Below are 57410 nucleotides of genomic sequence, written 5' to 3' on the forward strand. Positions count from 1 at the left end.
TGCCGGTTGACCGGCTGCCCACGCGTCATCCGCGACGAGATCAAACAGGGCGGTCATGAACGGGTGTGTCCGGTCAGGCGCTTGATCTCCTGGCCGGTGGCCCGGTGCCGGATCCGTACCGTCGCCCTGTAACCCGAGTTCTCGTCGGCACCGCGGCGACCACGGCCCCGGTGTCCACCCTCGTCCGCTGGAACTCCGCGCACCCCGTCACATCTCGGCCCGCCGGTCCGTCAGGGAGTTGAAGCCGCCGAACAGGCCGACACGAGGGAGCACAACCATGACCCACACCCCCGGCACCCCGAGCTCCCGGACACCGGACCCGGGAGTGAACACCGCGTTCCGGCGCGAGGCCGGAGCGACGGAGGACGAGGAGCGTTTCATCCTGCTTGAACCGGGTGCCGTCCGGCCCGGCCGCGTACCGCTGCCACCCGCCTTCGCCGTCAAGGCCGCCACGGCCGACACCGAGGGGCGGCTGTCGCTCCTCGAAGTGACGCTGGCGAAGGACATTCCGCGCCACGTCCACCACCGGGCCGACGAGTGCGTCTACGTCCTTGAGGGAGTCCTCGCCATCGAGTTCGACGACCGCACCCACTCCGCGCCGCAAGGGACCTTCGCCCTGCTGCCCCGTGGCGTCCCGCACGCCCTGCGCCGCGCCTCCGACCCGCCGCCGCGCGTCCTGCAGATCTCTTCCCCGGGCGGCTGGGAGTGCTACGTCGAGGACCTGGTCGAGGCCGGCCCGACCGTCCTGACGGATGGGGAACTGGACCCCGAGAAGATCAACCCCATCGCCGCCCGACACCACATCCACTACGAGGAACGGCGCCCCTGAGGAACCCGCCGGTCCTGCCGGTGGCGCAGGGACACCACGCACGCCAGGCGGGGCGCTTTGGCCCCGGTGGCGTGCAATGGGTCAGGTCCGCGACGGACGTCGAGGTTCCGCGCGTCTCGTCAGCCCTGCACGGCAGGCCGGCGGCATTGGGGTTGCCTGGCTGCGCCAAGGGGTGGCTGGGCGGCATGTCGTGTTATGCGTCCGTGTCTCGGGGCACATCTGGTTGCATCCCGCGGCGCCGCTCATCGGGCGGCGTCGCACCGCCGAGGCAAGGAGTGTCGTAGTGACGACGGCCCGCGAGATCATGACCGAAGGCGCCGAGTGTGTCGGTGCCGAGGAGACGGTGCTGGAAGCGGCGAAGAAGATGACACGGCTGGGAGTCGGTGCGTTGCCCATCTGCGGCACTGACGACAAGCTCAAGGGGATGCTCACCGACCGCGACATCGTGGTCAAGGTCCTGGGCGTGGGCAAGGACCCCGGCCAGGTCAAGGCTGGTGAGCTCGCGCAGGGTGAAGCGGTCACGATCGGAGCCGATGACGACGCCGAGGAGATCCTCCGAACGATGACCTCGCACCAGGTGCGCAGGCTGCCGGTGATCGACGGGCACCGCCTGGTGGGCATCGTCGCCCAGGCCGACGTCGCCCGCGCCCTGCCGGACCCCAAGGTCGGCGACCTCCTCCAGGCACTGTCCACCGACTGACAGCCGGCAGTAGCACGCCGGTCTGCCGTCACGGGGCGCCGGCCCCCACCGGTCCGCGCCCCACCGCGGCGCGGACGCACGCCGGTGCGCCCGGGACCAAAACGAGGTGGTGCGGTCCGCTCCGGGACGCGCACGCAGGTCCAGCGCCGCCGGCAGGTGCCCCGTCCTCACTGCGTCGGACCCGATCGCGGTACGGGCGAGTGCCGGCGCGGCCTACTGTCCGAGTGCGCATTCGCCAGACGTTTCAGCCGGGGGTCGATGAGTTTGGGCGGCGGTTCGGCTCTGCCCTGCATGACTCGGAACGTCGCCGCCTCCTCGTACTCTGTGGACTGCATCGTCACCAGGCCAGATCCCGGTCCGGACGACGGTCCGGTCCTTGGTGCGGGTGCCGTCGCCCTCGGCTGGAAGTTCGTCACCACCGGTCTGCCCGATCCGCTCGTACGCGAGCGAGCCATGGCGGCGCCCCGGGCAGCGGCAGGGACCTCCACTTCGTCTCCATCGGCGGCGGCGCCATGCGGCTCGGCGCTCGACGCCGGGCTGGCCGACGCACTGACGCTGCACCCCACGCCCGTCGTGCCGGGCGCAGGGACAGTACTGCTCACGGGTGGAGCGTCGCGCAGACCGGTGCGGCAGAGCTCTGTCTCGACATCGACCACGACGCAGCTGCCGTTCTTGCGGGGACGCGATGACGAGGTCAACGTCAACGGGACGGCCTTGGGCGTCGAGTCGTTCGGCGACCGACCTGCGCGACAGCGGGGAGTCGACGACCACGGTCACGCAGGTGCCCGCCTACACCCTGCGGGACCTCGCCGCCGACGCGGCGGCCCTTGCCGTGGCGCTCGGCGGGGAGCGTACACACCTCGCGGGGATCGGCGTGGGCACGGGATGGTCGCCCAGGTCGCCGTGCTCGACCATCCGGACGCGTTCTCGGCGCCCACCCTGGTCGGTACCCGCGCGGTTGCCCCCGGGCCGCCCGACGAGGACCTCCCCGACCATGACCGGGGCGACCATGAGCCGGCTGTTCGCGCTTCCGACGCCCGATTGGGCCGACCGTGAGGCGGTCGCGGAGTTCGCCGCCGCCGGTGCGGAGATCCGCGGCGACGATCCCGTCGCCGCGCGGGCAATCGCTGCGCGCATCTGGGACCGCACGCCCGGCACCGCAGCCCCGGTCCAGATGGCCAATCAGATGGGCTTGGTGTTTTCCAGGCTCGACTGCGCGCCCCGCTGGCGCGAGTGCCTCTCGCGGTCGGCAAGGTCGCCGAGGCGATGCTCACACTGGGTCGGTGAGACGTCGGCAGCAACCGTACCTGGACTGGGACTTGGCGACGGTCAGGTAACCGGCTCCTGCATTTCTTCGCGGATCTTGCGGGTTTCCTCTGCCGCCAGGTCGAGCTGGGAGTCCGTACTGTTGGTGGGCCTGAACGTCACACTGCAGGTGGTGTTGCTGTCGGCCCAGACGCACACGATCACGTTGCTGTTGTAACCGGCGGCCGTCTCGCAGCTGAACACGACATCTGAGCCGGGTACGCGGATCTCCCTGCGCGGTACGAGGACCTTCTCGTGCTCTGCTATCACGGACTTCAATAGGAGGCCCCGTTCCGCCGCTTGCTCCTCCTCCTGTTCCAAGTGTTTGAGGCGGCCGTACGTGCCGGAGACGCTCACTTGCCGGAACGTGCGGCCCTTCAGGGTTTGGGTGTAGTAAGCCTCGACCCCGAAAGCGTCCTTGTGGTTCACATTGTTTTCGAGCTTCTTCTCGAGAGGCACTTGGTCTCGGCTGTACGCACCGTCCACCAGTGCCTGGGGCGGGTCGAGCTTGTACTTGGCTGCCGGAAAAGGGGTTTGCGATCCCTGGCCGTTGAGCTCGTACACCCCGATGCTCACGCCACCGGCCAGGAGCAGGGCGCCGACCAGCATGAGGGTGGGTAACCCGGTGCTTTTCCTTTCGGGCTCGGTGTGCCGGGCGGCGGCAACGGTCTCCGCGCTCTCCATGCCGTCTGCTGTCGCCGGGGCAGTCTTCTCAACAGCCGCTGCCGCTGCCGCTGCCGCTGCCGCTGCGGGTGCGGGTGCGGGTGTCGGCTCGGGCGGGCGAGCCGGTACGGGCAGGGTCGGCGGGTGCGGAGCCGGGACCGGGGGCGTGTTCGGCGCGAACAGGTCCAACAGCCTTTCGGGGGTCGGCCGTCGTGCCGGCTCCTTGGCCAGGCACTCGGCGACAATGGGGCGCATGCCCTGCGGCAGGGCGGACAAGTCCGGCTGTTCGTATACCGACCGGTACATCAACCCCATCGGCGTGCCGGCCCCGAACGCACTACCGCCCGCCGCGGCGACCAGTACCGCCCCCAGCGCGAACACATCCGCCGCACCGCCGACTTCACGTCCCTGTGCCTGCTCGGGGGCCAGGAACCCGGGCGTCCCGAACGCCGCTCCGGTGGAGGTTATCCGGGTCGACTCCAGGGCCCGGGCGATGCCGAAATCGAGAACGCGCGGGCCGTCCTCCGCCATGATGATGTTGCCCGGCTTCATGTCACGATGGACCAGGCCACAGGCATGAATGGCCTGCAACGCTTCCGCCAACGCGGCTGCCAGCGACCGAAGTTGCCGTTCGTCCATCGGCCCTTGCTCGGCGAGCAGCCCTGACAGCGTCGGCCCTGCTATGTAGGCGGTCGCCAGCCAAGGTGCCGCCGCGTCCGGATCGGCGTCGACGACCGGCGCTGTGTGGAACCCTCCCACCTTCCGCGCAGCCTCGACCTCGGCACGGAACCTCGCGCGGAAATGCGCATCACCGGCCAGCTCGGGGCGGGCCACCTTCACCGCCACCCTGCGTCCGCCACGGGAACGCGCCAGGTATACCGTCCCCATGCCGCCCGCGCCCAGTTCCCGCTCCACGGCGTACCCGCCAATACGCCCCGGCAGGTCCACGCCGTCCACTCCCCGCCCCATGCGCTACAGCCTCCCCCGTGGAAACACCGGGTGTCAGTATGGTGGCCCGTCCAACCAGCGTCACGCACGAACGGGCCATCCCCATACCGATCCGGCCGTTCTCGCGTTCCGCTCACCGCGACCGCGACCGCGACCGCGACCGCGCTCCGGGTCAGGCGGATGGAGCCGGGAACTCCCGCTCGGGTTGGCCGATCGACGGTGGCGGTCCGTCACGCAGTAGGTGTCATCCCCCACATGCCACGTCGGTGGTCGGACAGCCCTGCGTCACCCCGATGTGTCCGGTCAGCGGACGTCGAACGTTGCATTCAGGACACGATTGGGCCTATTCATGACGCGCTCCTGACAAAGATCGAGATCGCTGGCAATCTCTCCCCATCCCCAGCACGAAACAGCTCCGAACGCTCTGCCCCGGCCGGCTGCTTTCCAGCCACCCGGTAACCCCCCACACGCAGAAGGAGTCCGCGTGAAGTCCACGTCTCGCCGTCATGCCACCACCACGGCCACCCTGCTCACCGCAGCCGCCCTGCTCACCGTTGGTGTCCAGGCGGGCAACGCCAGCGCGCAGCCCGAAGGAAGCGCGAACGCCACCAGCCCCAAGGGCCAGCCGGTACACAACCCGGGCGCGCTGCCCGCACAGCTGTCCCCGTCCCAGCGCGCCGAGCTCATAGCCAAGGCCCAGAGCACCGCGGCCACCACGGCCAAGGAGCTCGGCCTCGGCGCCCAGGAGAAGCTGCTCGTCCACGATGTGGTCAAGGACCAGGACGGTACCACCCACACCCGGTATGAGCGCACGTACGAGGGACTCCCGGTCCTCGGCGGCGACTTGGTCGTCAGCCGTACGGCGGCCAACACGACCACGAGCGTGGCCAAGGCGTCCGCCGGCCAGCTGCAGGGCCTCTCCACCACCGCCCCGGCCGACGCCCCGACGGCCGCCTCCAAGCAGGCCCTCGATGCCGCGAAGGCCGTGGGCTCCACGGCCGCCAAGGCCGACGTCGCACCCCGCAAGGTCGTGTGGATGGCCAAGGGCGTGCCGACCCTCGCCTACGAGACCGTCATCGGCGGGCTCCAGGACGATGGCACCCCCAACCAGCTCCACGTCATCACCGATGCCCATACGGGTGCGAAGCTGCACCAGTGGCAGGGCATCGAAACCGGTGTCGGCAACACCCACTACAGCGGCCAGATCACCCTCGGCACCTCGCAGTCCGGTTCGAGCTTCACGCTCAACGACGCGGGCCGCGGCGGTCACAAGACGTACAACCTGAACCGCGGTACGTCCGGCACGGGGTCGCTCTTCACCCAGTCCACCGACACCTGGGGCAACGGCGCCAACTCCAACGCCGCCACGGCGGGCGCCGACGCCGCCTACGGCGCCGGGGTCACCTGGGACTTCTACAAGAACGTCCTCGGCCGCTCGGGCATCCGCGGCGACGGCGTCGCCGCCTACTCCCGCGTCCACTACGGCAACGCGTACGTCAACGCCTTCTGGGACGACGGCTGCTTCTGCATGACGTACGGAGACGGGACGGCCAACAACGACCCGCTCACCTCGCTGGACGTCGCCGGCCACGAGATGACGCACGGCGTCACCGCCGCCACCGCGGGCCTCAACTACAGCGGCGAGTCGGGCGGCCTGAACGAGGCGACCTCCGACATCATGGGCACCTCGGTCGAGTTCTACGCCAACAACCCCAGCGCGCCGGGCAACTACCTCATCGGTGAGCAGATCAACATCAACGGCGACGGCACCCCGCTGCGCTACATGGACAAGCCGAGCAAGGACGGCGGGTCGGCGGACGCCTGGTACTCCGGCGTCGGCAACCTCGACGTCCACTACTCCTCGGGCCCGGCGAACCACTGGTTCTACCTGGCCTCCGAGGGCTCCGGCGCCAAGACGGTCAACGGCGTCAGCTACAACTCGCCGACCTCCGACGGCCTGCCCGTCACCGGCATCGGCCGGGACAAGGCCCAGCTCATCTGGTACAAGGCGCTCACCAGCAAGTTCAACTCCAGCACCGACTACAAGGGCGCCCGCGACGGCACGATCGCCGCGGCCACCGAGCTGTACGGGGCGGGCAGCGCCGAGGTCACCAACGTCACCAACGCCTGGGCCGCCGTGAACGTGGGCACCCGCTCGAACGGCGGCACCCCCACCCCGGGGAACGTCTTCGAGAGCACCACCCGCGTGGCCATCCCGGACTCCCCGGGCCCCGCGGTCACCTCGTCGGTGAACGTCACCGGGATCACCGGCAATGCGCCGAGCACCCTCAAGGTCGGCGTGAAGATCACCCACACCTACGTCGGTGACCTCCAGATCGACCTCGTGGCTCCCAACGGGACCTCGTACCGCCTGCAGAGCTCCTCCTCGGACTCCACGGCGAACCTCGACAAGACGTACACCGTCAACGCCTCGGCCGTGGCCGCCAACGGCACCTGGAAGCTGAAGGTCCAGGACAAGGGCGCCGCGGACGTCGGCACCATCACGGACTTCAAGCTCACCTTCTGAGCAGCCGACCACGCATGACCTGAAAGGTGCCCGGGGCCCCCACGGCTCCGGGCACCTCCGTTCGTGGTGGCAGATACGGTCGCGTCCGGCCTGATGCCGCCGGGTCCGGTTCCGCACTGCCGTGTTCGTCCGGCTTCGGGCCGGAGTTCTGCCGGGGGATGGTCGCCGCTGTGCCAGCCACCCGTGTGAGAGACTCTGCGGCACCTGTATGTCATGGACCGGACATCCGTGCGCCCTCGCGGTGCACAAGGAGAAGGGGCTACGACACCATGAGCACAAGCGTGTCCAGAGGTTTGGGCCGGGCGAGCCTCGCGCTGGGTGCGGCCCTGGCGTCGACCGTGCTCTGTGCCACGGTGACCGCGGCAGCGCCCACGGGCGTCGGCGCGGTCGCGGGCAGGGGCTCCGTCAAGGGTACGGTTGGTGAATCCGCTTGCCCCGTCGTGTACTTCGACCTGGGCGAAACCCTCGTCCATACCGCCGACGACGGCAGCATCACATATCTGCCGGGAGCGGCCCCTTATCTGCGCGCCCTGCGCGAGCACCGCATCAGGATCGGCCTGATCACCAACGTTCCCCCTTCCTGGGGGACGACCGACGCCGAGCGTGCCGCCCGGCTGAGGAAGGAAGTCGACGCCGTGTGGAAGGACTCTGCGCCCTTCGCCTGGGAGGACTTCGGCGACCGGATCTTCACCCCGCGCACCGAGGCGGAACGCAAACCGGCCCCCGTTCTCTGGCAGCGCGCGAGGGCCGAGTCAGGGCGCTGCCGGCTCGTCTTCCAGGCGGAGACGGCAGAAGAGGTCGAGGTTGCCGCCTCGCTGGGCTATGTGCCGTACCAGGTCGGGCAGCCCCACCGCCCCGAGTTCCTCCCGGTCGGCCTGGTCCAACTCCTCGGCCACCGCCCCCACTGATCACGCCACCGTGACCGCGGCAACCGCAACGACGTCACCCGACTGTCCGCCTGATCCCCGCCAGGGGTGACAGATCGTGGCCGGTACGGCCGCGGCCGGCGACCAGGACAGGAGGAGGACCGGGGGAGCGGCGAGAGCGGCGCTGCCGAGCGCGAGGCGGAGGGTCCGGCGACGCCAAACACAGGCGGACGTGACCACCCGCGGCGCGGTCAGCGGGGCAGCCCTTCAACGGCGAGCGGACGTGTTGCGGCCGACTTCTCCCCGCGAACCTGTGCCCCTATCTGAGGCGTAAGTGCCCACGCGAGGTGCTCAGGTAGACACGCAGGGTGATATCAGCTGGCGCTGTGGGTGACACGCCCCATAGGAGGCGCGTCACATACGAGCCGGGGTAGTAGGTCTTCCTGGCGCTTGTTCTGCCGGGAGGGCCCGCGGCTGCACCGCCTCCCAGCGGAGGCTCCGGTGCCGTGCTGCGGTCGGTATGAAAGTGCCTAGTAGCGGAGGTCGTTGCCAGGTCCGGGCAAGCCTGGCTAACTGGTTGATGTCGCCGGGCGGCACGGGTGCTCCACCCGCCGCCGACGAACCCCTCTCCACCGCGTGAGTGGCTCACGCATGTCTTCGGCATGCCGCGACCGTCCTTGTTCCCTTCGGAAGGTTCGTCCGTGTCCAACGCAGTCATCCGTCGCATCGCCGCTTCGAAGAAGACCCTCGCCGGTGGCATCGTCGCGCTGGGAGTCGCCGGCTCGATGCTCGCCACCGTTCCCGCTCAGGCGGCCCCGACGAGCGCCAAGGCGATCGCGCACCAGATGATCAAGGACCCGGCGCAGTTCGCGGCCTTCGACAAGATCATTTCTCACGAGAGCGGCTGGGACCACACCGCGACGAACGCCTCTTCCGGTGCGTACGGTCTGGTCCAGGCCCTGCCCGGCTCGAAGATGGCCTCTGCGGGGTCCGACTGGAAGACGAACCCGGCCACCCAGATCAAGTGGGGCCTGGACTACATGAACTCCCGCTACGGCAGCCCGGTAGGCGCTTGGAACTTCTGGCAGGCCAACCACTGGTACTAAGCGACCGGCGGGTAGCAGACACGCGAAAACGCTCGGCAGGGACTTCCCGGCCGGGCGTTTTCGCGTAATGGTTTTCCGCCAACCAACGGCTTGGGATGCCCGAGACCATCGTCCTGTGGTGCTGCAGCGGCACTCGGCCCGCATCGCCCCGGTCGTCGGCCGCACGCGCCCCGACCGTATTCGTTCGTGCCTGCGCCGATGCCGTCGTGCGCACGCCGGAGCTCACCCAGGAGTGGTACGACTCGTGGCTGCCGGCGCGCGGCACCCCGCTGCCGTGGAACACCGGGTTCCTCGGGGTGCGTACTCGGATCGCCGGCGCTCGGTGCGCCGCGGTACGTCGCCACCGCGAGGTGTCAGGCGTCGCTCAGGGCGTGCGCCTGCGGGCCGGGATCGTCGGCGGCCGCCGCGATCGTGCCGGGGTGGTCGATCAGGAGGAGTGCGGGGGTGCCTCCCCGTGGGGCGGGGGCGTTGGGCTCTGTGCGCAGGGGTGTGACCCGGGCTCCGCGGGGGGTGGCAGGGTGGCGGCTGCCGTGCCGCGCTCGAGGCGTGCATGCGCCGCGGCCACCCTCCTCACCGCAGGGACCTCAGTTGCCGGCGCAGATCACGTCGTAGGGATGACCGATGGAGATGGTGAGCTGCATGGGTTCGCTGGTGCCGGCCGGGCACTCCTTCTCGTCCTTGACGAGGCCGAGCACTTTGTACGTGTCCGAACCCCCCGTAGCACAAGGGGTTTCCTGGGCCTGCGAGGTCACGCAGTCACCCTTCACCAGCTGGCCGCCGCCCGCGCCCGCGTCGCCGGGGTGGTCGCCGGACAGATTGCGGCCGCACACCGTGTTCGTGGGAATGCCACCGCCCTTCTTGCCGCTGTAGGAGATGCTCACCTGGATCATCAGGTCGGTGCCGGCCGGGCACTGGATGGTGCCAGGGATCATGCTGGCGTCCTTGATGTCGATCGCCTTGAAGGTCGCGCCGGACGCGCCACAGCGTTGCGGCCGGTACCCGTCGGGCTTGTTGTCCGGGTCTGGTCCGCCGCAGTCACCGACCTTCCACGAACTGGACGTGTCCGAGGACGACTCGGCGGAGCCCGGGTCACCGATGGAGTGCTTGGGGGAGGGGGACGCGGTGGCGGAGGCCGACGACGAGGGCTTCTTGTCGTCACCGAGCCACTTGGAGAGACCGAAGATCCCGCCGACGATCAGGGCCAGGACCAGGAAGCCGGCGAGGCCTCCGCCCGAGCGACGTCTGGAAGCGGGCGGTGGCGACACCTCGTACGGGTTGGCCATGCGCTCCTCCTGTGAGGTTGGTGGGGCCGGGGAGACGCGCGGAGACTCACGCGTCATGAACACCTCATGATTTCACGGTCAGGGCCGCCTCCCGACCGGCCCCGGGGCGCGCGGCAGCCGCCGCTTCTGCCCGAGCCCCACCCACCGGCGGAGTAACCCCGGATGTCCCCGCTGATGTTCTTGACGCCAGGAGGTGCCGGCCACCAAGGACGGCTGGGCTCCGTACGCGAGGGGCGCTGCTGCCGTCATTCCCGAGATGCGGGTACGCGCCGAGGAAACCGACCCCGAAGCCCCGGCTGCGTGAGGCGGATTCGAACCTGCACGGGTACCTTCAGCCGCCGCGGGGCCTGCCGTCACGCGGGACCTGTGCTTCCCGGAACGCGCCTCTCGCCCGCTGAAGGACTCAGCCGCTCAAGTCTGGCACTGCGCCGTGCCGGCGGTAGACCAGCCGCTCCACACGCCCCCGGCGACACGTGCGTGTACGCGAATCTCGACCTTCAGGGGTGCACACGGTCGGGTCGAACTTCCCACCTCAGTGGGCCCGACGGTCTCCTGTGCCGGGACGTAGGTGCGACCGCTGCCCAGTTTCACCCAGTGACCACCGGAGACGACACGGAAGAACGCCTCGTAGGAGACGTCGACCGCCGTCGGCCCCGAGTTGCGCAGCTTGACGTGCGCCGTGATCTCGCGGGTGATGACCTTGCCTTCCTTTCCACGCTCGGCGCTGATGCAACCGTTGACGGCCACCCGGCCGGTCGAAACGCCACCGCCGCAGGCGATCGCCGCGGCGTGAGCATCCATGGGAATGGTCAGCATGGTGAGCGCCGCCGCGCTCAAGATCGTTCCGATGCGCCTTGCACGCACAACCCTGCTCCCTTCCGTTCCGTCCTGGTTGTCCCAGTGGAACCATGACGTGCGCAGGGCCGGACGTTGGCGGCTCATCAGGTTCTTCACCCGAACGGGAGCGGACGGCGCCCCGCGCGCGTCATGGGCCGGGCCAAGTGAGCGGGGCTCAGGGTGGGGCGGGCGCCCGCCGGCACGCCGCCCGCCCGTCCGCACTCGGCCACTCGGGACACCGGCGAGCCGCCCTAGAAGTTGATCATGTGGCCGGCGAGTCCGTGGACCGCCTCCTTGACCGCCTCGCCCAGCGTGGGGTGGGCGTGGACGTTGCGAGCGACCTCGTGGACGGTGAGGTCCCACTGCTGGGCCAGGGTCAACTCGGGTAGGAGCTCGGTGACGTCCGGTCCGATGAGGTGGCCGCCGATGAGCTCGCCGTACTTGGCGTCGCTGATCAGTTTGACGAAGCCGGTGAAGTCACCGAGGCCATGTGCCTTGCCGTTCGCGGTGAAGGGGAACTTCGCCACCTTCACGTCGTAGCCGAGGTCACGGGCCTGGGCCTCGGTGTAGCCGAAGCTGGCGATCTGCGGCTGGCAGTACGTGGCGCGCGGGATCATCGCGAAGTCCAGCTCCATGGTCTCCGCGTCCGCGATGGTCTCGGCGGCGACCACGCCCATGGCCTCGGCGGCGTGCGCCAGCATCAGCTTGGCGGTGACGTCGCCGATGGCGAAGATGTGCGGCACGGAGGTGCGGCAGCGGGCGTCGACGTCGATCGCGCCGCGCTCGGTGACCTGGACGCCGGTGTTCTCCAGGCCGTAGCCCTCGACGTTCGGGGCGAAGCCGATGGCCTGGAGCACCTTGTCGGCTTCCAGTACCTGCTGCGAGCCGTCCTTGGCGGTCACGGTGACGCGGACCTGCGGGCCGGACTCGTCGATGGCGTCGACGCGGGTCGAGGTGAGCACGTCGATACCGAGCTTGCGGTACTGCTTGGCCAGCTCGGCGGAGACCTCGGCGTCCTCCAGCGGGGCGACCCGGTCCAGGAACTCGACGATGGTGACCTTCACGCCGTAGTTGTGCAGCACGTACGCGAACTCGACGCCGATGGCGCCGGCGCCCGCGATGACGATGGACCGCGGGAGGTCCTCGGCGAGGATCTGCTCCTCGTAGCTCACGACGCGGGCGCTGCGCTTGGTGCCGGGCAGCAGCTTGGGGGTGGCGCCGGTGGCGATGATGCAGTGGTCGAAGCCGATCGTGCGGGTGTTGCCCTCGTAGTCCGCGACCTGGAGGGTGTGCGCGTCGAGGAAGGTGCCGCGGCCGTCGAACTCCGTGATCTTGTTCTTCTTCATCAGGTAGTGGACGCCCTTGACCCGGCCGTCCGCGACCCGACGGCTGCGGCGGAAGGCCTCGCCGTAGTCGAAGCTGATGGGGCTGTCCGACGTGATGCCGAAAGTCTTCGCCTCACGGGTGACGATGTGCGCGAGCTCGGCGTTGCGCAGCAGCGCCTTGGTGGGGATGCAGCCGACGTTCAGGCATACGCCGCCCCAGTACTTCTCCTCGACGACGGCGACCCGCTTGCCCAGTTGCGCGGCGCGGATCGCGGCCACGTAACCGCCGGGGCCCGCACCGAGGACAACGACGTCGAAGCGCTCGTCCTGCTCGACCATGAGGACTTCCTTTTCGGTGTGCTGTGAAGTGGTGTCCCACGGATTCTTTCTCCCCTGACTCCTCCTCGCCACGCCGATCGCCGATCTGCCCTCATCAGGAAGTGTGATCTTCGTTGCCTTGCTCGCGGGGGCGCCGTCCGTGGCGCCGCTACGGAGAGCGGCTCGTCCCATGGTCTCGGCACACGGTTGCGAGCCGCCTCTGGTGCCCCGAACGCTGCCCCGCCCCGGTGGTTGCGGCGAACCGATCCGCCATCCGGTGCGGTTCTCGGCGGGATTCGGTCGGGGGAACGGGGTCGGGGGCAAGCAGGTCAGGTGTGTGTGGGGCTTCGGCGTTCGACGAGGACGACGTCGCGCCACGCTCCGTGGTGGCGGCCGATGCGTTCGCGGGTGCCGATGACGCGGAACCCGGCGCGCTGGTGCAAGGCGAGGCTGGCAGTGTTCTCGGGGAAGATGCCGGACTGCACCGTCCATATCCCGGCTGCGTCGGTCGATTCGAGCAGGGCGGTCAACAGGGCCAGGCCGATCCCGCGGCCGCGGGCGTCGGGGTGGACGTAGACGGAGTGCTCGACGACTCCGGCGTACGCGCACCGGTCGGAGACAGGAACCACGGCTGCCCAGCCCAGGACCCGGTCGCCGTCGAGCGCGACCAGGCGGTGGGCGGGCAGCTTGGCGGTGTCGAACGCCTGCCAGGTCGGGGCGGCGGTCTCGAAGGTGGCGTTGCCCTCGTCGATGCCGAGCTGGTAGATCGCCAGGACCTGTTCGGCGTGCTCGGCTCGCAGGGGCGCGATGCGAACGCCCGCTTCGGTGGCTTTCACGCCGTAGCCTCGATGCCGAGTTCGGTGAGCAGGCTGCGGATGCGGCGTTCGATCTGGTCGCGGATGGGACGGACCGCGGCGACGTCCTGCCCGGCCGGGTCCTCCAGCTGCCAGTCCAGGTACTGCTTGCCGGGGAAGTAGGGGCAGGCGTCGCCGCAGCCCATGGTGATCACGACGTCGGAGGATTGTACGGCCTCCGTGGTGAGGATCTTGGGGGTCTCGGCGGAGATGTCGATGCCTACCTCGTGCATGGCCTCCACCACGGCCTGGTTCACGGTGCCGGCGGGGGCCGAGCCGGCGGAGCGGACCTGGACGCGGTCCCCGCCGAGGTGGGTGAGGAAGGCGGCGGCCATCTGGGACCGGCCGGCGTTGTGCACGCAGACGAACAGCACGGAGGGGACGGCGGGGTGGCTCATGGGGTCAGGGCGCTCTCTTCGGTGGAACGGGTGGGAGCGGCGGGCTGCTGCCTGCCGTGGGGGTCGAGGACCTGGGGGACGAGGACCTGGTCCTTGCCCGGGGTGGTCGGCCGGCCGAAACAGAGCGCGACCAGGCCGAGACCGGCGGCGGCGCCGATCAGCTGGGCGGCGAGGAACGGCAGCACGGAGGCGGGCGCGATGCCGGCGAAGGTGTCGGTGAACGCCCGGCCGATCGTGACGGCCGGGTTGGCGAAGGACGTCGAGGACGTGAACCAGTACGCCGCGCCGATGTACGAGGCGACCAGCAGCGGCGCCAGGTGTGCGCGGCCGGCGCGGGCCAGGCCGAAGATGAGCCAGACCAGCCCTGCGGTGGCCACGACCTCTGCCAGCCACAGGTGTCCGGCCCACCGGTCGTGGGTGGAGAGGCGGACCAGCGGCTTGTCGAACATGGCGTCGGCGAGGACCGCGCCTGCGATCGCGCCCGCGACCTGGGCGGCCACGTACGCGGCGACCTCGCGCAGGGCGGGGCCGTCGCCAGTGCGGCGGCCGGTGAACCAGGCGGCGAGGGTGACCGCCGGGTTGAAGTGCGCCCCCGACACCGGGCCGAGCAGGGCGATCAGGACGCCGAGGCCGAAGACGGTGGCGAGGGAGTTCGCCAGCAGCTGCGTCCCGACGTCGCGGGTCAGTCCGGTGGCCTGGATCCCGGAGCCGACCACCACCGCGACCAGCGCGGCCGTACCCAGCCCCTCGACCGCCGCCCGCCGTACCAACGGTGCGGGCGCGCTCACGCGGGGGCCTTCGCCGGTACGGCGGGGATCTGGAGCAGGGCGGACAGCTTCGCCAGGGCCTCGGGCAGCACCCAGTAGTACACCCAGGTCCCGCGCCGCTCGGAGCCGACCAAGCCGGCCTCCCGCAGCACCTTCAGGTGGTGGGAGATCGTCGGCTGGGAGACGTCGAACGGGCCGGTGAGGTCGCACACGCATGCCTCGCCGCCCTCGTGAGAGGCGATCAGCGACAGCAGCCGCAGCCGGACCGGGTCAGACAGCGCCTTGAACATCCGCGACAGCTCGGCCGCGGCCTCCTCACCCAGTGGCTCGCGGAGCATCGGCGCGCAGCACGCCGCGCCGTCCTGTCCGAGCACCGGCAGACCAACTTGTTTCGACATCCCTCAATATTGACAGGCGTCGATCCCGGTGGCAAGGTCGACTGTATTGACGGATATCGAAACACCTTCCCGATGGGAGACCGCCATGTCCCGTGTCCAGCTCGCCCTGCGCGTCGCCGACCTCGAAGCCTCCATCGCCTTCTACTCGAAGCTGTTCGGGGCCGAGCCCGCCAAGCGCCGCGAGGGCTACGCCAACTTCGCCATCACCGAGCCCCCGCTCAAGCTCGTCCTCATCGAGGGCGACGGCGCTGACGACACCCGTCTCGACCACCTTGGCGTGGAGGTCGCCACCACCGAGGACGTCACCGCGGCCACCACCCGGCTCCAGGGCGCAGGCCTGGCCACCTTCGAGGAGAACGACACCTCCTGCTGCTATGCCCTCCAGGACAAGGTGTGGGTCACCGGTCCCGGCAAGGAGCCATGGGAGGTCTACACCGTCAAGGCCGAAGCCGACACCCTGGTGAAGGCCGCCGCCCCGGATGACTGCTGCGGCACCACCGCCGGTTGACCGGCGCCAACGCCGGTTCTCCTCAGCTGTTGTCCGAGGCTTGCACCGGGCTGATCTCAAAGGCCCCGCACAGCCGTAGGTGGGAGGGGATCTGCACGGCCTGGAAGCTGTTCGGCGGGTAGACCTTGACGTAGGCCGACACCGGCCGGCAGCTCGGTACCACGCCCCGGCTGTTGGTGCGGAAGACCGCGGTCACGGTGTCGCCCGGCGAGACGGACACCGTGTCCACCGGCTCGCCGGTGCGGATCGCCGAAGTGCCGATCTGGTGGTGCCGGACGTCCACGACGCTGACGCCGGGATATCCGCGCAACGCACAGGTGTGGGTCGAGGTGTTGGTGAACAGGATCGGGTAGTAGAGGGACCCTGCGGCGCCGTCCGGCTCGCCCAGGCTCAGGTTCAGGTCGGCCACGTGGCAGGTGGGGGCACTTGGCAGGGCCGATGCCTGGGCGGCGCCGACCGAGGCGCCGGTGGTTGCCAGGATGGCTGCGGCAGCGAGGGTCGTTGCCCGGGTCACGACGTTGCTCATGGCGCCAACTCCTCGATTGGCGAGGGGGAATGCCCGCTTCTGGCGCGGTGACGGGGGGTGCGCCCAGCAGACTCGCGGACGACCGATCGAACGGTGCACTCCGCCGCTGGATACTGCGGGCCTGATGGCACCATTCTACCGGTCAGGGGTCCTCGCGGCTTCTCGACGGCGGCGGTCGTGCCGAAACGACGCGCGTCCACGACCCACTGCGTCTTTCCCGTGCCGACGGACGAGTTGGCTTTCCGGACGGCAGGCCCGCCGGCCCCGCTCAGAGGCGGTTGCGGGGACCACGGGCGACGACCACAGCTGCGTCCTCGGCGCAGACACGGTACGCCTGCGCCGCACATCCTGCCGGTCACCGCCACTCGCCCGCCCCCCCACACGGCGCCGACCGCCGAGCCCGTGTGGGGATCGGGCCCGGACCGGCGCGGCCCGGGACGGGAGGCCTGGCCGCCGGGCGGGTACCTCCCCGCAGCGCTGCGACGCCTTGCCGACAAGCGTAGATTTGGTGGTGCGGCCCGGGTCGAGGGAGAAGATCCCATGGACACAGCCATCCGCATCGAGGTACTGCCTGCGCGCCTGGGCGACTGCTTGCTCGTGGAGTGCGCGCGCGGGAGCGGGCCCCCTTGGTGCATGCTCGTCGACGGCGGCCCTCCGGGCACCTGGCCCCGGCTCCACACGAGGCTGAGCCGACGGGAACCTGACGATCGGCACATCGATGTCGCCGTGGTGACCCACATCGACAGCGACCACATAGGCGGCATGCTCCCGTTCCTGCGGAGCGAGTACGCACAAGACGTGGGCGACTACTGGTTCAACGGCCCCCCGCACATGCCCCCTGCGAGCAAAGTGGAAGGCAGCGTCGCTCAGGGGAAGAGCCTGGCAGCGCTGCTGCTCGGAGAGTCCGTCGGCGCCGTACTGCCGTGGAACCGGGCGTTCGGCGGCGGTCCCATAGACACCGGGGACGAGTTCGGGTTCATCGAAGTGCCGGTCCAGGACGGGCCGCGGGTCACGGTGCTCTCACCGACCCACGAGCGCTTGGCGGTGCTGGAGCGCGAGTGGTTCGAGGCCATCGACAGGGCCAGGCGCGGCTTGCAGGGCGAGGCGGCGCCCGAAGTCCTGGAGCCCCTCGACGATCTGGCCGCGGTTGCCGCTCACGAGACGGCTGACGACACGACTGCTCCGAACGGGAGCAGCATCGCGCTGCTGGTCGAGCACCGCGGGGCCCGCGCCGTGCTGGGGGCGGACGCGTTCGGTCCCGTGCTCGGGGCCGGCCTGCAAGGGGTGGCCGCGCACCGCGGCCTGCGCACCCTGGAGGTGGACGCTTTCAAACTTCCGCACCACGCCAGCCGGCGGAACGTGACCGAGGCCCTGCTCGAAGCCGCACCCGCCCGGCACTACCTCGTGTCCACCAACGGCGACACCTACCACCATCCCGATGACGAGGCACTCGCCCGTGTCGTACTGACCGCACCGGACGGCCCGACGCTGTGGTTCAACTACCGCACGCAGCGCACCGCCCGGTGGGCCGATCCGGAACTGTGCGAACGGTACGGCTACTGCGTGAACTTCCCCGAGGCACCGGAGACGGGCACGGTCCTTGAACTACCGGCGACGGCGTGACAACGCCTCCTCCACACGCCTCCTTCAAAGGACCTTGGAGAGGAAGGACCGGGTACGGCTGTGCCGCGGGGCGTCCAGGACGGCCGTGGGCGGGCCCTGCTCCACGACGGCTCCGCCGTCCATGAACACGACGGTGTCGGCGACCTCACGGGCGAAGCCGATCTCGTGCGTCACGACGATCATGGTGGTGCCGGCGCGGGCGAGGTCCTTGATGACGTCCAGGACCTCGCCGACCAGCTCCGGGTCCAGCGCCGAGGTCGGCTCGTCGAAGAGCAGCACCTTGGGTTCGAGGGCGAGTGCCCGGGCGATGGCCACACGCTGCTGCTGGCCCCCGGACAGCTGCCGCGGATAGGCGTCGGCCTTGTCGGAGAGGCCGACACGCTCCAGCAGCCGGCGCGCCGTCGCCTCCACTTCCCGGCGCGGGCGGCGCAGCGCGGAGACCGGGGCCTCGACCAGGTTGTCCAGCACGGTGAGATGCGGGAAGAGGTTGAAGTTCTGGAACACGAACCCGATGCGGGTGCGCTGCTTCAGCACCTCCTTCTCCTTCAGCTCGTACAGCTTGCCCCGCGAGCCGCGGTAGCCGATGAGATCGCCGTCGACGCTGATCCGTCCGCGGTCGACCTTCTCCAGGTGGTTGATCGTGCGCAGCAGTGTGGACTTCCCCGAACCGGAGGGGCCGAGGATCACGGTGACTTCGCCGGTGCGTACCAGCAAGTCGACCCCGCGCAGCACCTCCAGCGGCCCGAAGCTCTTGTGGACGCCGCGCACGTCGACCATGACGTCGCTCAAGGGTTCCCTCCTCATGTGTGCTCGGCCGGGTTGATCTGCGACGTGTCGACGGCGGAGGCGGTGGTGCCCCACTTCTTCAGGATCCGCTCGTACGTTCCGTCCTTGATGAGCTCGTTGACGGCGGCCTGGACGGCGGGGGTGAGCGGGGAGCCCTTCTTGAAGGCGAAGCCGACGTCGAGGCGGTGGTATTCGCCCAGGAAAGTGGTCTGCGCGGCGGGCTGTGCGGCCTGGTGGCGCAGGCCGTTGATCGTCGACATGACGACGTCGATCCGGCCCTGTTGGAGGGCGGTGGTGACGGCCCCGGGTTCGGCGAAGACCTTGACCTCGTACGGCTTCTTGCCCGCGTCGGTGCACACGCCCTGTTTCGAGGTGAGGGTCTTCTCGAACGTGGTGCCCGCTCCGGTGCCGATGGTCAGTCCGCAGAGCTGGGTGAGGTCGGAGACCTGCGTGGTCAGCCTGGTGTTGCCCGTCTTGACCGCGAACCCCTGGCCGTCGTTGACGTAGGTGACGAAGTCGATGGACCTCAGGCGTTCGGCGGTGACGCCGAAGTTGCCGGTGCCGAAGTCGTACTTACCGCTGCCGAGGGCCGGCAGGATCGTCTCGAAGGAGGCGCCCTGCCGTTCCAGCCTCACACCGAGGACCTTGGCCACCGCGTCGGCGATGTCGATGTCCTGGCCGGCGGGCGGCTTGTCCTGGCCGTTCGGGTAGTACGCCGAGGGCGGGGAACCGATGGAGCTGCCGACCCTCAGGGTGGCCGCCTGTCGGACTGCGGCGGGGAGCAGCGCGGCGATCGAGTCCACGGTCCGTACGCCGGCGACCGGGTCGTCGGCCGGTGGGGGAGAGGCCTGGGCGGCCGCCGGCGCGGGGGCTGCGCCGGTGGAGCCGCAGGCGGTGAGTGCCAGGAGGGGCAGAAGGGCGATCGCCGCGGTGGTGCGCAGGCGGGTGCGGATCCCGTTCCCGGGGAGGTTCACAGTGGGGGAGGCCTTTCCGTTGCGGGGGGTGCGGCGCGCGGTGGTCACCCGCGCACCGCCGTGAGGCTCTGGTGGGGGCCGGGCGCCGGGTACGCGCCTTGACGTTCGGCGTCGCGTTCGGCGACGCGTTCGGCGTCGCGCTTGGCGACCTCCTCGCGGACGAGCGGGATCACGTACCGCCCGAAGTCGACGGCATCGTCCAGCAGGTCGTAGCCGCGGGCCGAGAGGACGTCGACACCGAGGTCGTAATAGTCCAGCAGTGCCCGGGCGACCGTCTCGGGGGTGCCGACCAGGGCGTTGGAGTTGCCCGCGCCTCCGGTGGCGGCGGCGGTCGGGGTCCACAGCGCCCGGTCGTAGCGGTCCCCCGCCTCGGCTATGGCGATCAGCCGCTGGGACCCGGTGTTCTGGGGTGCCGTGGCCTCTAGGACCCCGTTCCGGTGGTGCCGTGCGGGGCCGGCCTGCCGTCGCCGCCGGATGGCGCCCAGGGTGCGGTGAGCCTTCTCCCAGGCCAGTTCCTCGGTCGGAGCGATGATCGGGCGGAATGCGACCTGGATGCGCGGCGCGTCGATGCGGCCCGCGGCCTCGGCGGCGGCCTTCACGGCCTCGATCTGCTGGGCGGTCTTCTCCAGCGGCTCGCCCCAGAGGCAGTAGATGTCGGCCTCGGCGCCCCCGGCGGCATACGCGGCCGGCGAGGAGCCGCCGAACGAGACCTTCGGACGCGGCTGTTGAACGGGGAAGACGTCGCTGACGAAGTCGTGGAAGCGGTAGTGCTCGCCCTCGTGGTCGAAGGGCTCGTGGGCGGTCCAGATCTTCTTGACGATGCGGATGTACTCGCGGGTGCGGGCGTAGCGCTCGTCCTTGGTGAGGGTGTCACCCTCCCGGCCCTGTTCGTGGTCGTTGCCGCCGGTGATGAAGTGCACGGTCAGGCGGCCCTCGCTGATCTGGTCGAGGGTGGCGAAGGTCTTGGCCGCGAAGGTGGGGTACGAGACGTTGGGCCGGTGTGCGAGCAGGATCTGGAGGCGGTCCAGCCGGGCGGCGATGTACGCGGCAGCCGGAGCGGGGTCCGGGGATCCGGAGCCGTAGGCGAACAACACCCGGTCCCAGCCGTGGTCCTCGTGCGCCCGGGCGAGCCGGAGCGTGTACTCCTTGTCGAAGGCGGCGCCGGATCGCGCGGTGGTTTCGGAGCCGTCGTTGGTGGCGGCTATGCCGAGGAATTCCACGGGCATGGGGTGGCCTTTCGGAAGGGCGGTGGGTCGGGCGCGGGCAGGGGTGGCATCCACGGCGGTCATCGGGGACGCCGGTGCGGGGCGACGCGGGCGGGTACACCGCGGGCGTGACGAAGCAGGCGTGACGAAGCAGGCGTGACGAAGCAGGCGTGACGACGCGGGGCGTCGGGTGGACCGGGGCGGCGGCAGCGCACGTCCGGGCTCGCGGCACCGTGCCCGCGCGCGGGTCGTCGCCCGCGAGCGGTGGCGGTGGAGCGAGGGGAGATCTCGGCCCGCGACGGGGTCACCGAGGGAGGGAAGGGCCGATCAGGCAGCCCGCTGCCGCATCAGGCGCAACACGCCGCGGACCACACCCGACCGAAGTCGATGTGGTCCCGCGAGACCAGGCGCTGATGGGCATTCATGTGACTACTTGAGCAGTACGCGCTGGCCTTCGTCAAGCGCCGGCCCGGATGCCGGACGGCCCCGGGACGGCCGGACCACGCGTGGTTGACACGACCGTGCCGTAGGCACATACGATCGACGACGGATCGGCCCCGCCCCGTGCGGAAGGCCTCTCCGGCCGCGTTGAGGGACGCGGCGCGCGTGACGACACACGTCCAGAGCCCCGCCCACGCCGCGATCCCTCACCTGGAGAGCCTCCCATGGCCACCACCCCTTCCGATGTCCGCGACGCCACCGCGAAGTACACGGTGGAACACCGCACCCCCGATGCCGAGCCGCCGCCGGTCGTGCCGCGCCGGCGCATCGGCCGCCGGCTGTCCGCTGGCGCCGCGCTGCTGGTCTTCGCGCTGGTGCTGCGTTCCGTCATCGGCAACGACGCCTTCCAATGGGACGTGGTGGGCCAGTACCTCACCACCACCGCCGTACTCCAGGGGCTGCTGCTGACGCTGTGGCTGACCGGCGTGGTGATGGTGCTCGGATTCCTGCTCGGCACCGTGCTCGCGGTGCTGCGGCTCTCCGACAGCCCGGTCCTGCGGACGCTGAGCTGGGGCTACGTGTGGATCTTCCGCTCCACACCGCTGCTGGTGCAGTTGCTGTTCTGGTTCAACATCGGCGCCCTGTACCCCACGCTCGGACTCGGAATCCCGTACGGCCCCGAGCTGTTCAGCATCAAGACGGTGAACCTGCTCGGTCCGACCCTCACCGCCGTCATCGGCCTGACCCTGCACGAGAGCGCGTACGCCGCCGAGGTGGTGCGTGGCGGCATCCTGTCCGTGGACCCGGGCCAGACCGAGGCCGCACAGGCGCTCGGCCTCGGCAGGCTCCGCACCCTGCGCCGGATCGTCGTGCCGCAGGCGATGCGCTCGATCGTGCCGACCGCCGGGAACATGCTGATCGGCACCCTCAAGGGCACCAGCATCGTCAGCGTGCTGGCCGTACACGACCTCCTGTACTCGGTGCAGTTGGTCTACAACCAGAACTACCTGGTCATCCCGCTGCTGCTGGTCGCCACCCTCTGGTACGTCGCCGTCACCACGGTGCTGAGCGCGGCCCAGCACTACGTGGAGCGCTACTACGCGCGCGGCACCTCCCGCGGTCTGCCGCTCACGCCGCCGCAGGGACTGCGCATCCGGCTCACCGCCCTGTGGGCCCTGCCGCTCGGGCCTCGATCAACGCGGCCGAAGCCGTGACCGGCACCCGTTTTGTTTCACCAAGAGGCGTTGTATGTACGGCGGATGAAATCGGGGGACGTTTGCGCGATTCTCGATATCGAGGCCGTTGACACCCATTCTCCGGGATGCCTAGCTTACGCCGCAGATAACACATCGGCGGTCTCTCCTTTCGGAATGACGGCTGCTTTTCGATTCTGCGCTTCGTCGAAGCCGCTGGAGTGTCCTTGACCGAATCACTGCTCCTCCCCGCGCCCGCCGGCCCCTCCGGGTCCCCCGGAACGGCCGAGCGGGTCCTCCCGCTCCGCCGCCCCGGGCGCTGGGCGGCCGCCATCGTCGTACTGGTGCTGGTCTCCCAGGCCGCCCACGGGCTGATCACCAATCCGTTCTACCAATGGGACCGGTTCGCCTACTGGTTCGTCCGCCCGGTCATTGTGGAGGGACTGCTCATCACCCTCCAGGTGACCGCGTACAGCGCGGTCCTCGGCCTCGCAGGCGGTGTCCTGCTCGCCCTCGGCAGGCTCTCGGGCAACGCGGTACTGCGGTCGGTGAGCTGGACCTACGTCTGGCTCTTCCGCTCCGTACCGCTGATCGTCGTCCTGCTCTTCCTCTACAACCTCAGCGCCCTGTACCCCACCCTCAGCATCGGGGTGCCGTTCGGGCCCGCCTTCCTCACGTTCGACGAGTCGCGGCTCGCCACGGACATCGTCGTCGCCGTGGTCGGCCTGAGCCTGAGCGAGGCGGCGTACGCGGCCGAGATCGTCCGGGCCGGCGTGCTCTCGGTCGACCAGGGCCAGCACGAGGCGGCGGCGGCCCTGGGACTGCCCAGGCGGTACCAGTTCGCCCGGATCGTCTTCCCGCAGGCGCTCCGCTCGATCGTCCCGTCGTACGTCAACCAGCTGATCGGCCTGCTCAAGGCCACCTCACTGGTCTTCTACGTGTCACTGCTCGACCTGTTCGGCTCGGTGCAGAGCCTGGCGAGCACCTACCCCGGTGACGTGGTGCCGCTGCTGCTGGTGGCCACCGTCTGGTACGTGCTCCTCACCAGCCTGGTCTCCGTCGTGCAGTTCTACGTCGAGCGGTACTACGCCCGCGGGGCGCTGCGCGCCGTACCGCCCACCCCCCTCCAGCGGGCCCGGGCGGGCCTGCGCGACCTGTGGATCCGCTTCCGGAAGGAGACGGCCCCATGACCGCGGCCGTGAGAGCAGTCACAGAACGGGCCGCCGCGATCGAGGTGCACGGCGTGCACAAGTCGTTCGGCGGCCGGCGGGTCCTCGACGGGGTGAGCCTGACCGTCGCGCCGGGCACGGTCACCGTCGTCCTGGGCCGTTCCGGTTCGGGGAAGTCCACCCTGCTGCGGGTCCTCAACCACCTGGAGAAGCCCGAGGCCGGCCACGTCAGCGTCGGCGGCGAGCTGATCGGGGTGCAACGGCACGGTGACCGGCTCAAGGAGCTGAGGGAGAAGGCGATCCTCACCCAGCGCAGCCGGATCGGCTTCGTCTTCCAGAACTTCAACCTCTTCCCGCACCTGACCGTGCTGGACAACGTCGCCGCCGCCCCGGTGGCCACCGGCAGGCTGCCCCGCGCACAGGCGCAGGCGCTGGCGCGCGAGCTGCTGGGGCGCGTCGGGCTCGGGGACCGCACCGGCGCCTATCCGAGGCAGCTGTCCGGCGGGCAGCAGCAGCGGGTGGCCATCGCCCGCGCCCTGGCCCTGCGGCCGGGGGTCATCCTCTTCGACGAACCGACCTCCGCGCTCGACCCCGAGCTGGTCGGCGAGGTGCTGTCGGTGATCAAGGACCTCGCCACCGGGGGCACCACCCTCGTGATCGTGACCCACGAGATCGGTTTCGCCCGCGAGGTGGCCGACGAGGTCGTCTTCCTGCACGAGGGCCGCGTCGTCGAACAGGGGCCGCCCGCGCAGGTGCTGGACCACCCCGTGCACCCGCGGACCCGGGAGTTCCTCAGCAAGGTGCTCTGACCTCCGGCTCGGGGCTGCCCGGCTGCCGCTCCCTTCTTCCTCCCTCCGTCCCCCTCACTTCACCGAATACTCGAAAAAGGAACGTCATGCGACACCGGACCGTCTTGCGTACCAGACTCGCCCGTGGCCTCGGCGCGGCGACCGCCGCCGTCGCCCTCGCCTCGGGCCTCACCGCGTGCGGAGGCGACGCGAAGGCCAGTGGCACCGCCTCGGACAAGGTGACCGTCGGCGCCGTCTCCAACGGGGCCGCCGGGCAGGCCGAGTTGTCGGCTCCGGTCGTAGAGTCCCTGCGCGACCAGTTGCCGAAGGCCGTACGCGAGCGCGGCGAGCTGGTCATCGGGGTCGGCGCCCTGCCGGCCGGCTTCCCGCCCCTCGCCTACGTCGGCACCGACCAGAAGACCCTCACGGGCGCCGAGCCCGACCTCGGCCGACTGGTCGCCGCGACCCTTGGGCTCAAGCCCGTGGTCAAGAACTCCACCTGGGAGAACCTCTTCGTCGGCGTCGACAGCGGCAAGGTCGACGCGGCCTTCTCCAACGTCACGGTCACCGAGGAGCGCAAGAAGAAGTACGACTTCGCCTCCTACCGGCAGGACAACCTGGCCTTCGAGGTGCTGAAGGAGAGCACCTGGAACTTCGGCGGCGACTACCGCAACCTCGCGGGGAAGACGGTGTCGGTCAGCAAGGGCACCAACCAGGAGAAGATCCTCCTGGAGTGGCAGAAGAAGCTCCGCTCCGAGGGCAAGGACTTCGAGGTCAAGTACTTCCCCGACCCCAACAGCGTCTACCTGGCGCTGAGCGGCAAGAAGATCGACCTCAGCTTCGGCCCGAACCCGTCCGTCTCCTACCACATCACGCAGACCGCGAGCAGCAACGCCCCCACGCGCAACGCCGGTTCCTTCTCCGGGGCCGGGGAGAGCCTCCAAGGGCTGATCGCCGCGACGGCGAAGAAGGACAGCGGGCTGGCCAAGCCGGTGGCGGAAGCGATCAACCACCTGATCGAGAGCGGCCAGTACGCGCGGCTGCTGGCCGCCTGGAACCTGTCCAACGAGGCCGTCGCCACCTCCGAGGTGAACCCGCCCGGCCTGCCGACGACCAACTCATGAGCGCGGACACCGACACCGGCTCCGGTACGGCCACCGGTACGGCCACCGGTACGAACGCTGGCACGGACACCGGCACCGGCACCGGCCCACGGACCGCGAGCGCCCCGCACGTCCTGGACAACCCGGCGTGGGCCTCGCTGTCCGGTCCGCACTCGGCCTTCGCCGAGCACCCGGCCGGACTGAGGCCCGGCACCTCCCGTGCCGCCCGCTACGACCCGGACGTCTCGCCCTTCGCCGCCCTCGCCGACCCCGCCGACCCGCGCTCCTGGGCCGACCTGGCGGCGCTGGTCGGCGAGGGCCGGGTCACCCCCCTCGCAGGCGTGCTCATCCCGCCCGAGGGCTGGGAGACCGTCGGCGCCATCGAAGGGGTACAGCTGGTCGACACCTCACTGCACGCCGAACCCGCCCCGGAGGCGGTCCGGCTGGGGCCGGGTGACGTACCGGAGATCCTCGCCCTGATCCGACTCACCAAGCCCGGCCCGTTCCTGCCCCGCACCGTGGAGCTCGGCACGTACCTCGGCATCCGCCACCGGGGCCGGCTGATCGCCATGGCGGGGGAGCGGTTGCACCCGCCCGGCTGGACCGAGATCAGTGCGGTGTGCACCCATCCCGGGCACCGGGGGAGGGGCCTGGCCACGCGGCTCGTGCGCGCCGTGGCCGCGGGCATCCGGGAGCGGGGCGAGGTCCCCTTCCTGCACACCTCCGCGGCCAACACGGACGCGATCCGGCTCTACGAATCGATCGGTTTCACGCTGCGCCGCCGGCCCTCCTTCATGGCGGTCCGGGCCCCGGGCAACACGCCTGTCAAATTCCCTTAATATCCCTGTCGTTGTATGGCCCAGCTATCGGGCGTAGCGTCGTCAGGAAGGTCCGCATTTCGCGGTGCGGCATTTCTTTCCCCTTTCCGTACGACTTTCCGTACGCCCGATCAGGAAGGCGATATCGCCGTGTCCGAACTCCATCTCGCCGTGGCGCTCGACGGGGCGGGCCGGCACCCGGCGGCCTGGCGCGAGCCGGGTGCCCGGCCCGCCGAGCTGTTCACCGCGCGGTACTGGGCCGACCTCGTCTCCGAGGCCGAGACCGGACTGCTCGACTTCGTCACCTTCGAGGACGGCCTCGCCCTCCAGTCCTCCTCGGCGACCGGGCCCGACGAGCGGACCGACCGGGTGCGCGGGCGACTGGACGCGGTCCTCACCGCCGCCCGGGTCGCGCCGCTGACCCGGCACATCGGGCTGGTCCCCAGCGTGACCGCCACGCACACCGAGCCGTTCCACATCTCCAAGGCGATCGCGACCCTCGACCACGTGAGCCGCGGACGCGCCGGCCTGCGGATCCAGGTCTCCGGACTGCCCCACGAGGCCCGGCACTTCGGGCGCCGCACGGTTCCGCTCCCCGAGGACGGGCTGTACGAGGAGGCCGCCGACCACGTGGAGGTGGTCCGGCGGCTGTGGGACAGCTGGGAGGACGACGCCGAGATCCGCGACGTGGCGACGGGCCGGTTCGTCGACCGCGACAAGCTGCACTACATCGACTTCGAGGGCGACCACTTCAGCGTCCGGGGACCGTCGATCACCCCGCGTCCGCCGCAGGGGCAGCCGGTCGTCAGCGCCGCCGCGCCCGACGAGGAGGGCGCGGCGGCGTACGGGCTCATCGCCCGGACCGCCGACGTCGGATACGTCGCCGCCCGCGACATCGAGGGCACGCGGGCCGCCGTCACGGCGATCCGGCAGGCCCGGGAGAGCACCGGGCTCGCCGAGGCGCCGCTGCACCTCTTCGGCGAGCTGACGGTGTTCCTGGACGAGGACGCCGCGGCGGCCACCGACCGCCTGGGCCGCCTCGACGCGCTCGCGGGCGAGACGTTCGCCGACGGCACCACCGTCTTCACCGGGACGCCGGTCCAGCTGGCGGACCTGCTCCAGGAACGCCGGGAGGCCGGCCTGTCCGGGTTCCGTCTGCGGCCGGGGGTGCTCGCCCAAGACCTGCCCGCTCTCACCCGGAGGCTGGTGCCGGAACTCCAGCGGCGCGGGGCCTTCCGCCGGGCCTACGAGGCCGACACGCTGCGCGGCCTGCTGGGGCTGGCCCGGCCGGCCAACCGCTACGCCGCGCGGACCCCGGCCTGACGCCGGGACCTTCCCGCCCCCGGACCTTTTCCCCGGACCTTCCCCCGGACCTTCCGGAAGGACGAACCATGAGCACGAAGCCGCTCAAGCAGATCCATCTCGCGGCCCACTTCCCCGGCGTCAACAACACCACCGTCTGGAGCGACCCCGCGGCCGGCAGTCACATCGACTTCGACTCCTTCGTGCACTTCGCGCGGACCGCGGAGCGCGCCAAGTTCGACTTCCTGTTCCTCGCCGAGGGACTACGGCTGCGCGAACAGGGCGGAAAGATATACGACTTGGACGTGGTCGGCCGCCCCGACACCTTCACCGTGCTCGCCGCACTGGCCGCCGTCACCGAGCGCCTCGGGCTGACCGGCACCATCAACTCCACCTTCAACGAACCCTACGAGGTGGCCCGCCAGTTCGCCTCCCTCGACCACCTCTCCGAAGGCCGGGCCGCCTGGAACGTGGTCACCTCCTGGGACGCCTTCACCGGCGAGAACTTCCGCCGCGGCGGCTTCCTGCCCCGCGAGGACCGCTACACCCGTGCCCAGGAGTTCCTCGCCACCGCCAACGAGTTGTTCGACTCCTGGGACGGCACCGAGATCGTCGCCGACCCAGGGCCGGGCCGCTTCCTGCGGGACGCCCGGGCCGGCGCCTTCACCCACCGGGGACGGCACTTCGACATCGAGGGCCGGTTCAACGTGCCGCGCAGCCCGCAGGGACGGCCGGTCGTCTTCCAGGCCGGGGACTCCGACGAGGGCCGCGAGTTCGCGGCCTCCTCCGCCGACGCGATCTTCGGCCGGCACGGGACCCTGAAGGAGGGGCGGGCGTTCTACGGCGACGTCAAGCGCCGGCTGGCCGCCTACGGCCGTACGCACGACCAGCTGAAGATCCTGCCGGCCGCCACCTTCGTCCTCGGCGACACCGACGCCGAGGCCCACGAGACCGCCCACGAGGTGCGCCGCCTCCAGGTCAGCGGGGCCACTGCCATCAAGTACCTCGAACACGTCTGGAACCGGGACCTGTCCGGCTACGACCCGGACGGGCCGCTGCCGGACATCGACCCCGAGGTCGGCGAGAACACCATCGCCCCGGGCCGGGCCAGCGTCCGCCAGTTCCACGACCCGCGCGAGACGGCCCGTCAGTGGCGTGAGCTCGCCGAGGCCAAGAACCTGTCCATCCGCGAGCTCGTCATCGCCACCACCGCCCGCCAGACCTTCATCGGCTCCGCCGCCACCGTCGCCGAGTCGATCAACGAGCTGGTCCAGGCGAACGCCGCCGACGGATTCATCCTGGTCCCGCACATCACCCCGGGCGGCCTGGACGTCTTCGCCGACACCGTCGTCCCGCTGCTCCAGGAGCGCGGCGTCTTCCGCGCCGAGTACGAGGGCACCACCCTGCGCGACCACCTCGGTCTCGCCGTGCCCGGAGCCGAGCCGGCCGGAGAAGGCGTGGTGTCGTGAAGTTCCTGGCCATCACCCTGATCGCGGATTCCCAGGACCCGGTGACGGGCTCCCTCACGCCCACGCGCGAGCGGTTCCGCGAGGTCGTCGCCGCCGCGCTGCTGGCGGAGGAGCTCGGCTTCGACGGCTTCGGGGTGGGCGAACGCCACGAACGGCCGTTCCTCTCGTCCTCGCCGCCCGTGGTGCTGAGCCACATCGCCGCGCTGACCCACCGGATCCGGCTGTTCACCGCCGTCACCACCCTGAGCCTGCTCGATCCGGTGCGGGCGTACGAGGACTACGCGACGCTCGACCACCTCTGCGACGGGCGCCTGGAGCTGATGATCGGCAAGGGCAACGGCACGGCGCAGCGGGAACTCTTCAACGTGACCCCCGAAGACCAGTGGGAGCGCAACGCCGAGGGCTACGAGCTGTTCCGGCGGATCTGGCTCGAGGACAAGGTGACCGCCGAACCGCGCTTCCGCCCCGCGCTCACCGGGGCGGAGGTGCTGCCGAGGCCGTACCAGCGGGCCGTCCGGGTCTGGCACGGCAGTGCCACGAGCCGGGAGTCCGTCGATCTCGCGGCGCGCTACGGCGACCCGCTCTTCTCGGCGAACGTCACCCACCCGATCGGTCCGTACGCCGAGCTGATCCGCTACTACCGGGAGCGCTGGGAGCAGTACGGGCACGATCCGGCGCACGCGGTCGTCGGCGCCGGTACGGCCGGCTACCACGCGGCCCCCACCTCGCAGCAGGCGGCGCGGGCCTACCGGCCGGCGTTCGCGCGGTACCTCGCCCTGCACAAGCAGCAGGGCCTGGAACCCGTCTTCCCGACCCTGGAGGACTTCATCGAGCGGAGCTCGGCGCTGATCGGCAGCCCCCAGCAGGTGATCGAGAAGGTCCACCGCTACCACGAGGAGTTCGGCCACACCGTCCTGCACCTCCAGGCCGAGCCGGGCGGAATCGCCCCGGCGGAGCACCGCGCCTCGCTCGAACTCTTCCAGTCGGACATCGCCCCGGTGCTGCGCAGCGCGATCGCCGACCCTTCCTTTCCCGACTTCTAAGGAGCCCGGCCATGTCCGGCATCCCCCTCGGGGTCCTCGACCTCGTCCCGGTCCCGTCCGGTTCCACCGCTGCCGAGGCCCTGCACCACAGCATCGACCTCGCCCGGCAGGCGGAGGCCCTCGGTTACACCCGCTACTGGTTCGCCGAGCACCACCTCAATCCGGGCGTCGCCGGGACCTCCCCCGCGGTCGTCCTCGCCCTGACCGCCTCCGCGACGACGACCATCCGGCTCGGCTCCGGCGCCGTCCAGCTCGGCCACCGCACCGCCCTCTCCACGGTCGAGGAGTTCGGCCTGATCGACGCGCTGCACCCCGGCCGCCTTGACCTGGGCCTGGGCCGCTCGGCCGGCCGGCCACAACCCGGGTCCGGTGAGCCCGCGCGGCCCGTCACCCCGGTGGTGGACGGCTACACCCCCAACGGGCTGCGGATACCGGACCGGTTCTCCTTCGCGCACCTGCTCGGGCATCCGCGGGTCGCGCTCCAGCAGAAGCTGCTGAACCTGCCGGGCGCGCAGCCGCAGGACTACGCCGAGCAGGTGGACGACGTGCTCGCCCTGCTGCGGGGTGAATACCGCTCCCCGCAGGGGGTGGAGGCGCACGCCGTCCCCGGTGAGGGGGCCGACGTACAGGTGTGGATCCTGGGCAGCAGCGGTGGGGTCAGCGCGGAGACGGCGGGCCGCAACGGGCTGCGGTTCGCCGCCAACTACCACGTCAGCCCGGCCACCGTGTTGGAGGCGGTGGAGGGCTACCGGGCCGCTTTCAAGCCGTCCGCGGAGCTGGAGTTGCCGTACGTGACGGTGTCCGCCGACGTGGTGGTGGCGGAGGACGACGCGGCGGCCGGCGAGCTGGCGACCGGGTACGCGCCCTGGGTGCGCAGCATCCGTACGGCCGAGGGCGCCATCCCCTACCCCACCCCTGCCGAGGCCCGCTCCCTGCCCTGGACGGAGGCGGACCGGGACTTGGTCGCCGACCGGGTGGAGACCCGGTTCGTCGGCTCGCCGCAGACGGTCGCCGACCATCTGGAACGGCTCCAAGAGGCGACCGGGGCGGACGAGTTGCTGATCACGACCATCACGCACGACCACGCGGACCGGGTCCGCTCCTACCGCCTGCTGGCGCAGGAGTGGGCACGCCGCGCCTGACGCGGACCTGCCCCGGCAACGGCAGGCACGCGCCTCGGGGCGGTGAACCTGAGCGCACCACACGAGACCCCGGCTGCCGTCCACTGCCGTGCGGGCCGTCCGTCCCGCTGCCTCGACGAACCCCGTGGCTCGCACATCGCCGATCTCTGCCGCCCCCGCACCCGTGTGCGGTAGTGGGCGGCGACGCGGAGCAGCCAGTCGACTTCCTCGCGCGGGTTGCGTCCGCCGGCCAGGGCCGTACCGCAGTCCGTGGGCTGGTCGCCGTAGCCCGAGCCGTGGCTGGTGTCCACGGCGAAACGCAGCCAGCGGGCCTCGGTGCGTGCGGGGTCCTCGCCGGGCACGGCGGGCGGTCAGGGACAAGGTGGCGTCGCGTATCGCGAACGCGCGGTGGGCGACGTCGAGGCTGCGGTCTCCGGCAGTGAAAGGTCCCGCCGCCGGCTGGTGCGAGTCCCGAGGACGACGTGGGGCACGGCGCGGACGAGGTCGGCCCACATGGGGTACAGCTGCCAGAGCGTGTACTGGTCCCGCAGGTAGCGCAGGAGTGTCGGGGCGGGGTCAGCATGATGTGGGGCCGGTCTCACGAACCCCACGGGCAAGGGCTTCGACACCTGCGCGGCTCCGGACGCCGAGACCTTGAATGCCTGGTAGGCCAATTCGCCGTACAGCGCGGTCGGGATCTACATCGGGGGCAGGAACCGGGGATGGCCCAGGGTGCCGACGGGGACGTTCCGCTGACCGGTGACTGGAACGGTGACGGCACCCACAAGGTCGGTGTCTACCGCACCGCCACATCCGACTTCTACGGCGCGGCCAAGGACTCGGACGCCATCGTCTACCAGGCCCGCTTCGGCAACCCCGGCGACATCCCCATCGCCGGCCAGTGGTAACACCCGTCCGGCCGCCGAGGACCTCCCTCGGCGGCCGGACGGTCGCCGCTTAGACGGGGGTGACGTTCTCCGCCTGCGGGCCCTTCGGGCCCTGGGTGACGTCAAAGTTGACCTGCTGGTTCTCCTGCAGCTCGCGGAATCCGCTGGCGTTGATGGCGGAGTAGTGGACGAACACGTCCGGGCCGCCCCCGTCCTGCGCGATGAAGCCGAAGCCCTTTTCCGCGTTGAACCACTTCACGGTGCCGGTTGCCATGTGTTTCCCCTGTCGAGGATCGTGGGGTACCGGCTTGTCGGCACCCCTGGGTGAGGTGATCGCCCTGGTCCTCGGACAGTGCTGCACAGCAAACGCCCACAGTGAAACCGCAGACGTTGAGACTTCGGAACCACGACTACTGGCAGAAAAGTTAGCCGATCCGCAGTCGTTCGGCTACGGGCCGCAGCAGAACGCGTGAAGATCGCGCGCATGGTGAGAGGGCGGTGGCCCGCCCCTTTCCGAAAGGGGGCGGGCCACCGCCATGTCGTCGCCTCCGGGCACGGGCATGGGCACGGGTGTGCACCGGGTGAATGCGGACGTCGGAGGTATCCGGGGCAACAGCCGGGGCGGTCGCCGTGACGCGGCAGGGAATCGGCTCACAGGGCCCTGAGGAATGCCGTCCCGCCGTCCGGACTACTCTGCTGCCGCCTTGCGTTGGTTGGCGGCGAGTACCAGGGCGGCCGCGCCGGCCAGCAGCGCTGCCACGATCACTGCCGTCCAGCCGCGCCGGAAGCCCTCCAGTGCGGCCTGGGGCCCGTGCGGGGTACCGATCAAGCTGACCGTCAGGGCTACGCCCACCACGGCTCCGATCTGGCGCGCCATCGTGGTGACGGCGGATCCGGTGGCGAGGCGCGCCGGCGGCAGCGCCGCCGCTGCGGCCCCGATCAGCGTGGGCAGTACCAGCCCCACGCCCAGACCGGTGAGCAGCATCCCGGGGAGCAGCTCGGTGGCGTAGTCGGGGCGGACCGCGATGTCGGCGGCCCACCAGCCGACGCCGCCGGCGAACAGCAGGGTGCCGAGGGCGGCAAGCCGTCCGGGTCCGAGCCTGCGCACCAGCGCGGCGCTGCCCAGCGCGACCGGCGGGACCAGCAGCGGCCCGGGGGAGATGGCGAGCCCGGTGCGCAGCGCCGAGTAGCCCCAGACCTGCTGGCACCACAGCGCCGACGTCAGCAGCATCCCGGCGAAGGCGGCGGTGAACAGCAGCGCCGCGGTGTTGGCCGCGGCGAAGCTGGGCACCCGCAGCAGCGACGGCTCGACGACGGGGGCCGGGTGGCGCGCCGAGCGGTACAGGAAGCCGCCGGTCAGCAGCAGGGCGGCGAGCAGGCCGCCGAGCACCCTGGCCGAGCCCCAGCCCCAGGCGTCTGCCTTGACCAGTGACACGGCGAGGGCGGCGATGGCGAGGGTGAGCAGTGCCGCTCCGAACACGTCGGGCAGTGGCCCGCTCTCCCGGCCGCGCAGCCTGGGCAGTACGCGTACGCCCACGGCGAGGGCGGCGATGCCGACCGGGACGTTGGCGATGAACACCCAGCGCCAGTCGGCCTCGACCAGCAGTCCGCCGAGGACCGGTCCCAGCCCGGCGGCGATCCCGCCGATGGAGGCCCAGGCCCGGATGGCGCCGGGGCGCTCGGCCGGGGGAGTGGCGTCCAGCAGCAACGCCAGCGAGGTCGGCATCAGCGCCGCCGCGCCCGCCGCCTGGACCACACGGGCGGCGTCCAGCCAGCCGACGGCGGGAGCCAGCGCGCAGAGCGCGGAGGCGATGGTGAAGACGGTCAGCCCGGCGAGGAACACCTTTCGGTGGCCGATCCGGTCGGCCAGCCGTCCGGCGACGACCAGCAGCGCGGCGAAGACGATGGCGTAGCCGTTCAGCACCCAGGAGAGGGTGGCCAGGCTGCTGCCGTGGAAGTCCCGCTGCATCGCCGGAAGCGCGACGTTGACGATGAACAGGTCGAGGTTCGAGACGAAGACCGCGGCCGCGACTACCAGGAACGCTGCACGGCGGTGGGGCCGGTCCCCGTCTGCGGGCGCAGCCACTGGGTTTGATATTCCAACTATCTCCATGGCCGGGAAAGCTAGCGGAAGTGAGTTTGAATACGCAACCCTCTGTGGCACGCTGGTGGAGTGACCAAGTCCACCGCCGACCGCCCCGCCGACCGCCGGGCCGCCGCCGACCGCCGGGCCGCCGCCCCGCTGCCGGGCCGCCCCTGCTCCATCGCCGCCGCGCTGCAGGTCCTCGGCGAGAAGTGGGCGCTGCTCGCCGTGCGCGAGCTCTTCTACGGCAACCACCGTTTCGACCGGATCGCCGCCAATACCGGCGCGCCGCGGGACCGCCTCACCGCCCGGCTGCGTGCACTGGAAGAGGCGGGGGTGGTCGAGCGCCGTGCTTACAGCGAGCGCCCGCCGCGCTACGAGTACCACCTCACCGACGCCGGTCGGGACCTCGCCCCACTGACCCAGGCACTGCTCTCCTGGGGCGACCGCTGGCTGTCCCCGGAGCCCCCGGTGGTACTGCGGCACCACCCGGCGGACCGGCCGGACCACCCCGACCATCCGCTGGACGCGGCCTGGACCTGCCGCACCTGCGGGGCGGAGGTGCGCAACCCGGACGTCGAGCTGGAGATCCGCTCTCCCGGTTGGGAACGCCAGGGCCCCAAGCCGCCGCCGGGACGGTAATCGGCAGGCGGACCCACTGCTGCGGCCGGGCTCGTCCACGTGCGCGCGTTCTCCGATCAAGTTCCCTGCGATGCGCTGTGGTTGACGTCATTCCGGGCAACCGGGAGGGTTGGCCGACAGGGGCCGAAGGCCTCTCCTTCCAGGAGGTCTGATGGGGAAGACGGCGGACCATGTATGCGGCGACTGCGCCCATACGAGGGGTGTCCACGTGCCGTCTCTCGGGCGGTGCCTCGGTCTGCTGCAAGGGCCGCTCTGCGGTTGCTCCGTGTTCCGGCGCGCGGACCCGCCCGGGCCTCGCCTCCCCCGAGCCGGGGAGCCCCCGTCGGAGGCGGGATCGCCGTGTGAGGACTGCGGATCGCCATTCGGCCGCTGCCGGTGCGAGCCCTCGTGGGAGCGAGCCGAGTCCTATTACTGAGCTTGCGGCGCATCCGGAGGCGGTCCGTTGACCAGAGACGACTGGATCCTCGCGATCTTCGCCCTCTCGCCCTTGGCCTTGTTCGCCATCGGCCTGACACTCGACATGGTGCTCGGCGGTTCCGTGGAGGCCCCCTGCCACACCTGCGGGCACCATGCCGCTGAGCACCGAGGCGGACAGGACCAGGCTGCGGGCCGTTGCAACGCTGTGTCGGAGCACGGGGCCCCCTGCGGGTGTCAGTACTACGAATCTCCACCGCAAGGAGAGTGGACCGGATACCAAGGGGGTTGCGGCGGCTAGCTCGTGCCCGGTCGGCGGTGCGACGCCGAAGAGTGATCCGTCCAACCGATCCGACTCACGCTCCCACTTGCCGAACGGCAGGAACTGGGAGACGAAAGCCGGGCCCAGCCGCGCTGACCACTTCCGCGACCCCACCGCCGTCGCTGCCCGCCTGCCGCCGGACACGGGCACCGTCGGGGTGGGACGGGGGGTCCAGTCGGAACTTTCGTCCAAGACGGGACCATCGAAGTCGGCGACTGTAGAGGCATGCGCAGCCACGAAGTGGGCTCCGGCCCCATGGATCGTGATACCGAAAACGGCTGGGAGGTCGCCCGCCCCCTTGCCGGCACGTCCCTCGACGGCGTCCGGATGGCCGGGTTCCGCGACCGCATCTCTGTCGGCCTGGACATGCACGTGCTTCCCCGGCCGGCCGTGATCATCGTCATCGGACTCGGGAACGACCCGTTCACGCTCGAGGGCATCCCTGGGCAGCAGCCCCTGAGAAGCCTCGTCGGCGGGATGTCGCCCGGCCCTGCCCGCATCCGCGGCGAGCGCGTCGAGTGCATCGAGATGCGCTTGTCACCCCGGGCAGCCTATGCGGTGCTGGGCGCGTCTCCGCGCGAGCTGGATCGGTCCATCACCGGTCTCGAGGACCTGTGGGGCCGGCACGAGCGACACCTGCGCGAGCAACTGACCGACTCCACGACATGGCAGCAACGTCTCGGGCTGATGGACGACTTCCTCATGAAGCGGGCCGAGCGGGGACCAACGATGACACCCGAGGTCGCAGCCGCCTGGGACCACATCGTGGCCCGTCGAGGCCGTGTGCGGGTCGGTGACCTTGCCGCGTCTTGCGGGTGGAGCCGAAAGCGGCTTTGGGCCAGGTTCAGTGCTCAGGTGGGCCTCACCCCCAAGCGCGCCGCCATGCTGGTCCGCTTCGACCACGCCGCCCGGGCGCTCAGCGCGGGCGGGAACGCCGCCGACGTCGCCCTGGCATGCGGATACGTCGACCAGCCCCATCTCCATCGCGACGTAGTGGCGTTCGCAGGCTGCACGCCAAGCGCTCTGGCCGCTCGGCCGACGTCTGCCGGCTAGCTCGTGGAACAGCGACTCGTGGAACAGCGAAGAGAGCGGCCCCTCCCTCGCATGGCCACCGACGCCGGTCCGCGCACCCGTTCATCGAACGACGGAAGGAAGACACCAGTGACGACCACCGATGTCCGAGCAGCAGACACGGCCGACCGCGGCCTGATCGTCCGGCTCGCCTTCGGCAGCATGGCCGCGCAAACCCTGCGCGCGGCAGTGCGGCTGGGGGTGATCGAGCTGCTCGGCGACACACCCCGTCGGGCCGATGAAGTCGCCGCCGACGCCGGAGCCGAACCTCAGCCCATGACCCGGCTGCTGCGCGCCCTGACCAGCCTCGGCCTGCTGAGGGAACACACCCCGGGCTCCTTCTCGGTGACCCCCGCGGGCACACTCCTCGACCCCCGGCGTCCCGGCTCGCTGACGTCCTTTGTGCGGATGTTCACCGACCCGGTGGCGACACGGGCCTGGGAGCACCTGGACGGCAGCATCCGCACCGGTGACATCGCGTTCGACGCGGTCTTCGGCACGGACTTCTTCAGCCACATTTCCCAAGACCCCGGGCTTTCCGCGGCGTTCAACTCGGCGATGGGCCAAGCCACCGCGGAAGCCGCCGCCGCGCTGCCGCACGCCTTCGACTTCGGCCGGTTCACTTCGGTGGCAGACGTCGGTGGCGGAGACGGTACCCTCCTGGCCGCTGTACTCGACGCGCACCCGGGTCTCACCGGAATCGTCTACGACACGGCGCATGGGCTGGCTCAAGCGCCGCGGACACTGCAGGAGCACGAGCTCACACAACGCTGTTCTCTGGTCGCCGGCGACTTCTTCCGTGCCGTCCCCGACGGCTCGGACCTCTACCTGATCAAGAGCGTCCTGCATGACTGGACGGACGAACAGGCGATCACGATCCTGAGCCACTGCCGCGCCGTGCTGCCGCCCGGGGGCCGCGTCCTGATCGTGGAGCCCGTGCTTCCGGAAGTCGTCGGCACCGACGCCGAAGCCCACGCCGCCGACGACGCAGTCACCTATCTGAGCGACCTCAACATGCTGGTGAACGTCGGCGGCAGAGGCCGCACCCGCAAGGACTTCGAGGACGTGTGCCACCGCGCGGGCCTGACCCTCCTATCGGTCACCCCTCTCACGCGGGCCGCACCATTTTCCCTCATCGAGGCCGCCGCCGACTTCCCGCACACCGCTGCCACGGGAACCTGAGCGGGGCCGCGTAACCGGCGGGCACAGGGCTTCGGTCCGGGCCGCACGGTCGACGCCCTCCGAACCAGGTTTCCCCCTGTGCCCCCGAATGGGCGAGTTACCGGGCCTTGTTCTTGTCGAACCAGATCGTGGCCGCTATGGGAACGATCCCCGCCCAGAAGATGAGGCGCGGCCCGGCCAGGTCGGCCCAGGGAGGCCCCGCGATCAGCAGGGCGCAGAGCATGGCCCAGGTCGATTGCGCCAAGGCGACGCGGGCCCAGCGGCCGCGGTGGATCAGCGAGCGGACGTTCAGCTGCACCCCGGAACGGAGCTTGCGGTAGCGGCGCCAGGCACCGAAGCCCCAGATCGCTGCCATGATCACCATGGACCACAGTCGCTGGGCGACGGGCAGGGGCAGTGCGGGGGCCGGGTGGTCGTCCGACGGAAACAGGTTGATCATGGCGGCCGGCGTGACCAGGCAGAGCAGCGCGAGCCATCGAGTGCCCCGCAGCAGCCGGTAGGTGGCACGGTCGAGCTGCTGCTGCATCCAGGAAGAGCCGGGCTGGCCGGCCAGTGCACCCGCGTAGAGGTCGGCGGCGTGTGCGGCGCCCACGCCCGGCGCCTCCGCGGCCTTCTTCGTCCGGCGGGCAAGGGCTTCGGCGTGAGTGGGGTCGATGCGGAGAATGGCCTCGTCGAGTTGGTCGGAGACGGTGCCATTGCCGGCCGCACTGGCGATGCGGTGCGCGACCTCGTGGGCGTAGATGTCCTCGGGGCCCAGGCGCAGTGCCTCCTTGGCCAGGTCGGACGCCTCGCCGGAAATGCGATCCATATCGGCATGACTGAGCGTCCCCGCGCCCGTCGTCCGGGCGTATTCGACCACCGCGACGCGCCACACCGCGTCCGCGAGCATGGCACGGGGGTATGACTCCTCGGGAGCTACTCGGACCGCCTCGCGCAGTACGGGTTCGACGTTGATCCAGCCCTCGTCGTCCACCATCGCCCGGGCGCGCAACATCAGTGCGCCGTAGTCCTCCGGATCCAGCTTGAGGGCTTCGTCGGCCGCCTCCCTCGCCTGCCGCGGCCCCTCCGTGTTGAAACGGCAGTAGCCCATCTTGACCCAGGCGCGTATGTCGCCGGGATCCTCGGCGAGGTGGCGGCCCAGCAGTGCCAGGGCCTGGTCGTAGCGTTCGAAGTCGATCAGGGCTTGGGCCTGTTCGACGGTCGGGTGCAGCGTGGTCACAGCTTCCGCCTCTTCTTGAGATAGGCGACCAGGTCGTCGTACATGCCGCCGTCGTTGGCGTACATCGCCACGTTGCGCGCCGAGGCGAACCACGGCTCCGACGAGGGCACCGTCTGCTTCGCGGCACCGAGCAGGTCCTTCATGCCGATCATGCGCACGACACCGGTACGCACCGAGTCGAGGAGCGCCGTCTCCGCCGCGGACTCGCACAGGTGGGCGAGGTCGGCCCCGGACAGACCGTCGGTCATCTTGACGAGCTTGCCCAAGTCGACCTTCTCGATCGGGCGGTCGCGCAGGTGGTAACGGAGGATCGCCTCGCGCGCCGGCGCGTCGGGGGGCAGTACGAGGAGCGTGCGGTCGAAGCGGCCGGGGCGGCGCAGCGCGATGTCGACGTCCCAGGGGACATTCGTCGCGGCGAGTACGAAGACGCCCTCGTTGGCGGCGGCGTCGACGCCGTCGAGCTCGGTCAGGAGCTGGTTGACGGTGTTGCGCATGCCCGCGCTCTGCGTACGGCTGCGCTTGCCGCCGAGAGCGTCCAGTTCGTCGAGGAATACGACGCAGGGGGCCTGGCGACGCGCGGTCTCGAACAGTTCGTGCATGTTGCGCTCGGAGTTGCCGATCCACATGTCGAGCACGTCATTGACAGACACGGACAGGAAGCTCGCACCGAGCTCTCCAGCGACGGCGCGTGCCACGAACGTCTTGCCGCAGCCGGGAGGACCGTAGAGGAGGAGGCCGCCGCGCAGGCTCTTGCCGTACAGCTTGCGCAACTCCGGGTTGCGCAGCGGCGCGAGGAACGCGGCGTCCAGGCGGTCCTTGACCTCCTGCATGCCGCCGACGTCGGCGAGGCGTACGGTGCCCGGAGCGTCGACGTCCCAAGCGGGGGCACCCTCGGGGTCGCCGCTGCCGTCGGTGGCGAGGGGTTCTTCCACGAAGCGCGGCGGAAGGACGTCTTTCACCTGGTCGGCGGCGGCGCCCCAGTTGAAGGTGTTACCGGGTCCGGGCTCCGTGGGTGGGGTCGCCGGGGCCGACGGAAGCACAGAAGGCGGCGTTTGCGCAGGTGAGTTGCTCATTGCGCGTACCATCAACGCTTTTGCCTGACCGTCACCCGGCGCGTGCTGCAGTGCGACGGCCACCTGAGTGACCGCGTCGTCCTGCTGTCCGGCGTCCAGCAACAGGCCGGCCAAGTGCAGTCGCAGTGGCACGTCACCGGGTGCCGCCTCGACGGCCGTGCGCAAACTCTGTATCAGGGGAGAGACGTCAGACATGTGGCCACTTTACGAACTCACCGCCACGGGTCATCCGGCGGCCCTGCGGACCTGACGAGCAGTGGCCGTCCGGCCATCGAGGGCCACCGGGGGCGCCCCTCGCATGGCAGCTCTCCGCCGTCCGAACGCGCCGTAGGCGCCCGCCACATGGGCTGCGGTACGTTCCGCCATCCGCTGTGGTCCGAGCGGTTGGCCCGGCCGGCCAGACCCATGGCCACTGACCTCATTTCAGTGGCGCGACTTCGCCGACGATCCCAGTGAGGCCGGAGCGGTCCACGGCGAACCGGCAGGCAGCCCGTCGAGGTGGCCCCGTGCCGGAGGTGCACGAGAGTGGCCAGGAGCCGGTCGATGGTTAGTTGAAGGGTTCCAGCGTCATGAAGGCTTCCTGCGGATTGCCGTCGTGGACGAGTGATTCGTGAGCGCCCACGTCATCGAAGGCGAAGCCGTACGCCTTACCGTCGGCCATCTGTTCGTGGATGATGCGGGAGTAGTGGTTGGTGACGGCGTCGCGGTAGAAGTCGGTGCCGCTCGCGTCGGGTTGGTTGGGGTTCGTCAGGAGCGTCGACCGGTTGAAGCCTGCACACAGGGTGCGGGAGATCGGACCGCGGACAGTGTCATTGGGTGCGTCCAGGAGCTTGTAGCAGCCGAAGACGCTGTCGGAGTCCGGCTTCTGGAAGCTGGTGACCACCGCTCCCGCGGCGTTGGTGAAGTTCATGACGTTGCCCGAGACCCGGCCGTAGTACTTGGTGTCCGGTTCGTTCACGAACGGCGTCACGGTGAGCGTGGAAGTGCTGTACTTGCTCCAGACCCGGTTGATGTAGTCGTTCATGACGTCGGCGGGGATTCCGCCCGCCTCGATGCCGTGACCGGGCGAGAGCGCGCGCACCGGTGTGCCGTCGGGGCCGCTCTGGATCAATCCGCCCCAGCCGGCCGAACGCAGGCGGCTGAAGACGGCGTCGTATCCGCCCGGCTTGAGCCGGCCGGTGCTCGTGACCGTGCCGTTGGCCGCCTTCACGCCCACCGCGTAGGGAGCGGAGAACATGTCGACCTGGGTGCTGTTGATCCACAGTCCGCCGTCATTGAGCGTGTACTCGGACCAGTTGAACAGGATGCCCCGGTTGGGGTCCGAGGGATTCTGCACGGCAGGCTGCACCAGGCCGCCGGTGCTGACCTTGAAGACGATCTTTTGGCCGATGGAGAAGTAGACCCGTCCCGAGAACTTGGGCATCCGGATCGTCTTGGTCTGCCCGTTGGGCGGACCCGCGATCGACGCGTCGGGCGCGGGGGTCGGCGGATTGCCCCCTGTGGGCCATGGGTGGAACGTGCCGTTGGCGTCGGCCCAGCCCTGCCGGCCCGAAGCCAGCTCGGTGCCCAGGTTGTAGACGTAGACCGGCTCGCTGCGGCCCGAGGTGTTCTTGATCGTGAGCGGGATGGTCGCCGGTACGGCCTCTGCGGACGATGACGGCCCGACGAACATGAGACCGGCGGCGGCCACGATCGCCGAGACCCCGAAGCCGAGCACTTTCGATAAGCGGAACACTCTCTTCCTCCTTGTGTGGGGAGCTGCCGTGGGGAGGCGGCAGGCAGGGATAGATGCATTGAAGCCTGAGAGCGCTCTCAGCGTCCGGTTGTGTTCATCTTCTGTCAATACTCTTGACAGGGCCCTCGCCGGACACCCTCGGTGTGAGGGCAGTCAGGAGGGAGCGGAGCCCGGGTCCGGTACGGCGCACCACCCGCCAGCCCAAGGCCGGGTGCACCCCATCGAAGGGGCGGTCCTCGAAGACACGGAGGCTGTCCATGCGGCCGTCACGGCACGCCACGCAAGTCACAACCCGAGGCCGGACGAGCGGATACGGAACCGTCCTGGCGGCCGCCGTCCTGGCATTGTCCACCTTGGCCCTGCATTCACCGGCCACTGCCGCCGGGCACCGTGCCGCAGCAGCACCGGCCGGTGACTACTGCTCGCCGGCCGAGGAGTTCTACGGCGGTGGCCAGTACACCTCCACCTGAGTCCAGGTGGGCCTGAACTTCGGCTCCAGCAACCAGGTCATCGTCAGGAACAGCCAGACCCAGTACCAGTGGGGCGGCTCCTGGTACTACGCGGACAACAACTACCGCAGCTACCCCATCAGTGTGCCCTGCTGACGAGCGTCAGGCGAGACACGAGCGGATCCAGAGTCCTGCTCTCAGGGCAGGTCGCCGATGTGGGTACCGGGCGGCAGCAGGAGTCCTCCGGGTGCTGTTCGCAGGCCGAAGCGCGGGGGGTGGGTGAACGTCGCGGTACGGGAAAGATCGACGGTGCCCCCGGTGAAGCGGGCCGGAGGGACTGTGACGTGGAGGCTCTCCAAGCGGTGCTCACCGAAGTCGACGATGGCGCCCGTGAAGGTGGAGCCGGCGAAGTCGACAAGACCGTCGGAGAACTCCGCGTCCTCGAATCGGACCTCTCCCGCGCCGAAGGCGACGTCACGGAAGTTGACGCGGGCGCCGGTGAATCGGGCGGCGTCGAAGGTGACCCAGCCGCCGCTGAAGACGGTCCGGTCAAAGCGGACGGTCCCGCTGCGGAACTCGGCGAGGCGGAAGTAGACGTAACTCCCGTCGGCGAATGCGACCTCGTCGAAGACCACCTGGTCGTGATCACGGGCAACGAAGAGCGCCTTGATGAAGATGATGTCGCCGCCGGTGAAGCGGGCGCCGCGGAAATCGGCCTCGTCGAGAACCGCGCCAGTGAAGTCGAGGTCGTACCCCTGCCACGATTCGGGTGAGTCGTCTCGCAGATGGGCGCCGATGAGCCGGAGGACGGTCTTGCGTATCTCGCGTTCACTTTGCCAGGCGGTGAATCCCGCCTCGTCGACCGGAGCATCGGGCGCATGGGGCATCCTGAGGTAGCCGCACAGCACGTCGATACAGGTCTGACGCTCCTGGCGCCACTCGTCGGCGAGTCGGGCCATGGCGTACGCCCCGGCCATCCGGGCCGCCGGCTGATCCGCCCCGAGCTGATTGGCCGCGGCCCCGAAGCGGTCGGTGAAGGACCTGCCGTGCTCGCGCTCCTCACTCACCTCGTTGAGGTGTTGACGCCGGTAGCCGACGACCAGGGCGACCACACCGCCGGCTCCGGCGACGATCGCCAGGGCGATCTTGATGCCGTCGTACACATCTCCGGGCTTGAGCGGTCCGGCCGCGTCCAGCCGAGGCCTGCCCAACATCAGCCAGAACATTGCCGCGACGATGCCGACTGCGAAGGCGGACAGCAGCAGCACAACAGCAACATGCAGGCTCAGCGACCACCGCATCACGCTGCGAGGATCTGGACCTGAACGCTCACCCCTGACCGCCACGCCATCAGCGTAGAACCGACATCGAGAGCACGGAACGGCGCGGGCGAGGATCAGCCCGAGGCTGCCGGGCGGCGTTTGTAGGCGGTTTTCGTCGCGGAGCTTCGCGACGAGGGGCTTGCAGTAGTTCCTGGCTCCTTGCGGCCAGGAGCTTGCGAGGGTCCAGGACGGCCTTCAGGGAGCCGTCCAGGCTCGCCTACGCAGGACTCGCCCCGCGACCCGCAGTTCCGGTTCCCCGATCCGCGGTGAACAGCCCTCCCGGAGAGGCAGGCGGGCAACGGTGCCGCTCCGCACGTTGACCGGTGGGCGCTGCTCAGTCCTGCCGGGGTGAAGTACGGCGAGGCGGATCCGGACAGGCTCACCCCGGCCCGGGTCCGCCGGGGGCTCAGGAACCTCCGGGGGAGGACCGGCCGGCCGGTGCTGCTGACAGCCGGAGCGCCGGTCCGCCGCCGAGACCTCCGCTACGTCCAACGCGATGCAGCCCCACCCCTCCTGGACAGGGGCAGGGGCGAATCAGCGTCGACGGGCTAGGAGGGGCGTGCGCGGGGGCGCGGGTGCTGCGGAATGCACCTCGCGCGCCCTGTACGACTCTGGTGCGCCGCTCAGGGCGCTGCATAGGGTTGGCCACGCCGGAGGGGGCTGTCCGGCGCGAGCCGTGCATCCCGGGGGTGGATCGTGAGCCGATCGCAGGCGGAGCCGCGCGTGGAGGAGGACCTCCTCAGGGAGATCGCCCGCGGGGTGGTGGAGCGTGTGGCTCCCCACGAGTTGGTCCTCTTCCACGCCGAGAGCACGGCCTACTTCCGGGATCCCCACAAGGCGTTGAAGGCGGCGCGCAAGCGGGCGGCCGCGCAGCCGAAGGACGAGCGGTTCGGCTTCGGGGGCGGTGAGCTGATCGCCATAGTGACTCCCCTCGTGCTGGCGATGGTGGAAACCGCTCTGGTCGGCCTGGGCGCGGACCTGATGGTGAGGGGCGCGGAGCGGAGCGCGGGCCCGGTGCGTGCCCGGATACGACGCCTGCTGCGGCGCCCGGATCCGACGCAGCGCGAGGAGTCGGCCGCCGAAGATGCCGATGCCCCGGAGGGCCCGGAGCCTTCGGCCGCCCCGGCACCGGCAACCGACACCACGCCCGGAGCGGTCATCGACGCCTCGGCAGGTTCCGAGGGCAACGCGACGGACGGGGCGCCCCCACCCGCGCCGAGAGCCGGGGCGCTGCCCCCTGAGCTGACGGAAACCGTTCGGCAGCAGGTGTACGAGCAGGCCCTGCGCTTCGGCATCGACGAGGACGGGGCCCGACTGCTGGCCGACGCGGTGATCGGAGGCCTCACCGCATAGCCGGTTCCGCCATCATCCCTCGGGAGTCCGCGATGCCGACGCCTGCCCCACCGACGGTTCCCGTCCCCGAGACCCCACAGGATCCGTCCGGACTGCCCGCCGGGACTACGTTCCGGTTCATCCTGCTGATCACCGCCCTCTTGGGGGCGTCGGCCTTCATCTACAACACCGTGTACCTCGCGTTCGCTCCCGGCGCCGATCGCGCGCAGGCGGTCTACGAGCAGTGCGCCGCAGCGGCCGGCCGGGCCGGGGAGATCAGCCCGGCTGTGAACCTCCCGGACTACTTCCTCACCTGCACCGCGGAGTTCGAGCGCACAAAGGCTCCCTGGGCGCTGGCAGGGGTCGCCTCCCTCCTGGCACTCGCCGGGTTGTTCTACTGGGCGGACCCATACGTGCACGTACGCAGGAACGACCTGGTCGCCTTCGCCCCGGAAGCAGACGCCGAAGACGCCGCCCTCGTACGCCACCTGCACGAACTGGTCGCCGAGGCCGGCCTGCACCGGCCGCCCCGGTTCTTCCTGCGCCGGTCCTCGAGCTCCGTCACGGCCCATGCGTTCGGGCGCGCCGGCTGGTACGCCGTGGTGCTCGACGCAGGGCTCGTCACACGGTTCCGTGCGGACCCCGCGCGGCTGCGAGCGCTGGTCCTGCACGAGCTGGCCCATCTGCGGAACCGGGACACCGGCATCGAGTGCCTCACCCGGTCGTTGACCTGGGCCTTCCTCCCCCTGGGGGTGCTCCCTCTCGCCGCCGCCCTGATCGGAACCGCTCCTGGGGACGCGCTGGGCGTCGGGTTGCGGGCAGCGGTCCTGCTGGGCCTCGTCTTCCTGAGCTCCCGGGCCGTGCTCCGGGCGCGGGAACACGGGGCGGATGTGCGGGCGGCGTCGTGGGACGGTGTGCGCGAGGACCTGCTGACCGCGATCGCGGCGGCAGGTGACATCCCCCACCCGTGGTGGAAGAGGTCACTCGGCTTCCACCCCACCACAGAACAGCGCAGACGCATCGTGCACCACCCGGACAGGCTGTTCCGGACCGGGTTCTGGGAGTGCTTCGCGGCCGGCCTCGCCGCCATGAGCGCCGGCAGCGGATTCCTGATCCTGTGGTGGCTCACGGCCCACGAGGCCGACCCGTTGAACAGCCGATGGGCGGCGGCGCTCGTCATCTCGCCGGCCGTGGTGGCCGTCGTCGGCCTCGGGGCGTGGCGTACGGCAGCCCGGTCCGACCACAGGATCCGGGACAGGGTGTTCCCCGCGCTCGGTCTGGCCGTGGGGCTCGTACTCGGCCGGCCCCTCGCGGTGGACAGCGGGATGGCGGCGCCCTTGCCGAGGCTGGCCTCGTCCGGCGCGGCGGCGGCTGCGCTCTGGGCGTTGTGCCTGGCTTTCGTGCTGGTCCTCTTCGAGTGGTGGGCGGCTCAAGCCGCGGCTGCCTGGGGAGCTCCCGTCGCTCCGCGGCGCGCCGGGTGGGCGCTGGGCTGGGTGGCCGCCTCGCTGATCCTGTCGGTCGTGATCGCCTCGTGGATGGTCCTCACCGACGCGGCGGACTGGCTCGGTACCGTCGCGGAGGGGGTCCGCGCCGACCATGAGGCCGTGGCGCAGGTGGCGCCGGCGGGGCCGTACTGGCTCTGGTCGGCCGTTCATCATCCAATGCAGCTGCGCTTCGCGCAGTGGACCCCCCTGATCCTGGCGCTCGTCCTGGTGTGGGCGGTACCGCTCGCCGCGCGTCTGCGGCCCGCACCGCGGTCGGCGAAGACGCGGGGGAGCGCGGCGCAGAGACGGGCGGAGGCCTTGAGCGGCTGGCCCCTCGTGGTCGCGGTGGCCTCCACGGCCGCCACCGCGGCCTTCGTCGGCGGCACGCTCGTCTCCCGTCTCCTGATCCACTCCGGCATCCCCGAGAGGACCCGTACGATGGACGGCTTCCTGCTCGCCTTCACCCACGGAAACTTCGTCGTCGCCATGCTCGTTCAGGGTTTCGTCGCTCTCGCCACGGCGGCCCTGCTCGTACGGCGGCACGGCATCACGGCCGCCCTCTACGGGCTCATGGCGGCCTTCGTGACAGGGTGTCTGGTCACGGCCGTGTTCTTCGGCGGCGTGCTGGCCGCCGGCTGCGTCGACGCACTCGCCCTGCGCCCAGCCGCCTGCGGCGGGATCTCGCTGCCCCTCGTCCGCAACACCCTGCTGCGGATCCTGGTCGGAGGAACGGCCTGCTCCCTGATCATGGTCACTACGGGGGCCGTCGTACTGGGGGTGCGCCGCCGTCTTCGGTCGGAAGCCCCGTCCCGGCCCGTGGTCGGGGCGGCGGCCGAGGGCAGGATCACCGCACGTCGGGTCGGCCTGACGGCGCTGCTCCTGGCCGGAAGCGTGACGCTGTTCGCATGCACCACGGACACGACTGACCGGTCCTTCGGCGTGCCGACGGGCGGAGGCGAAGAAGTCCGCTCCGCCTGCCGACAGTACGACGAACTGCTCGGCTCCCTGGACACGCTCACGACCGCCGAGGTGCACACCCGGCTGGGCAAGGCGAGTCAGTCGGCGGTCCAGGGCGGGGACCCGGCGCTCGCACTCGCTTTCATGGAGCACTTCAAGGCAGCTCTGGAAGGAGATTCCGCAGCGTTCAAAGAACACGGAGATCGAATCAACCAAACTTGCGCCGCTGCCGGGGTCGTGCTGGTGAACCTCCCTTGAACCGGTGAAGCCGGCAGGAAAAGCCACGGCCGGTTCAACCGCCTCCGGTCTGCCGTACGTAACTGACTCCGTCGAGTACAAGGTTCTCGAACGTATAACCGTATCCGGCGTCGAATTCGTTGACCGACCACTGCGAGTACCGGATGGGTCCGCCTGGCACGTAAAGAACCATGGATGAATTCCCGACGATTGCCGGACCGGTCAGGACCTGACGGTTGTTGAAGTGGAGCACAACGTTTCCGTCGGCCGTGAAGACGATCCGGGCCAGCTGTGCGGAGCCCTGGTTGTCTCCGTCCCACTCGCCGACCAGTGCCGCAGGTACGTAACCCCGGGGGAGAAGCGGAGAAGGGGGTGGTGGTGCCGGCGTAGGTGGGCGTACGCCGGGGGATGTCCGGGGTCCGGGGGCCGGCCCGGGACCGCGGCCGGTTTCGCGCAGATCGCCCGTCGGCGTGAACGGCTCGGGTCCCGCGCTCTGATTCGGATCGCTGCACCCGGTGGCGGCGAGTACGGCAATGCAGGCCGCCGCGACCGTGGTCAGCCTGAACAGCATTCCCATGGACATCATTTCCCCCGATTCGATGCCGCCGTGCACGCAAAGAGGTCCGACGAGAGCGTACTCCCGTCGGAATTCCTACGGAATGTTTTCCTCATGATCAGCCCAGGGTCGCGGTGTGCTCCAACGTGATGTCGATGCGGTCTCGGAACGCGAGGAGCAACCCGTCGGTCGGCCTTTTGACTGGGCCCGGCTCACCCGCCGGGCCAGTGGCTGGTGGGAGCATCCGGGCCGCTGACCATCAGTTCACGCGGGTGGCCGATGGCGGCGGCCAGGGTGAGGGCGGTCCCCCAGTTGATCTCCGGTCTCCGATCTCCGATCTCCGATCTCCGATCTCGGCACCGGTGAGGTGGTTGGGCGTCGCCGTCCGCCCTTCGGACCAGGGGTGGCCCGTGGGAACGCATTCTTGCCATGATCGCCAGGTGAACGATGACCAGCGCATACACCCCTCAAAGGTGGCCGACGACCGTGCGTCGCTCACCTCGTTCCTCGACTACCAGCGGGCCACCCTGGCCATGAAGTGCGCGGGTCTGACCGGCGAACAGCTGAAGCGGAAGGCGATCCCGACCTCAGGACTCACGCTCCTGGGCCTGGTGCGCCACGCGGCCTCCGTCGAGCGGAGCTGGTTCCGCTTCGTCGTCAACGCCGAGGAAGTCAAGGCGCCTTGGCCTGGCGAGGTCGACGGCACCTTCGCCGAGTTCGACGTCGAGGACGCCGACGTCGGCGAGGCGTTCGACGTCTGGCACGAGGAGTGCGTCCGTGCCCGCGCCGTCGCTTCTGCCTTCGACTCCCTCGACGACACCGTCAACTTCCGCGGCGAGACCATGTCACTCCGCTACGTCCTCACCCACATGATCGAGGAGTATGCGCGTCACAACGGCCACGGCGACCTACTGCGCGAAGCGATCGACGGCGCAGTCGGCGAGTAGACATTGGCCCTCCAACAGGTCATGCGGTTGGCCGCAGCCGTGCCGTCCTCGGCCGGACGGACTCGGTGGCTGCTCCCCGGAGGTCAGCCCGCCCGGCCGTCAGTGCCTGAGCCATGGGCAGCGAGCTGTTGCCGGAGACTTGGGCGCCTGCGCAGCCGAGATCGCCAGAGGAACTCGAAAGCCGACCCCTGCACCGATGTCAGACCCGCTCGAACGGCTCCGCGTACTTGAAGACGCCACGCAGAGCGGGGTCATGGACGGTCAGGGTGCGGACCTGGAAGTACTCGCCCCACGAGGGTTCCGGTGCGGTGATGCCGTACTCCGTGCTGGTCCGGAAACCATAGCGGCCGTAGTACGCGGGGCTGCCGAGAAGGGCGACGAGGGGCTCGCCCAGGGCATCCGCTGCGCCGAGCACGGCGTGGACGAGGGCGAGGCCGACGCCGCGGCGCTGGTGGTCGGGGTGCACGCTCAGCGGGCCGAGGCCCAGGGCAGGGGCAGCGCCGACATGGCCCCGGGTGCAGACCACGTGGCCTACTACCTCGCCCCTGTCGCTCAGTGCCACGAGCGAAAGTTCCGGCAGCCAGCCGTCGCAGGTGCGCAGCTCGTCGAGGAGGGCTACCTCCACCGGGAACGGACTCTCCGGCTTGGCGAAGGCCGCCGCGGTGACTGTTCTTACGGCGCAGACATCGGCAGGCGTTTCGCGTCGGATCAGCACCGGCACAGTCTGGACCCCGAGCCACAGAGCCGCAAAGGATTTTTGGCCGCCTCGTACGTGACGACACCCGTGACGAGGTCGTTGCCGTGACCATCACCACGAAGCACTCGACGCGTCGCCGGCTACGTCGCGGGCAGGAGCACGGCTGGAGATCCTGGTTGTCCCGCCCGGTCAGCCCTTGACGATGCAGAAAGGGTGTCCGGCCGGATCGGTGAGGACCCGCCACCTGTCTTCATGCGGCTGGTGATCCGACTTGCCTGCGCCCAGCTCCAGCAGCCGGTGGGGTTCAAGGCCTGTGGCCTGCTGGTAGAACGCTGCCAGCGCCAGTGGATCAGGACAGTCGAGTGTTATCGCGCTCAACTTCATCTGCAGGGTCATGACGCCTCCGAGCCGGTCGACAGACTTTCCGACGCACACATGAAGAGGCGCTGCCCAGGCCGGTTCGACGGACTGGCCAGGCAGGACATCGGGTCGGCGGACCGTGTGAACGTCTGCGACAGGTGCGCGGCCAACGCGAACGCTCGACACATTCAACGAGACCGTCGGCTGCGACATGTCCGATGGCTGCCGCCGTCGATCTCCTCGACCAGTGGTTCGCGTTCTTCGGCGTCCTCGAGCGTCTTGATGATGACCCGCTCGACGCCAGCGTCTGTGATCTTCCGGGGGACGCCGGGCCGCCGCCCGCTACCTGGGAGCCGGGCCCCGGCCCCCGCGACGGCTGGGCCTGCCAGGTGCTCAGGTCAGGCCCCATGCCGCCGGTTTCGTCGACGGTATTCGTCTAGAGCGCGGTGGAAGTCGTCGTGGGTGTAGTCCGGCCACAGCGTGTTGGTGAAGCCGACGGGATTCAGCCTCCAGCGGCGTTCGGTAGCCAGGAGCCGGACCGTTTCGGTCGTCTGGGCCGGTATCGTCTCGAGCTCCGCTTTGGGCCGTGCGGCGGTGTTGTCCGGGGAGGACGACCTACCGGCGAGCTCAAGGGTCTTCTTGCTGCTGAGGCGGAGGGTGTCGGTCAGGGAGACGGTGTTCTGGCGGGGCCAGCGCCGGTTTCCATCGGTGGGTACCACGAGGTGGCGGGGTGCTGGGGGCGGTGGCGGGTGGTCCGTGATGCCGTCACGATCAGCTCCGGAAGGGCCGAAGAGTTCAGCGGGTGCGGAACAGGGCGCTGTCGGCCAGGGCGGCCGGAGCGGTGTGGGCCTCCGGGTCCAGGTTGGGTTTGCCGGTCACGTTCGGAGCTCGGCTACCGGCCGACCTACCCGAGCGCCGGAGCCCTGTGACGCTCACTGCGCCCGGCCGGTTCAGCCCCGTGATCCGCCCAACCGGCTTCCGACTGCCGGAACCAGCGAGCGGGCGCGGGAGGGGACGCTCCGCACGGTGTGCTGGTGGCATGACGAGCGCTGACCTGGGTGTCCGTCTCACTGCTGCGGATTCGCGCCGGTGGCGTCGGCGTCCAGGTTGGTGCGGTCGAGTCCCGCGCAGTGGCGGTGATCGGGTCGGGCGTCGGGCCACCGCCACTCGGATCGTCCAGGTCCGGCCGAGCGGGAAGCTGGAGTGGTTCAGGCGAGCCAGTCGGTGTAGCGGGTGGGGGCGAGGTGAGCCTGCGTGTCGGTGAGGACGTCACCCTTGACGACGGCGAACATGCCCGCGGTGGGGTCGGTAACGACGGTGCGGTTGTCGCCCTTGTGGGACAGGGTGGTCCGGCCGAGCTCGTCCAGGGGGAAGATCTCGGGGCCGGCGATGTTGTGAATGCCATTCAGCGGGGCGCCCGCGGCCACCTCCGCCACCGCGTTGGCCACGTCCTTGGAGGCGATCGGCTGGATCGGGGTGGCGGGCAACCGGACGGTGTCGCCGTCGGTGGTCCAGGAGAGGACGGCGTCGATGAACTCCATGAACTGCGTTGCCCGCACGATCGAGTAGGGGATGGGCCCGGCCGCGAGGATGTTCTCCTGGAGCACCTTGGCCCGGTAGTAGTCCAGCTCCGGCACCTGGTCCGCGCCGACGATCGAGAGGATGACGAAGTGGCCGATGCCGCCCTTCTGGGCTGCGGTCAGAAGGTTCTCCATCGAGGTCTGGAAGAAGGCCGGCGAGGCTTCGTCGAAAGTCGGGGAGTTGGTCAGGTTGACGACGACGTCGGCTCTCGCCACCGCCTCATCCAGTCCCTGGCCGCTGATGACGTCCACTCCGGTGGACTGCGAGTGCGGCACCGCTTCGTGACCGGCGGCATTCAGAACCCTGACGACCTGCGACCCGATCAGCCCGGTACCACCGATGACTGCGAACTTCATGACCTGCCCTTCGCCGGCAACTGTGTCCGTAATATGGCACATCCTCCCGACATGGAGCTGCTATGAGGGGTCATCTGTCTGGTGAACGTGTTGCTCAACTTGCCAACACCGCCTCGCATGGCCAACTCAAGCTCGACGGAGCCGCTGGTCGGCGGACAGCACGCGGGACCGGGCCCTGGCTGCCGTCCAGGCAACGCCGACCTGGCTGGTCGGCTCGACTGGAGTACGGCTGGCACCGACTCCGCCACCGCGAAGCACGGCAAGAGGTTGAGAGCCGAACCCACCACCCGACTCCACAAGCAGGCCGCGTCCGCCACGTCCGGCCGTGTAGCGGATGCGGCTCGTGCTGACCGCCGGCACGGCGGTCACGGCCCCGGAGATCGTCTCGCGGCGTCGCCGCTGACGGAGAACGACGTGCCGTCACCCTTGCTGGGCCGCGCTGCTCACACCAACCCGCGTTCGGTTCCACCAGCCGCTTCGAGGGCGTCGCCGCCCGTTCCGAGTACGGCCCACGCGCGCGATGGCTCGCACCCGTGCCGTCGACGGACGTGACCGGGCCGGGCCGGGCCGGATGTCGGCCCTCGGCCAGCCGCGCGCGGTCGCTGGGGATCGTTCCGGCTCTGGGCCGGTCGGGCCCGGGGACCAGCCGATCGCCGTTGGATGGCACGTGACTGCGGCGGGACCGGCAACGGGCTCTAGCCAGGAGAAACGTGAGTGGCTGTTCAATGGCACGCGGCGCACCAGAGGGCCCCGACCAGCACCCCGCACGTCGTCACGTGAGGGAGTACGGCGCGCGCTGGGGCTCGGGCTGGGTCACGGAGGGCAGGCCCCGGTGACCCGGTCCGGTCAGCAGCCGATCGTGACCCACTTGTGGACGGGGGAGGTGCGGCTCGTGTCCCTCCTGAGGCTCGACAGGATGTCGAGTTCGGCGCCGGTGGGCGGGGCGACCAGGCGGAACGTCACCCAGGCATCACCGAGGGAGTCGGTAGTGCCCGAGGTTCCCGAGGTGTAGCCCTTCTTGCCGGGAATCCAGTAGTCCACCCACACCGGTTGTCGCGCGAATCCGGGTACGTCGGGGAGGTCGTGTGAGATGTGCAGGGTCACGTCCACCGCGCGGATGGAGTACGGCCATGCGCCGACGGTGGTGCACTGCTGGAAGGCGGTGACGTGGGCGTCGTCGAACCACCACTCCTTGTCGACCGCCGTCGTGTTGTCCCGCGTGCAGTGGAGCAGGGTGCGGGTCTGCGTGGTGCTGTAGTAGGTGCCGTCGGTCCAGGCGACCTCGTAGCTGATGCTCAGCATCGCGTCGGCGGGCGGGTTGTCCACCGTGTAGTTGAAGGTGACGTTTCTCCTGGCCGGGTCGAACTGGCCGAAGAGCGTGCCGAATTTGCTGGTGCCGGGGATGGTGTAAACGGCGGTGATCTTGGAGTTGTCGGCGTCGTGAGCGACGGCTTCCAGGTTCAGGGTGACCCGGTCGACGGGTACGGCGGTGGTCGTCTTACCGCTCCCGGTGGTGTCCATTGCGCAGTGCTGGTCCACGTAGGCCGCCACCGGGCCGTCCAGACCGGCGTAGGCGGGCGACGCTCCGGCGGCAGTCAGGCCGATGAGCAGGGCCAGACCCGCGATCAGTGTGCTCAATGGCCTTGGCGGTCCTGGTGCTCTCCTGGTCATTGTGATCTCTCCCCCAGGGACGATGATGCTGTTCGGTGTCGGAGCCGGGTCAGCAGGCGATGGTGGCCCAGGAATGGGCGGGGAAGGTGCGCGAGCCCGCTTGGCCGCTTGCCAGCACGTCGAGTTCGGCGCCGGTGGTCGGAGCGATGATCACGAACGACAGCGTGGCCTTGCCATCGGAGTCGAAGACGCCGGACGCTCCCGGGGTGTAGGTCTTCTGGCCGACGATCCAGTAGTCGGCCCAGACCGGCCGGCCCGCGTACCACGACGGCCAGGAGGACGAACCGTGCGCGACGTTCACCGTCACGATGTCCTCGCGGACATAGGCGTGCCTTCCGCCGACGCCGATGTCGACGGTCTCGCAGCGCTGGGAAACGCCGGTCACGGTCACATGGTCGTCCCACGTCGAGGCGTCGACGTAAGTGGTGTTGTCCCGCGTGCAGGGAGCCAGCGGAGCGCTCACGAAGTTGCTGTAGTAGACGCCGAGGTCGTGCCACCATATCTGGTAGGTGACCGTCAGGGTCGCGCCCGCGGGCGGGTTGGACACCGAGAAGTTGAACGTGGCGTTCTTTCTGGCGGTGTCGAACGCGCCGGTGGCGGTGCCGGTCCTGGTGCTGCCGCTGATGGTGTAGAAGGCCGTGATGGTGGAGTTGGCGGGCGCGTAACCGACGGACTCGAGGTTGAGGGTGATCCGGTCGGTGGGTATCGCGATCGTCATGGGACTGCTGCCGCTGTTCTGCACGGCGCAGTGCTGGTCCAAGTCGGGCGCGACCGGTCCGCCCGGGTCGGCGGAGGCGGGTGACGCCCCGGCGGCGGTCAGGCCGATCAGGATGGCGAGAGCGGCGGTAACCGCCCTCCAGGTCTTCCGGGCTCTTCGGGTCTTTCGGGCCATCGCGGATGCCCCCAGGTCGTTGGTGCCGGACGGTGCTCTCCACTTGCGGTGGCAGAGACGCCCGGTGCGACACCTACGGTTCCTGGCCCGGTCCAGCCCCACACGGCCCCCGTGACAAGACCAAGTAGGCCCGTTGACCAGCCACTTGGCATAGCCCTGAACCCAAATCAGGCGCGACAGGCCGGCGTCGCGCGGGGCGACCGGCTTCGTCTCGCCCTCCACCGCGATCTCCTGGCCGTGACCGCGGGGTACCGGCCGCTCCGCGCCTTCCCGCTCCACCCACTGAGTGAGAGCCGCCCGGCCGCGCTGGAACGCCGACGTCGCGACCGGCACGGACCGGCGCCGGCGATCGAACTGCCCGGTGCATCGACTCAGCTCGTCACCGGTTCGAGCCGAAGCCTCCGGCTCGGCCACGGTGGTGGTTGCGCCGCGCCGAACCAGACCCTGACGTCCTCCCCGGTGCGGACCGGCAGGCGTGGGTAGTCGTTCTCGGTGTGCTCGGTGCGGTGCAGCGCGTGGCCCGGGCTCAGGTGCCGGGCGGCGTACTCGTCGAAAGCGGTCGCGTCGGACGGATGGCAGACGGTCGCGAGCACCTCACGAGCACCGGGCGCGGGCGTGAAGCCGGGTCCGCGCAGCAGCAGGACGTCGTCGCTGTCGGTCATGGTGGCGTTGGCCGCCTCTCGGTGCTCCCGCCACACCGGGCCGGAGTAGAAGGACTCCAGCGAGCGCCGTCGGCGCGCCATGTCGGGGAACGAGCGCAGCCAGACGAAGCGGTTCGGGTCGTCCAGATCGCGGAACCGGCCGCCGACGGTGATGCCGGCCGCCTGCTGGCCGGTCACGAACTCGCGCTCGAACAGCTCGATCAGCGTTTCCCGGGCTCCGGGACTCAGGGTGTACTGCCGGAGTTCGACGATGCTCATGCGCCGGCCCGCCCGGTCCGGGTGAAGTCCATGGTCCAGTTGTGCTCCCAGGTGCGGCCGTCGTCGGCGGAGAACTCCTGCTCCCAGCGGGCGTGGTCCGGGCCGAGGCGGTACCAGGTGAAGTGCACCCGGATCGGGCGCCCGTCGTAGGTGTCGTCACCGTAGAAGTCACCGCGTTCCCCGGTGAAAGAACCGACCACGGGCGGGTCCAGCCGGCCCGTCCGACTGTCGGACCAGTAGATCGACCAGCGTCCTGTCTCTCGGTCGAGCAGTCGCAGGGTCACTCCCTGGCGGCCGAGGGTGGGGAAAGTGATCTCGTCGATGTTGCCGGCGCCCCCGAACAGCGGCCGGATCACGGCATGGCCCGGGAACTCCACCCAGGTTCCGGTGCCCGGTGCGAGCGGTGTGGTGAGACGGCGGTTGGCCACGTCCCAGGAGCCGTGCAGGAAGTCGAAGTCGTTCATGCGTCGCAGGTTAGGGACGGTCCACTGACATCTTCTGTCAGTGGATGTGGATACTGGGCGGCATGCGCGCGAGCCGACTGGTCACTCTGCTCCTCCTGCTCCAGAACCGGGGCCGGATGACCGCCCGGCAATTGGCCGAGGAGCTGGAGGTCTCCGTCCGTACGGTCTACCGGGACGTCGAGGCGCTCGGCGCCGCCGGAATCCCGCTGTACGGCGCCGCCGGACACGAGGGCGGCTACCAGCTGGTCGGTGGTTACCGGACCCGGCTCACCGGACTCACCGCGGACGAGGCGCAGGCCGCGTTCCTCGCCGCGCTCCCCGGCGCCGCCGCCGACCTGGGGCTCGGGGAAGCGCTCGCCACCGCGCAACTCAAGTTCCGTGCCGCCCTTCCGGCGGAGCTGCGCGAGCACGCCGAACGGATCCGCAAACGCTTCCTGCTCGACGCGCCCGGCTGGTACAGCGACGCCGACCGCACGCCCTATCTGGCTCCGGCCGCCGCTGCGGTGTGGGAGCGGCGGGCAACGGTGCTGCGGTACCGGCGCTGGCGGGCGCCGGAGGAGATCGAGCGGCGGGTGGAGCCGTACGGGCTCGTACTGAAGGCGGGCCGCTGGTACCTGGTCGCGGGCGGGCAGTCCGGGATCCGCACCTACCGGGTCGACCAGATCCTCGGCATCCGGCCGCTGGAGGAGTTCACCGCTCCGGAGGGGTTCGACCTGGCCGCCTACTGGGACCGCTACTTGGCCGACTTCCGGGCCCGGCTGCACACCGGGACGGCCCTGGTACGGCTCACCCCGGAGGGCGCCCGCCGTCTCGGGGTGACGCCCACCAGCGACGGGTGGACGGAGGCCCGGGTGCCGATCGAGTCGGTCGACCACGCCTACGGGGAGTTCCTGCGGCTGGGTACGGACATCGAGGTGGTGGCACCGGACGAACTCCGCGACCGCATCGCAGCGACCGCACGGACCTTGGCCGCCCGATACGATCGCTGACCCCGGGCGGAAGGCACCCCCGGCCCCGGCTCCGGCTCCGAGGCCGGACGACGACCTGTGGTTCGGCTCGACGGGATCCGTATCCGGTTCACGCGTGGTCGCGCTCACGGTGCCTCCGGCCACGTCGGCACGGGGCCTTGACGTCGGCGCGGTGGCCGAATCGACGACAAGCGGGGCGGAGTCGGTCGCGGCCTCCATTGTCGCGCGGTGACTGGGGGCAACGCGGTCCGCTCGGTCGACTGCGAAGGGCTCCCGGGCGAAGTCCCCTGCCCTCGCTGCCCTCTTGACCGCCGCTACGCCCGGGACCCTGGCCGCGACGGCCCTCAACGGCGCAGCCATCCAGCCGCAGGGACGGGGGTCCCGTACAGGGCCACA

The 57410-nt window shown here is 70.2% G+C and carries 52 protein-coding genes and 1 pseudogene; 26 read left to right on the top strand and 27 right to left on the bottom strand.

Going from position 1 to position 57410, the window contains the following annotated elements:
• Positions 1-277: 277 nt before the first annotated feature.
• Together IE207_RS20635 and IE207_RS20640 are read left to right on the top strand one after the other, a co-directional pair.
• Positions 278-829 (top strand): cupin domain-containing protein, encoded by a 552-nt coding sequence (locus IE207_RS20635; RefSeq protein ID WP_190185742.1) that lies wholly within the window; start codon positions 278-280, stop codon positions 827-829.
• A gap of 283 nt (positions 830-1112) precedes the next feature.
• The gene (locus IE207_RS20640; RefSeq protein ID WP_190185743.1) at positions 1113-1529 is read left to right on the top strand and encodes a CBS domain-containing protein; all 417 of its coding nucleotides are present in this window, start codon (positions 1113-1115) and stop codon (positions 1527-1529) included.
• Positions 1530-2858: 1329 nt separating this feature from the next.
• Here the strand turns inward: IE207_RS20640 and IE207_RS34130 are convergent.
• Positions 2859-4454 carry a serine/threonine-protein kinase gene (locus IE207_RS34130; RefSeq protein WP_373304737.1) on the bottom strand — a complete coding sequence of 532 codons (1596 nt, stop codon included), beginning with the start codon at positions 4452-4454 and terminating at the stop codon, positions 2859-2861.
• 475 nt (positions 4455-4929) lie between these two features.
• Between IE207_RS34130 and IE207_RS20650 the strand changes: the two genes are divergently transcribed.
• The 3 genes from IE207_RS20650 (at position 4930) to IE207_RS20660 (ending at position 8944) form a co-directional block, all read left to right on the top strand.
• The gene (locus IE207_RS20650) at positions 4930-6972 is read left to right on the top strand and encodes a M4 family metallopeptidase (RefSeq protein WP_190185744.1); all 2043 of its coding nucleotides are present in this window, start codon (positions 4930-4932) and stop codon (positions 6970-6972) included.
• A 281-nt stretch (positions 6973-7253) separates the two neighbouring features.
• Entirely contained in the window at positions 7254-7880 is a 627-nt protein-coding gene (locus IE207_RS20655; RefSeq protein ID WP_229873849.1) for an HAD family hydrolase, read from the top strand.
• A gap of 659 nt (positions 7881-8539) precedes the next feature.
• Complete coding sequence (locus IE207_RS20660; RefSeq protein WP_190185746.1) at positions 8540-8944, top strand: aggregation-promoting factor C-terminal-like domain-containing protein; 405 nt, start codon at positions 8540-8542, stop codon at positions 8942-8944.
• 584 nt (positions 8945-9528) lie between these two features.
• Here the strand turns inward: IE207_RS20660 and IE207_RS20665 are convergent.
• The 7 genes from IE207_RS20665 to IE207_RS20695 form a co-directional block, all read right to left on the bottom strand.
• Positions 9529-10227 (bottom strand): hypothetical protein, encoded by a 699-nt coding sequence (locus tag IE207_RS20665; RefSeq protein ID WP_229873850.1) that lies wholly within the window; start codon positions 10225-10227, stop codon positions 9529-9531.
• Positions 10228-10638: 411 nt separating this feature from the next.
• Complete coding sequence (locus IE207_RS20670) at positions 10639-11181, bottom strand: hypothetical protein (RefSeq protein ID WP_229873851.1); 543 nt, start codon at positions 11179-11181, stop codon at positions 10639-10641.
• Positions 11182-11315: 134 nt separating this feature from the next.
• Positions 11316-12728, bottom strand: coding sequence for a dihydrolipoyl dehydrogenase (gene lpdA, locus IE207_RS20675; protein WP_190185747.1), 1413 nt, complete (start codon positions 12726-12728; stop codon positions 11316-11318).
• 308 nt (positions 12729-13036) lie between these two features.
• Positions 13037-13543, bottom strand: coding sequence for a GNAT family N-acetyltransferase (locus IE207_RS20680; RefSeq protein ID WP_190185748.1), 507 nt, complete (start codon positions 13541-13543; stop codon positions 13037-13039).
• The gene (locus IE207_RS20685) at positions 13540-13959 is read right to left on the bottom strand and encodes an arsenate reductase ArsC (RefSeq protein WP_190185749.1); all 420 of its coding nucleotides are present in this window, start codon (positions 13957-13959) and stop codon (positions 13540-13542) included. Before IE207_RS20685 ends, IE207_RS20680 begins: the two co-directional genes overlap by 4 nt.
• The gene (locus IE207_RS20690) at positions 13956-14747 is read right to left on the bottom strand and encodes an aquaporin (RefSeq protein ID WP_190185750.1); all 792 of its coding nucleotides are present in this window, start codon (positions 14745-14747) and stop codon (positions 13956-13958) included. Before IE207_RS20690 ends, IE207_RS20685 begins: the two co-directional genes overlap by 4 nt.
• The gene (locus IE207_RS20695; RefSeq protein ID WP_190185751.1) at positions 14744-15124 is read right to left on the bottom strand and encodes an ArsR/SmtB family transcription factor; all 381 of its coding nucleotides are present in this window, start codon (positions 15122-15124) and stop codon (positions 14744-14746) included. The genes IE207_RS20690 and IE207_RS20695 overlap by 4 nt, the downstream gene beginning before the upstream one ends.
• An 85-nt stretch (positions 15125-15209) precedes the next feature.
• On the opposite strand from IE207_RS20695, the gene IE207_RS20700 reads away from it, so the two are divergent.
• Positions 15210-15632, top strand: a complete 423-nt coding sequence (locus IE207_RS20700) for an ArsI/CadI family heavy metal resistance metalloenzyme (protein WP_190185752.1) — start codon at positions 15210-15212, stop codon at positions 15630-15632.
• 22 nt (positions 15633-15654) lie between these two features.
• Here the strand turns inward: IE207_RS20700 and IE207_RS20705 are convergent, their stop codons facing one another.
• Positions 15655-16158 carry a DUF4232 domain-containing protein gene (locus IE207_RS20705; protein ID WP_190185753.1) on the bottom strand — a complete coding sequence of 168 codons (504 nt, stop codon included), beginning with the start codon at positions 16156-16158 and terminating at the stop codon, positions 15655-15657.
• A gap of 540 nt (positions 16159-16698) precedes the next feature.
• On the opposite strand from IE207_RS20705, the gene IE207_RS20710 reads away from it, so the two are divergent.
• Positions 16699-17781 carry a ComEC/Rec2 family competence protein gene (locus IE207_RS20710; RefSeq protein WP_190185754.1) on the top strand — a complete coding sequence of 361 codons (1083 nt, stop codon included), beginning with the start codon at positions 16699-16701 and terminating at the stop codon, positions 17779-17781.
• A 24-nt stretch (positions 17782-17805) separates the two neighbouring features.
• On the opposite strand, the gene IE207_RS20715 is transcribed toward IE207_RS20710, so the two are convergent.
• The 3 genes from IE207_RS20715 to IE207_RS20725 are packed head-to-tail and all read right to left on the bottom strand — an operon-like array spanning position 17806 to position 20767.
• Positions 17806-18570, bottom strand: coding sequence for an amino acid ABC transporter ATP-binding protein (locus IE207_RS20715; protein ID WP_308433637.1), 765 nt, complete (start codon positions 18568-18570; stop codon positions 17806-17808).
• A gap of 11 nt (positions 18571-18581) precedes the next feature.
• The gene (locus IE207_RS20720) at positions 18582-19541 is read right to left on the bottom strand and encodes an ABC transporter substrate-binding protein (RefSeq protein WP_190185901.1); all 960 of its coding nucleotides are present in this window, start codon (positions 19539-19541) and stop codon (positions 18582-18584) included.
• A gap of 44 nt (positions 19542-19585) precedes the next feature.
• On the bottom strand, positions 19586-20767 hold the full coding sequence (locus IE207_RS20725) for an LLM class flavin-dependent oxidoreductase (RefSeq protein ID WP_229873852.1): 1182 nt from the start codon (positions 20765-20767) through the stop codon (positions 19586-19588).
• Positions 20768-21411: 644 nt separating this feature from the next.
• Here IE207_RS20725 and IE207_RS20730 point away from each other — a divergent pair.
• The 9 genes from IE207_RS20730 to IE207_RS20770 all read left to right on the top strand — a co-directional run bounded on the left by IE207_RS20730 (position 21412) and on the right by IE207_RS20770 (position 31214).
• Positions 21412-22401, top strand: a complete 990-nt coding sequence (locus IE207_RS20730; RefSeq protein ID WP_190185755.1) for an amino acid ABC transporter permease — start codon at positions 21412-21414, stop codon at positions 22399-22401.
• Between the two features lie 206 nt (positions 22402-22607).
• Entirely contained in the window at positions 22608-23570 is a 963-nt protein-coding gene (locus IE207_RS20735) for an amino acid ABC transporter permease (RefSeq protein WP_229873853.1), read from the top strand.
• Positions 23567-24358 (top strand): amino acid ABC transporter ATP-binding protein, encoded by a 792-nt coding sequence (locus IE207_RS20740; protein ID WP_190185756.1) that lies wholly within the window; start codon positions 23567-23569, stop codon positions 24356-24358. Before IE207_RS20735 ends, IE207_RS20740 begins: the two co-directional genes overlap by 4 nt.
• Positions 24359-24444: 86 nt before the next feature.
• Complete coding sequence (locus IE207_RS20745; protein ID WP_190185757.1) at positions 24445-25461, top strand: transporter substrate-binding domain-containing protein; 1017 nt, start codon at positions 24445-24447, stop codon at positions 25459-25461.
• Positions 25458-26279: a GNAT family N-acetyltransferase gene (locus IE207_RS20750; RefSeq protein WP_190185758.1), complete on the top strand. Its 822-nt coding sequence runs from the start codon at positions 25458-25460 to the stop codon at positions 26277-26279. The genes IE207_RS20745 and IE207_RS20750 overlap by 4 nt, the downstream gene beginning before the upstream one ends.
• A 123-nt stretch (positions 26280-26402) precedes the next feature.
• On the top strand, positions 26403-27581 hold the full coding sequence (locus IE207_RS20755; protein ID WP_229873876.1) for an LLM class flavin-dependent oxidoreductase: 1179 nt from the start codon (positions 26403-26405) through the stop codon (positions 27579-27581).
• A 68-nt stretch (positions 27582-27649) separates the two neighbouring features.
• Positions 27650-29029, top strand: coding sequence for an NtaA/DmoA family FMN-dependent monooxygenase (locus tag IE207_RS20760; RefSeq protein ID WP_190185760.1), 1380 nt, complete (start codon positions 27650-27652; stop codon positions 29027-29029).
• On the top strand, positions 29026-30072 hold the full coding sequence (locus IE207_RS20765; RefSeq protein ID WP_190185761.1) for an LLM class flavin-dependent oxidoreductase: 1047 nt from the start codon (positions 29026-29028) through the stop codon (positions 30070-30072). The genes IE207_RS20760 and IE207_RS20765 overlap by 4 nt, the downstream gene beginning before the upstream one ends.
• 11 nt (positions 30073-30083) lie before the next feature.
• Positions 30084-31214 (top strand): LLM class flavin-dependent oxidoreductase, encoded by a 1131-nt coding sequence (locus IE207_RS20770; RefSeq protein ID WP_190185762.1) that lies wholly within the window; start codon positions 30084-30086, stop codon positions 31212-31214.
• Here IE207_RS20770 and IE207_RS34135 read toward each other — a convergent pair.
• Positions 31175-31822, bottom strand: a pseudogene (locus IE207_RS34135) (DUF6545 domain-containing protein). The gene IE207_RS20770 and the pseudogene IE207_RS34135 sit on opposite strands and share 40 nt — an antisense overlap.
• Positions 31823-31915: 93 nt before the next feature.
• On the opposite strand from IE207_RS34135, the gene IE207_RS20775 reads away from it, so the two are divergent.
• A complete protein-coding gene (locus IE207_RS20775; RefSeq protein WP_190185763.1) occupies positions 31916-32101 on the top strand; it encodes a hypothetical protein in 186 nt (61 codons plus the stop codon).
• A 49-nt stretch (positions 32102-32150) separates the two neighbouring features.
• On the opposite strand, the gene IE207_RS20780 is transcribed toward IE207_RS20775, so the two are convergent.
• On the bottom strand, positions 32151-32354 hold the full coding sequence (locus tag IE207_RS20780; protein WP_190185764.1) for a cold-shock protein: 204 nt from the start codon (positions 32352-32354) through the stop codon (positions 32151-32153).
• Positions 32355-32768: 414 nt separating this feature from the next.
• The gene (locus IE207_RS20785; protein ID WP_229873854.1) at positions 32769-34166 is read right to left on the bottom strand and encodes an MFS transporter; all 1398 of its coding nucleotides are present in this window, start codon (positions 34164-34166) and stop codon (positions 32769-32771) included.
• A gap of 87 nt (positions 34167-34253) precedes the next feature.
• Here IE207_RS20785 and IE207_RS20790 point away from each other — a divergent pair, with 87 nt between their 5' ends.
• From IE207_RS20790 to IE207_RS20800, 3 genes are all read left to right on the top strand, one after another.
• A complete protein-coding gene (locus IE207_RS20790; protein WP_190185766.1) occupies positions 34254-34805 on the top strand; it encodes a winged helix-turn-helix transcriptional regulator in 552 nt (183 codons plus the stop codon).
• Positions 34806-35766: 961 nt separating this feature from the next.
• A complete protein-coding gene (locus IE207_RS20795) occupies positions 35767-36594 on the top strand; it encodes a helix-turn-helix domain-containing protein (protein ID WP_190185767.1) in 828 nt (275 codons plus the stop codon).
• Between the two features lie 108 nt (positions 36595-36702).
• Positions 36703-37794, top strand: coding sequence for a methyltransferase (locus IE207_RS20800; protein WP_190185768.1), 1092 nt, complete (start codon positions 36703-36705; stop codon positions 37792-37794).
• 97 nt (positions 37795-37891) lie between these two features.
• Here the strand turns inward: IE207_RS20800 and IE207_RS20805 are convergent, their stop codons facing one another.
• From IE207_RS20805 to IE207_RS20815, 3 genes are all read right to left on the bottom strand, one after another.
• Entirely contained in the window at positions 37892-39013 is a 1122-nt protein-coding gene (locus IE207_RS20805; protein ID WP_229873855.1) for a tetratricopeptide repeat protein, read from the bottom strand.
• Positions 39010-40281 carry an ATP-binding protein gene (locus IE207_RS20810; RefSeq protein ID WP_190185770.1) on the bottom strand — a complete coding sequence of 424 codons (1272 nt, stop codon included), beginning with the start codon at positions 40279-40281 and terminating at the stop codon, positions 39010-39012. Before IE207_RS20810 ends, IE207_RS20805 begins: the two co-directional genes overlap by 4 nt.
• A 352-nt stretch (positions 40282-40633) precedes the next feature.
• Positions 40634-41758: a glycoside hydrolase family 64 protein gene (locus IE207_RS20815; protein ID WP_190185903.1), complete on the bottom strand. Its 1125-nt coding sequence runs from the start codon at positions 41756-41758 to the stop codon at positions 40634-40636.
• 539 nt (positions 41759-42297) lie between these two features.
• Here IE207_RS20815 and IE207_RS33790 point away from each other — a divergent pair.
• Complete coding sequence (locus tag IE207_RS33790) at positions 42298-42426, top strand: hypothetical protein (protein ID WP_268250193.1); 129 nt, start codon at positions 42298-42300, stop codon at positions 42424-42426.
• A gap of 41 nt (positions 42427-42467) precedes the next feature.
• Here IE207_RS33790 and IE207_RS20820 read toward each other — a convergent pair whose 3' ends face one another.
• Positions 42468-43571 carry a pentapeptide repeat-containing protein gene (locus tag IE207_RS20820; protein WP_373304743.1) on the bottom strand — a complete coding sequence of 368 codons (1104 nt, stop codon included), beginning with the start codon at positions 43569-43571 and terminating at the stop codon, positions 42468-42470.
• A gap of 717 nt (positions 43572-44288) precedes the next feature.
• On the opposite strand from IE207_RS20820, the gene IE207_RS20825 reads away from it, so the two are divergent.
• Together IE207_RS20825 and IE207_RS20830 are read left to right on the top strand one after the other, a co-directional pair.
• Complete coding sequence (locus IE207_RS20825) at positions 44289-44945, top strand: hypothetical protein (RefSeq protein WP_190185772.1); 657 nt, start codon at positions 44289-44291, stop codon at positions 44943-44945.
• A gap of 32 nt (positions 44946-44977) precedes the next feature.
• The gene (locus IE207_RS20830) at positions 44978-47623 is read left to right on the top strand and encodes a M48 family metalloprotease (RefSeq protein ID WP_190185773.1); all 2646 of its coding nucleotides are present in this window, start codon (positions 44978-44980) and stop codon (positions 47621-47623) included.
• Between the two features lie 34 nt (positions 47624-47657).
• Here IE207_RS20830 and IE207_RS20835 read toward each other — a convergent pair whose 3' ends face one another.
• Positions 47658-48215: a hypothetical protein gene (locus IE207_RS20835; protein ID WP_190185774.1), complete on the bottom strand. Its 558-nt coding sequence runs from the start codon at positions 48213-48215 to the stop codon at positions 47658-47660.
• Positions 48216-48598: 383 nt separating this feature from the next.
• Here IE207_RS20835 and IE207_RS33275 point away from each other — a divergent pair, with 383 nt between their 5' ends.
• Entirely contained in the window at positions 48599-49105 is a 507-nt protein-coding gene (locus tag IE207_RS33275) for a DinB family protein (RefSeq protein ID WP_229873856.1), read from the top strand.
• A gap of 199 nt (positions 49106-49304) precedes the next feature.
• Here the strand turns inward: IE207_RS33275 and IE207_RS20845 are convergent, their stop codons facing one another.
• Both IE207_RS20845 and IE207_RS20850 read right to left on the bottom strand, forming a co-directional pair.
• Positions 49305-49820, bottom strand: coding sequence for a GNAT family N-acetyltransferase (locus IE207_RS20845; RefSeq protein ID WP_190185776.1), 516 nt, complete (start codon positions 49818-49820; stop codon positions 49305-49307).
• A 171-nt stretch (positions 49821-49991) separates the two neighbouring features.
• Positions 49992-50198, bottom strand: a complete 207-nt coding sequence (locus tag IE207_RS20850) for a VOC family protein (protein ID WP_190185777.1) — start codon at positions 50196-50198, stop codon at positions 49992-49994.
• Positions 50199-50380: 182 nt separating this feature from the next.
• Between IE207_RS20850 and IE207_RS20855 the strand changes: the two genes are divergently transcribed.
• Positions 50381-50602: a hypothetical protein gene (locus IE207_RS20855; RefSeq protein WP_190185913.1), complete on the top strand. Its 222-nt coding sequence runs from the start codon at positions 50381-50383 to the stop codon at positions 50600-50602.
• 768 nt (positions 50603-51370) lie between these two features.
• Here IE207_RS20855 and IE207_RS20865 read toward each other — a convergent pair.
• The 5 genes from IE207_RS20865 to IE207_RS20885 all read right to left on the bottom strand — a co-directional run bounded on the left by IE207_RS20865 (position 51371) and on the right by IE207_RS20885 (position 56046).
• Positions 51371-52099 carry an SDR family oxidoreductase gene (locus IE207_RS20865; protein WP_190185779.1) on the bottom strand — a complete coding sequence of 243 codons (729 nt, stop codon included), beginning with the start codon at positions 52097-52099 and terminating at the stop codon, positions 51371-51373.
• Between the two features lie 846 nt (positions 52100-52945).
• Positions 52946-53737: a hypothetical protein gene (locus IE207_RS20870; protein WP_190185780.1), complete on the bottom strand. Its 792-nt coding sequence runs from the start codon at positions 53735-53737 to the stop codon at positions 52946-52948.
• Positions 53738-53819: 82 nt separating this feature from the next.
• The gene (locus IE207_RS33795) at positions 53820-54662 is read right to left on the bottom strand and encodes a hypothetical protein (RefSeq protein WP_190185781.1); all 843 of its coding nucleotides are present in this window, start codon (positions 54660-54662) and stop codon (positions 53820-53822) included.
• Between the two features lie 371 nt (positions 54663-55033).
• Positions 55034-55582: an NIPSNAP family protein gene (locus IE207_RS20880; RefSeq protein WP_190185782.1), complete on the bottom strand. Its 549-nt coding sequence runs from the start codon at positions 55580-55582 to the stop codon at positions 55034-55036.
• Positions 55579-56046 carry a hypothetical protein gene (locus IE207_RS20885; RefSeq protein WP_190185783.1) on the bottom strand — a complete coding sequence of 156 codons (468 nt, stop codon included), beginning with the start codon at positions 56044-56046 and terminating at the stop codon, positions 55579-55581. The genes IE207_RS20880 and IE207_RS20885 overlap by 4 nt, the downstream gene beginning before the upstream one ends.
• A 62-nt stretch (positions 56047-56108) precedes the next feature.
• Here IE207_RS20885 and IE207_RS20890 point away from each other — a divergent pair, with 62 nt between their 5' ends.
• Positions 56109-57035 carry a helix-turn-helix transcriptional regulator gene (locus IE207_RS20890; protein WP_190185784.1) on the top strand — a complete coding sequence of 309 codons (927 nt, stop codon included), beginning with the start codon at positions 56109-56111 and terminating at the stop codon, positions 57033-57035.
• Positions 57036-57410: the final 375 nt, after the last annotated feature.

Source organism: Streptomyces cirratus (assembly GCF_014650775.1).
In the GTDB taxonomy this organism is placed as follows: Bacteria; Actinomycetota; Actinomycetes; order Streptomycetales; family Streptomycetaceae; genus Streptomyces; species Streptomyces cirratus.

Bases quoted from the DNA above. Each gene is read 5' to 3' on its own strand.
- IE207_RS20635 (WP_190185742.1), top strand. From the start codon at position 278: ATGACCCACACCCCCGGCACCCCGAGCTCCCGGACACCGGACCCGGGA.
- IE207_RS20665 (WP_229873850.1), bottom strand. From the start codon at position 10,227: ATGGCCAACCCGTACGAGGTGTCGCCACCGCCCGCTTCCAGACGTCGC.
- lpdA (WP_190185747.1), bottom strand. From the start codon at position 12,728: ATGGTCGAGCAGGACGAGCGCTTCGACGTCGTTGTCCTCGGTGCGGGC.
- IE207_RS20685 (WP_190185749.1), bottom strand. From the start codon at position 13,959: ATGAGCCACCCCGCCGTCCCCTCCGTGCTGTTCGTCTGCGTGCACAAC.
- IE207_RS20695 (WP_190185751.1), bottom strand. From the start codon at position 15,124: ATGTCGAAACAAGTTGGTCTGCCGGTGCTCGGACAGGACGGCGCGGCG.
- IE207_RS20700 (WP_190185752.1), top strand. From the start codon at position 15,210: ATGTCCCGTGTCCAGCTCGCCCTGCGCGTCGCCGACCTCGAAGCCTCC.
- IE207_RS20705 (WP_190185753.1), bottom strand. From the start codon at position 16,158: ATGAGCAACGTCGTGACCCGGGCAACGACCCTCGCTGCCGCAGCCATC.
- IE207_RS20710 (WP_190185754.1), top strand. From the start codon at position 16,699: ATGGACACAGCCATCCGCATCGAGGTACTGCCTGCGCGCCTGGGCGAC.
- IE207_RS20725 (WP_229873852.1), bottom strand. From the start codon at position 20,767: ATGCCCGTGGAATTCCTCGGCATAGCCGCCACCAACGACGGCTCCGAA.
- IE207_RS20730 (WP_190185755.1), top strand. From the start codon at position 21,412: ATGGCCACCACCCCTTCCGATGTCCGCGACGCCACCGCGAAGTACACG.
- IE207_RS20740 (WP_190185756.1), top strand. From the start codon at position 23,567: ATGACCGCGGCCGTGAGAGCAGTCACAGAACGGGCCGCCGCGATCGAG.
- IE207_RS20745 (WP_190185757.1), top strand. From the start codon at position 24,445: ATGCGACACCGGACCGTCTTGCGTACCAGACTCGCCCGTGGCCTCGGC.
- IE207_RS20750 (WP_190185758.1), top strand. From the start codon at position 25,458: ATGAGCGCGGACACCGACACCGGCTCCGGTACGGCCACCGGTACGGCC.
- IE207_RS20760 (WP_190185760.1), top strand. From the start codon at position 27,650: ATGAGCACGAAGCCGCTCAAGCAGATCCATCTCGCGGCCCACTTCCCC.
- IE207_RS20770 (WP_190185762.1), top strand. From the start codon at position 30,084: ATGTCCGGCATCCCCCTCGGGGTCCTCGACCTCGTCCCGGTCCCGTCC.
- IE207_RS20775 (WP_190185763.1), top strand. From the start codon at position 31,916: ATGGCCCAGGGTGCCGACGGGGACGTTCCGCTGACCGGTGACTGGAAC.
- IE207_RS20780 (WP_190185764.1), bottom strand. From the start codon at position 32,354: ATGGCAACCGGCACCGTGAAGTGGTTCAACGCGGAAAAGGGCTTCGGC.
- IE207_RS20795 (WP_190185767.1), top strand. From the start codon at position 35,767: ATGCGCAGCCACGAAGTGGGCTCCGGCCCCATGGATCGTGATACCGAA.
- IE207_RS20810 (WP_190185770.1), bottom strand. From the start codon at position 40,281: ATGTCTGACGTCTCTCCCCTGATACAGAGTTTGCGCACGGCCGTCGAG.
- IE207_RS20815 (WP_190185903.1), bottom strand. From the start codon at position 41,758: ATGTTCGTCGGGCCGTCATCGTCCGCAGAGGCCGTACCGGCGACCATC.
- IE207_RS20820 (WP_373304743.1), bottom strand. From the start codon at position 43,571: ATGCGGTGGTCGCTGAGCCTGCATGTTGCTGTTGTGCTGCTGCTGTCC.
- IE207_RS20830 (WP_190185773.1), top strand. From the start codon at position 44,978: ATGCCGACGCCTGCCCCACCGACGGTTCCCGTCCCCGAGACCCCACAG.
- IE207_RS20850 (WP_190185777.1), bottom strand. From the start codon at position 50,198: ATGACCCTGCAGATGAAGTTGAGCGCGATAACACTCGACTGTCCTGAT.
- IE207_RS20855 (WP_190185913.1), top strand. From the start codon at position 50,381: ATGGCTGCCGCCGTCGATCTCCTCGACCAGTGGTTCGCGTTCTTCGGC.
- IE207_RS20865 (WP_190185779.1), bottom strand. From the start codon at position 52,099: ATGAAGTTCGCAGTCATCGGTGGTACCGGGCTGATCGGGTCGCAGGTC.
- IE207_RS33795 (WP_190185781.1), bottom strand. From the start codon at position 54,662: ATGGCCCGAAAGACCCGAAGAGCCCGGAAGACCTGGAGGGCGGTTACC.
- IE207_RS20880 (WP_190185782.1), bottom strand. From the start codon at position 55,582: ATGAGCATCGTCGAACTCCGGCAGTACACCCTGAGTCCCGGAGCCCGG.
- IE207_RS20885 (WP_190185783.1), bottom strand. From the start codon at position 56,046: ATGAACGACTTCGACTTCCTGCACGGCTCCTGGGACGTGGCCAACCGC.
- IE207_RS20890 (WP_190185784.1), top strand. From the start codon at position 56,109: ATGCGCGCGAGCCGACTGGTCACTCTGCTCCTCCTGCTCCAGAACCGG.